Genomic DNA, 56,486 nt, shown 5'->3' on the forward strand with positions numbered 1-56,486 from the left:
GGCCAGTTCGAAGGCGAAGGCGGCCTGCATGCGCCGGATGCGCTGCGCAACGAGCGCCTGGCCGGGGGCGACGCCCGCTACGAAACGCCCGCCGCGGTCGTGCAATATCGCCTCGCCCTGGATGCCGGGGCCACCGTGACGCGCCGCTTCCTGTTCGGCCCCGCGCGCGACGACGCCGAGATCGCGTCCATGCGGCGGCGCTACCTCGGCGCGGAGCAGTTCGCCGCCGCGGCCCGCGATTACGCGGCGTATGCCGACCAGGGCGCCGGCTGCGTCGAGGTCGAGACGCCGGATGCGGAGTTCGACAACTTCGTCAACCACTGGCTCGCGCGCCAGGTGTTCTATCACGGCGACGTCAACCGCCTCAGCACGGACCCGCAGACCCGCAACTACCTGCAGGACAACATGGGGATGGCGTTCATCAAGCCCGCCGTCGCGCGCGCCGCGTTCCTGCACGCGCTGTCGCAGCAGGGTACGAACGGGGCTATGCCGGACGGGATCCTGCTGTTCGAAGGCGCGGAGCTCAAGTACATCAACCAGGTGCCGCACACGGACCACTGCGTATGGCTGCCCGTGTGCCTGCAGGCCTATCTCGACGAGACGGGCGACTATGCGATCCTGGACGAACCGGTCACGGGCCACGACGGCATGGCGCTCACGGCGTATGAACGGATCTCGATGGCGATGGACTGGCTGTTGCACAAGCGCGACCACCGCGGCCTCTCCTACATCGAACAGGGCGACTGGTGCGACCCGATGAACATGGTCGGGTACAAGGGCCGCGGCGTGTCCGGCTGGCTGACCGTGGCGGCCGCGTACGCGCTGAACCTGTGGGCCGATGTGTGCGCGGCGCGCGGCGACGACTGGCGCACGGAGCACTTCCGCGCCGGCGCGCTCGACATGAACACGGCCGCGAACCTGCACCTGTGGGACGGCGCGTGGTACGCCCGCGGCATCACGGACGACGACGTGATCTTCGGCGTGAGCGACGACAAGGAGGGCCGCATCTACCTGAACCCGCAGAGCTGGGCGTTCCTCAGCGGCGCGCCGGACGAGAAGCAGCGCGCGACGATGCTGGCGGAGATCGACGGCCAGCTCGACACCCCGTACGGCGTGCAGATGTTCGCCCCGCCCTATTCCGCGATGCGCGAGGATGTGGGCCGCGTGACGCAGAAGCACCCGGGATCGGCGGAGAATGGCGCCGTGTACAACCACGCGTCCGTGTTCTACATCTACAGCCTGTACACGATCGCGCAGCCGGACCGCGCGTGGGACGCGCTGCGCAAGATGATTCCGGGACCGGGCGCGGACGACTACCTGCGGCGCGGGCAGCTTCCCGTGTTCATTCCGAATTACTACCGCGGCGCGTGGAAGGAATACCCGCGCACGGCCGGCCGTTCGAGCCAGCTGTTCAACACGGGCACCGTGTCGTGGGTCTATCGTTCGATCGTCGAAGGCCTGTGCGGCCTGAAGGGCGATGCGGCGGGCCTCGTCGTGAACCCGCAGCTGCCGTCGCACTGGCCGTCCATGCGCGTGCGCCGCGTGTTCCGCGGGGCCACGTTCGACGTCAGCGTGACGCGCGGCGCGGTCGAGCGGACGACGGTCGTGTGCGACGGGCAGACGCTGCCGGAAGCGCGCATCGGCGGCATCGAAGCGGGCCGCACGTATCGGGTCGAGGTGACGGTGCCCTGAGAGCCGGCGTCAGCCGGCACGGACCGGGCATGCGCCTGTCCGTGCAACGATTTGCGTCGCGCGTGATCGAAAGCGTATCCGTCCCGGCCGGGACGCGATCCGTTTTATGGAGCAGGTCGCCATGCGCATCCGAATCTGCCTCGTCGTTCCGTGCTTCGCCGCGCTGACGGCAGGCGCCGAACCGCTGTACACGCTGACCATCCTGCCCGAGTGGCTGCAGGCCAGCGCCATCAACAATGCCGGACAGATGACCGGCGTGATGCCGGTTCCCGGCGGCTCTCACGCGTTTTTCTTCACGAACGGCGACGTGCGCGACCTTGGCGCGCTGGGCGGCGCGCGCAGTTTTGGCTACGGCCTCAGCGACAACGGCATGGTCACAGGCGACGTCGCGCCGGCCAACCGTCCCGGTCACGCCTTCCTCTACGCCGGCGGTACGATGAGCGACCTGGGCACGCTGCCCGGCGGAAGCTCCAGCATCGGCCTCGGCGTGAACGACACCGGGCAGATCACCGGCTCGGCGACCACCGCCGCGGAGCGGACGCATGCCATGCTCGCCGGCTTTGGCGGCATGCGGGATCTCGGCACCCTCGGCGGCGATTTTTCATACGGTATCGGCATCAACGACGCCGGCCACGTGGTCGGCGCCTCGACCTTCGGTGGCGATGCATCGCGGTACCATGCGTTTTTCTATCGCGATGGGGTGATGACGGACCTCGGCGATTTCGGCGGCGTCGGAAGCTTTGCGCAAGGCATCAATGACCGCGACCAGGTCATCGGCGCCGTCGTGGACACCGCCCAGGTCGCCCGCTCCTTTCTCTACACGGACGGCACGGTGACGATGCTCGGCGACTTCGGCGGCCGCTACACGGGCACGTGGGACATCAACAACCTCGGGCAGGTGGTCGGCTACTCGACGTTCAATGATGACATCAATTCCCGGCACGGCTTTTTGTACACGGATGGCAAGCTGCTGGACCTCAATGGGTTGATCGATCCGGCACTCGGCTGGACTGTGGCGACGGCCCTCGGCATCAACGATGCCCAGCAAATTCTCGGTTACGCCTGTCGCACGAGCGACGTATGTCGGCCGGTGCGGCTGGATCCGATCACGCCGCCCGCCGTCCCGGAGCCAGGCGCACTGGCGATGTTGCTGGCAGGGGTGATCACATGCGTTGGCGCGAACACAGCCAAAAAAACAGGACCGGAAGCGCTAAGCGACCAGTCCCTAAGAGGAGATATTTGAAGAGTGCGCAGCCCCCCGCGCACCCGCACCGCCTGCCGGCGTCACCGGCTGGTAGCGCTAACAAGCAATGCTGACAGTGTAACGTTTCCACGGAAAATGTAAAGCTCAACCGGGTGATTTTTTTTCGCGGCCGTTGGCCGGATCAGGTGCTTTCCCGCTCGCGCAACGTGAAGCCGAGGTCGATCCGCCGCTCGCGCGGCTCCTTCCCGCCGATCACGTCGAGCAGCAGCGACGCCGCCTCGTACCCGATGCGGTAACGCGGCGTGTCGATGGTCGTCAAGGACGGCACCATCCATGCGGACGCCGGCAGGTCGTTGAAACCGGCGATGGCGACGTCCTGCGGCACGCGGATGTCGTGGCGCTGGCAATAATAGATGGCGCCGTGCGCAAGGTCGTCGTTGCAGAAGAACACGGCATCGCAATCCGGGAGCGTGTCCAGTGCGTGGCGCATCAGCTCGGCGCCGAGCGCGATGGTGGACGGGTCCGGCACCATGATCTCCAGCTTCGGATCGGCCAGGCCGGCCGCCTGCATCGCCTGCCGGTAACCGTCCGCGCGGCGCAGCGTGCGCTCGTCGAGCTGCGCGCCGACGAACGCGATGCGCTTGTAGCCGCGCCCGATCAGGTGGCGCGTGATGGCGTTGCCGGCGTCGTGCTGCGAAAAGCCCACCGACAGGTCGCCCGGTTCGTCGGCCAGGTCCATCATCGACACGACCGGCATGCGCGACGCGGCCAGCATGCGCTCGACCTGCGGGCTGTGCGTGAGGCCGGAGAGCAGGATGCCGTCCGGATTCGACTGCAGATACGTGAGCAGCAGCTTTTCTTCCTCGGCATCCGAATAGCGCGTATTGCCGATCAGGAGCTGGTACTGCCCATGTTCGATGGCGTCATGGATACCGTCGAGCACGGCCGTGAACACGACGTTCGACAGCGACGGCACGAGCGCCACGATCACGCGCGACTGCGCCGACGCGAGGGCCCGCGCGGCGCGGTTGGGCACGTAGCCCAGTTCCACCACCGCCTGCTCCACCTTGGTTCGAGTCGCCTCGGACACCAGTTGCGGCTGGCTGAGGGCGCGCGATGCCGTCATCGTCGATACGCCCGCGTGCGCCGCCACCTCTTCCAGTGTAGTCCGCCCCGTTCCCCTTACCTTACCTGTACTGCTTCTGCTCATTGTCATTTTTTTCGTAAATGCTGACCACACTGCGGGCCGACCATGGATTGCGCCACGGATTGAATATTTTGTCAATGTTTGACATGCAATCGTTCCCAATCCGCGCCGCGTCGAATCACTGTCGAGTCCCGTCCGACTGCTCCTACAATCGCCTGACGCCTGCGCCGATTGTCGGCCCCGGCAGACGGCCTACCATGGCATGTCACGTACCGTTCAAGGAGACGATTATGCCGAGCGAACAGGACCACAAAGGCAAGGGCAAGCAAGGCCGGAACTATGATGAGCTGAACAGTGCCGGCAACCAGCAGAATTCCGACCTGGCCAGCGGCCCGGGCGACAACGCGCAGCGCGGCGACCAGGGCAACCTCCAGAGCGGCAACCTCGACCAGGGCAACCAGTCGCAGTCCGACCTCGGCAGCGGGCCCGGCGACAATTCGCAACGGGGCAGCCGTGGCGGCGGCAACATGCAGAGCGGCGGCCAGGGGAGCCGGTCGGGCCGGAACCGGTTGACGCCGGACGATCTCGATACGGACGAGTCCCTGTAACACCACCACGGGCCCGTCCACTGGGCGGGCCTGTCCCATTGCATGATGTTGTGTTTACGCGTCACTCGGGGGAAGAGTTGCCGCGCGGAATGATACAATCTTCCGTCCGTGCGCCTGCGCCGGCTCCTTCCGCATCATCCCCGGTCTGACTGGAAGCACATCATGAACGCGCCGGCCCTGCCCGCCTCCGCCGCCGACTACATCGCGCATATCGATCTTGCCTTCGAACTGATGGTCGTGCTGGACGCGTCCGGCCGCATCGTGCGCGCCAACGCGGCGGCCGGGGACATCCTCGGCTACAGCCCGGTCGAGCTGGCGGGACGTCCCGTGCGCGAGCTGCTGCATCCGGACGAGCGGGCGGCCCTGGACACGCTCACGGCCGACCTGCTGGGCGGCCGGCCGTGCCACGAGCGCGAACTGCGCTGGCGTCGCAAGGACGGCGCGACGATCTATCTGTCGCTGTCCGCGCGCTGGTCCGCGCGCGCCAGGCTCGTGTACGCGAGCGCGCGCGACGTCACCGCGCACCGCGCGGCGCGCGACGAACTGAGACGCTCGCGCGAGCGCATGAACGACATGCTGGAGAGTATCGGCGACGCGTTCTTCGCCATCGACCGCGACTGGCGCATCACGTACGCCAACCGCAAGGCCGGCGCCTTCATCGGCGTGGACGTGGCGCCGAATGTCGGGCGCCACCTGCTCGAGGTCGCGCCCGCGCTCGAGGGCACGGCCATCGTCGAGCACTACCGCCGCGCGCTCGCCAGCGGCGAATCCGGCTTCTTCGAAGCGTACTGGCAGCCGTCGGCGACGTGGGTCGAGGTACGCTGCTACCCGACGCCCGACGGGCTCTCCGTCTACTTCCATGACGTCACCGCCAAGCGCGTCGCGCTGGACGCCGTCCGCAAGAGCGAGCAGCGCTTCCGCAACCTGTTCCAGGAAGCCGGCGACAGCATCGTGATCGCCGACGCCGACCTGCGCATCATCGCCGCCAACGGCCGCGCGTGCGCCCGCTTCGGCTACACGGAAGACGAATTCATCGGCATGTCCGTGAGCGACATCGACGGCCACCACGCCTACACGTCCGGCATGCTCGACAGCCTGCGCGCCGGCCAGACGCACCTGCTGCGCATGGCCAAGCGGAGAAAGGACGGCACCAGCTTCCCGGCCGAGGTGCACATCTCGCGCTTCGAGGACGGCGGCCAGGAATACTTCCAGGCCATCATCCGCGACCTGACGGAGCGCGAGGAAGCGGAGCGCCAGCTGCGCGCCAGCGAACGGCGCTTCCGCGAAGTCATCGAGATGACGCCGGCCGGCTATGTGCTGGCCAGCGCGGACGGCCGCGTCCTCGACGTCAACCCGGCGCTGTGCGCACTCTCGGGCCACACGCGCACCGCGCTGCTCGGGCGCACGCTCGACGAGCTGTTCGTCGCCTTCCCCTGGCACGGCCTCGCGGCGCACGACGCCGACGCCCCCGTGCAGGGCGTGGAGGCGGTGCTGCGCCACGCCCAAGGCGGCGCCGTGCACGTGCTGTTCAACGGGAGCGTGCGGCGCGACCCGTGCGGCAACGTGGAATCCGTGACCGGCCTGATGAGCGACATCACGGACCGCAAGCAGGCCGAACGCCGCCTGCAGCAACTGGCCACGCACGACACGTTGACGGGCCTGCCCAACCGCGCGCTGCTGCAGGAACGCGTCCAGCGCATGCTCGACGAGTGCCCGCACGGCCGCGCCGTCGCCGTCATGTTCCTCGATCTCGACCGCTTCAAGGAAGTCAACGATTCGTTCGGCCACGAGCTGGGCGACGCGCTGCTGTGCGAAGTCGCGGCGCGGCTGCGCAAGGTGATGCGGCCGGGCGACGTGATCGCCCGCCTCGGCGGCGACGAATTCGTCGTGGCGGCCGAGTGCGCGGGCGCGCAGGATGCCGAAGTGATCGCGGCCAAGCTGCTCGACGCGCTGGCGCTGCCGGTGCGCGTGGGCGGCCAGGAAGTGACGGCCGGCGGGTCGATCGGCATCAGCATGTTCCCGCACGACGCCGGCACCCGCGAGCTGCTGTTCCAGACGGCCGACACGGCGATGTACGGCGCCAAGCGGGCGGGCCGCAACCGCTACCGCTTCTTCGAGCCGGCGATGACGCTCGCGGCCCAGGCGCGCATGGCGCTCGAGATGGCGCTGCGGCCCGCCCTCGCACGCGCCGAGTTCGAGCTGCACTACCAGCCGCGCATCGACCTGCGCACGATGAACGTCGTCGGCATCGAGGCGCTGATCCGCTGGAACAGCGCGGACTTGGGACGCGTCTCGCCGGGCGAACTCATCGCGATCGCCGAGGAGACGGGCCTGATCCTGCCGATCGGCCGCTGGGTGCTGAACGAAGCGTGCCGCCAGACGCGCGGCCTGATCGACCGCCACGGTCGCACCATCCGCGTGTCCGTGAACGTGTCCGCGCGCCAGCTCGCGCAGCCGGGGTTCGTCGACGAAGTCCGCGCCGCGCTGGCGGACACCGGCCTCCCCGCCGACTGCCTCGAAGTGGAACTGACGGAAAGCGCCCTGATCGAAGACATCCCCCGCACGGCCGCCATGCTCGACGAGCTGCGCGCGCTGGGCGTCAAGCTGGCCGTCGACGACTTCGGCACCGGCTATTCCGGCCTTGCGTACCTGCGCCGCTTCCACATCGACGTGCTCAAGCTGGACCGCTCGTTCGTGCTGCAGGCCGACGGCCGCATCAGCGCCTTCGACTTCATCAAGGCGTTCGTCGACATGGCCCATGCGCTGAAATTGTCCGTCGTGGCGGAAGGCGTGGAAACGGCCGAGGTGCTCGACTTCCTGCGCGCGGCCGATTGCGACGAGGTGCAGGGTTACCTGATGGCCCGGCCGATGCCGCTGTTGGCGCTCGAGGCCTGGCTGGTCGCGGCGACCGAGGGTTAGCGCGCGGCGACGGCGGCGCCTGCCGCCGTCTCCTCCTCCGCCTCTTCGGGCGGCACGAGCAGCAGGAGCCGCCCCTCCAGCGCTTCGAAGCGCAGCGGCAACCGCATCCGGCACACTTCCCCATCCGTCGCCGTCTTGAGCTTGCGCCGCGCCGACAGCAGCGGCGCGCGCACCGTCATGCTCCGGAACGCGAACGCCTGGACATCCTCCGCCGCGCCCAGCCGCCCGAGCGCCCCGCGCACGAGCAAACCCAGCATCCGCAAGCGCCCGACGGGCCGCGGCGCGATCGCCACCAGCCGTCCTTCCTCCAGCGCATGGTCGAGCGCGTGCATGCCCACCTGTTCCATCTGCAGGCGGTTGTTGCCGACGAAGACCGTGGGCGTGCGCAGGCGGCGCGTCTGGCCGTCCAGTTCGAGGGTGATGCGCAGGCTGCGGTAGCCCCGCAGCGCCGTCTTGATGGCCGACACCAGGGCGACGACGCGCGAACGGCCGTACTGGCGCTTGTCGTGCTCGCGCTCTTCCAGCAGGTGCGGATACATGCCGACGCTCGCGTTCACGAGGAAGATGCGCTCGTTGAGCAGGCCGATCTGCACGGGCCGCACGCGTGCTTGCAGCAGCGCGCGCACGGCCTCGGCCAGGTCTTCCGGGATGCCATGCGTGCGGCCGAAATAATTGAAGGTTCCCTGCGGCAGCACGCCGAACACGCAGCCGTGCGCGACGGCCGCATGCGCGACCGTGTTGAGCGTGCCGTCGCCGCCCGCCGCGACGAGGATGGCGCCGTCGCGCGCCGCCCGCCCGGCCATGACGCGCGCGGCGTCCTCCAGCTTCGCCGCGTCGTGCACGACCTCGAGTTCGCACGACCGTCCCGCCGCACCCAGCACGTCGCGGATCGTCGTGCAACGCAGGTCGGTCTCGGTCCGGCCGGAGCCGGCATTCAGGACAACGTAGAACGGGGCATCGGGGCGCACAGGTTCGGGACGTGATGCGGCGAGCATCGCCGTCGATCTCCATGGTCGGTGGTTGAACGGGCAAGCGCAGGATAGCAGCATTCGCGCGACCGGCTCGCCCGGCTGAACGTGGCGAACGAAATGTAACTTCAGCCCCCATTCACCAGGATGGCGCATTCCCCGTCGCCCGTGCCAATGTCAACAATTTCGCTACGCGCAGCACTACCCGCGAAGCGATATACTCGCAAGCACAATCATAATTTCATCCTATCGAATCGCGCCGCCCAGCCAACGCGGCGCGCTTCCTGCACCACACGCACAGCATGAGAATCAGCAAAGAGAAGGCCGCAGACAACCGCGCCGCATTGATCCGCGCCGCGAGCAAACTGTTCCGCGAACGCGGCATCGACGGCGTCGGGGTCGCCGAGATCAGCAAGGAGGCGGGTCTCACCCACGGGGCGCTGTATGCCCATTTCCGGTCGAAGGACGAGCTGGCGCTGGAAGCCCTGTCGTATGGCCTCGACCAGGCCAATTCGCGCATGTATTCGGGCACGGTGGACGGCATGCCCGACCTCGCGCGTTTCCTCGACCGCTACCTGTCGCTGGAGTCGCGCGACGACTTCGGCAACCGCTGCGCGATGGCGGCGTCGGCCAGCGAGATCGGGCGCCAGGACAACGCGCTCAGCGCCCGCTTCGCCGAGGGCTATATGGTGATGGTGCGCGCGTTCGAGCGCCAGATCGCGCAGAACGAACCGGGCAGCGACGCCCTCGCCCGCGCGATGGTCGTCGTGTCCACGATGATCGGCAGTCTCGCGGTGGCGCGCGGCGCCGCCAAGGGCAACCCGGCCGTGTCCGAGCAGGTGCTGCAGGCCACCCGCAGGCTGGTGGACGAGTTGATGCGCGCACCCGCGCGGACTAGCGTTACTTCGTGACGCCGATCGGGGTGCGGTGGCCGCCCTTGAACGTGTACAGGGTCAGCACGCCGTCGCGGATGTCGCCGTGGGCGTCGAACGCGATGGTGCCGGTGACGCCCGGATAGCGGACCTTCGCCAGCTCCGGCAGGTATCTCGCCGGCGCACTCGATCCCGCCTTGTCCATCGCCGCTGCGATCGCCAGCACGGCGTCGTACGAATACGGCGCGATGATCTGCACGTCGATGCCGAAGCGCTTTTTATAGTCGGCGCGGAACTTGTCCATGCCGGCCTTGCCCTTCTCTTCCACGCCGCCCGCTTCCGCGCACACGACCTGGCCATCCGTCATCGTATTGCCCGACAGCGGCTGCATGGCGTCCGAGCAGATGCCGTCGCCGCCCATCATCTTCGCGTTGATGCCCAGCTGTTTCATCTGGCGCAGCATCGGGCCCGCGACGGCGTTCATGCCGCCGAAGAACACGAGGTCCGGGTTGCCGGCGCGGATGCGCGTCAGGATGGCGGCGAAGTCCGTCGCCTTGTCGTTCGTGAATTCACGCGCGACCGGCTTCACGCCCTGCTGGCGCAGGCTGTTCGTGAATTCCGTGACGAGGCCCTGGCCGTAGGCGGTACGGTCGTCGATGACGGCGATGCGCTTCGCGCCCATCGTCGTGACGGCGTAGCGGCCCAGCGCGCGGCCCAGCTGGATGTCGTTCGCGACGACACGGAACGCCGTGTTGTAGCCCAGCTGCGTGTACTTCGGATTCGTGGCCGACGGCGAGATCTGCGGGATGCCCGCGTCGTTGTAGATCTTCGCGGCCGGGATCGTCGTGCCGGACGTCTCGTGGCCGATCACGGCGTTCACTTTCGCATCCGCCAGCTTCTGTGCCGCGGTGGTCGCCGCCTTCGGGTCGCCCGCATCGTCCTCCGGCACGAGCACCCATTTCACCTTCTTGCCGCCGATCGTGGCGCCGCGCGCGTTCAGCGCGTCGATCGCCATGCGCACGCCGTTTTCGCTGTCCTTGCCGAAATGGGCCACCGGTCCCGTCATCGACGCCACATGGCCGATCTTCACGGTCTCCTGGGCCGTGGCGACACCCGCCGCGGACAGTGCCAACACCAACAACGCTTGCTTCTTCATTCCATCCTCATCTAAAACTGCGATTCTTTATACCAATACGCTAGGGTAGCGCGGATGAGCCGATTTCACAAGTCTTGCAAGGGAACCCAGAATTTCAGGCACAATGGGATTTTGGTTTTCCGAAGTCCACGATGACAGCCGACTCTCCGTCACCGCTTCCCTCACTGGGCGCCGCCACCCTGCTGCGCGCCCTGTTCAAACGCCCGCGCCGCCTGAACGGCGTGCGCACCCCGCGCACCGCATACGTGCTCGACAGCATCGATTCGAACCAGCTGCGGCGCTACCGCCAGGCCCTCGGCTTCCGCGACGACGGCATCCCCGTCACCTATTACTACCTGCTGGCCCAGCGCGCCCACGTGGCGACGATGCTGGACGACGCGTTCCCGTTCCGCCTGCCCGGCACCGTGCACACGGAAAACGCCCTCCGGGCGCTGTCCGAGCCACTACGCGACATGCCGCTCGTGCTGTCGACGACCGTCAACATCCGGCCGCCGGCCGAGAACGGCGCCGTGTATGCAGAGCTGGACACCGTCGCGCGCCAGCAGGGCACCGACATTTTTACGTGCCGCAGCACCTACCTCGTCGTGCGCGGCCAGGCCGGCCGGAAACGCCGCCAGGAAGCGCGCGACCTGCCCGTGCTGACGGGATGGCGCCTGCCCCGCAATACCGGCCGCGCCTACGCCCGCATCTCGGGCGACTGGAACCCGATCCACCTGTGGACGTGGAGCGCGCGCCTGATGGGCATGAAGCGCCCGATCGTCCATGGCATGCACACGCTGGCGCGCGCGTGCGCCGAGCTGGAACAGGCGTGCGGCCGGCGCATCCTCGCGCTGGAAGGCCGCTTCCGGGCGCCGGCCGCGCTCGGCAGCGAACTGGTGCTCGGCGCCGACCTCGCGGCCGGCAGCTTCGCCGTCGGGGGCGGCGGGCGCATCGTGGCGGAAGGAAGTTTCCGGACCATTTGATATAGATCAAAGAAACTGCTTGATAGATTCGCCATCCTGAGATCGTCCCCACCGGACTCTCAGGAGGCAATCATGTATGACCGTATCCTCGTCCCCACGGACGGTTCCGACGTCTCCGCCGCCGCCGAGCAGGCCGCCATCGCCTTCGCGCGCGCCCATGGCAGCGAAGTCGTCGTGCTCGCCGTCGGCCAGCCGCAACCGCCCCTCGCGTCGGCGGAAGCCGCGATGGCCATCGACCCCGGCCTCGACGACGCCGTCCTGCTGGCCGCCGCCAGGGAACACGCGCGCAAGGTCGCCAATGCCGCCGAGGCGGCCGGCGTAAAATGCACCTCGCTGGCCGTGCTCGACTACTCGCCGGCCGACGCCATCCTTGCGACGGCCGACAGCCACGCCTGCGACCTGATCTTCATGGGCTCGCACGGCCGGCGCGGGCTGTCGCGGCTGCTGGCCGGCAGCGTGACGCAGAAAGTGCTGGCCGACGCCCACGTGCCCGTGATGGTCATGCGGCCCCGCGCTTCCGGGAGGAAGTAACCGTGTACAAGCGCATCCTCGTCCCCGTCGACGGCACCGAACGGGGCGCCGCCGCCCTCGGGTCCGCGCTGGGACTGGCTAAACTGGGCGGCGGCACGATCGTCGGCGTGCACGTGGCGGGCGAGCCGCCGCTGCTCGCGACGGGCGACATCGGCGGCCCGTTCTACGACGCCTGGCGCGCCGAGGCCGACCGCCAGGGCCGCGACGCGCTCGACTATGTCGTGCGGCGCGCCACCGAGGCCGGCGTGCCGTGCGAGACGGTGCTGGCGCCGCCCGGCCCGCCGTGGGAAGGCATCATCGCGACGGCGCGCGCACGCGGCTGCGACGTGATCGTGATGGCCTCGCACGGCCGCCACGGCATGGCCGCGCGGCTGCTGGGCAGCGAGACGCAGCGGGTGCTGATCCACTGCGATATCCCGGTACTGGTGGTGCGCTAGTCGATCCCGAGCCAGCGCCGGTACGCGCCGTAATGGTGGATCGCGAAGCCGCCGAAGGACGGCGCGGCGCCCACGGCGCGCGCCGTTTCCGCCAATTCGCGCTCCATGTCCCCTTCCCGCAGGTGGTGGAACGACACCTTGCGGATGGCGTTCGGCATCGTCTCCACGCCGATGACGACGGGCTTGCCGGTCTTCGCGCCGTAATCGAGTTCGTCGCGCGCATGGCTGACGATGCCGTCGGCGCCCGCCGCATGGTCGCGGTAATCCATCAGCGCGACGGTGTCGTACAGGTCCTGAACGTGCTCGTTCATCGGCTTGCGCTTGCCCTTCCACTCGATCGACATGCCGTCGTACCAGAACGGGATCGCGGGGCCCATCGGCAGGTTCGGCGCCACCGCATTCTTCTGGCGCATCAGCGCGTCCGACATGTCGAGGAAATCGCCCAGCAATTCCATCTTGCGGGTGCTCCACGCATCGAGGATGTGCGGCTCGATGTCGAGGCTGATGCCGTCGAAACGCTCGTCGGGCGCGGCGGCCGCGTTGTAGTCCAGTACCCGCTGCAGCATCGCCTGCGCGGCCCGGCGGTGCCCGGGCAGCAGGTAGCGTTCCGTGTGCAGATAGCCTGACCCCAGCAGCGCCCGCACCTTCAGCCCGGCCGCGTGCATGCGCCGGATGAGCGTCCGGTAGCGCGCGGGCTGCGCGGCGATCAGGTTGCGCCCTTCGTACGCGTCGGCGTACACGTAAGCCGTGGCGATCGCCTTATCCTTCAGGAACGCGATGGCGGTGCGCGCGGCCGCGTCGTCTTCCAGCATGGCGTACGACTCGCCTTCCCAGATCCAGATCGCGCGCGGACCGAGCCCCGTATCGCCCGCCTGCGCGAGCGGCAGCGTCGATAGCGCCAGCAGCAGCGCGGCGGCCCACCGGCGCGCCGTCACAGCGGCATCTCCACGTGGTACTGCCCGATCCCGATCGAGCGCCCCGTTTCCGGATGCGACGGGATCATCGAGACAAAATACCTGCCGTGCGGGAGACGGCCCAGCTTCGCCCTCAGCGCGACCTTCACGGACGCGCCGGGTGCCAGGGTCTGGATCTCGCCGGCCGTCTCGCCCAGTTCCAGGCCGCCCGCGTCGCTGATGACGAGCAGCGGCACGAACGCGCCCGACGTCGTCGTGCCCTGGTTGACGATGGTCGCCTCGACGCTGCCGTCCGCGCCGCGGCGCAGGTCGTTCACGGCGACCTGGTCCGCTTCCGCCGCGAGGTCCACGCTGCGCAGCTTGCGGCCATCCTCGTGCCAGGGCGCCAGCGCGGCCGGCGCGGGTTCGAGCGCGGCCGCGCTGCCGGCCTGACGGTTCGCGACGAGGAAGGCGTCGAACTGGGCCCGGGCCCGCGCGAGCGCCTCTTCGTCGGCCGCGCGGTCCAGGCGCATGCCGTCGGCCAGCGCGAACAGCCGCCCTTGCGCCAGGTACACGGCACCGGACACGAAGTCGGACAGCTCCGTCTTCGTCTGCTTCAGCGGGATCACGTGCAGGTTGCGGAACGCCGGTTCGGTATCGAGACCGGTACCCAGCCACGTCACCTGCGCCGGCGTGCGCAGGCCGTAGCCGTGGCCGAGGAAGGCGAGCAGCGACGGCGCGATGTCGAATTGCGACGACACGGCCTTGATGGCGCGCGGCGCCTTCAGCAGCGGCGAGAACACGATCAGCGGCACGTGGTAGCGCTCGATGCGCGTGTCCATCGGCAGCTCGGGCAGCCGGTGGTCGCCCGTCACGATAAAGATCGTGTTGTCGTAGCCGGGCAGCTGCGCCGCCTGCTCGAAGTACAGGCGCAGCGCGTCGTCCGCGAACAGGATGCTGGCGAAGACCTCGCGCTGGCCCGTGTACGCGGGGTTCGCCCCTTCCGCGATGCCGAGCGCGGCCAGGCGCTCGCCCACCTTCTGCAGATACTTCGGCTTGTCCGGGAACGTGAACGGATCGTGCGTGCTCGTCGTCTGGATGATGCGCACGGAAGGTTGCCGCGCGTCGTCGCGCTGGCGCGCGATGGCCGTCTCCATCAGCGCGCGGTCGTCGTAGCCCCAGTAGTTGCTGCGCTGGTAAGGCGGCTTGTAGTCGGTCTCGCTGATGAAGTCGGACACGCCTTCGCGGCGCAGGAACAGGCCCTGGTTGTCGAACTCGAGGTTCGACCCGCTCGCGTACTCCAGGTGGTAGCCCTGGTCTTTCAGGATCGACAGGAGCGAGGCGTGGCGCGGCATCCGCTCGCCCAGCGCGGCCATGCCGTTGGCGCCGAACGGCAGCGAACCGAACACGGTCGGCAGCACCCCGAACGTGCGGCCCTGGCCCGCCAGGAAGTTTTCGAAATACAGGCTACGGCCGGCCAGCTCGTCGAGGAACGGCGTGAAGCTGCCGAAGCGGGCGCCGGGTCCGGAAAAGCTGCGGCCGAGGCCTTCGACGATGATGAACACGATGTTCGGCGGCGCGCCCGGCTTCGTGTCGATCAGCGGCCCGAGCGTGTCCGGCGTGCGCTCCGCGTGGGCGAACGGATAGCGCGGATCCTTGCCGGTCCACGGAAGGCCCTTCGCCTGCGTGTGCGTGCCGGTGCCCTGCTCGCCGGCCACGTGGGCCACGCTGCGGTCGGTGAAATACGCCATCTTGTTGCGCAGGTAGTCGACGCCCGCCTCCGTGTCGGCGGCGGCCGGCGCGAAGTGGTCGGGCAGCAGGTTGTACGCGCCGATGCTCAGCAGCGCCGCAACAAGCGCCGCACGCGCACGCGCGCGCGGCCACCACGGCCGGAAGCTCGCGACGAGGACGCCGACCAATGCGGCCAGCGCAAGTACGTACGCGACCAGCAGGCCGATGCCGGGCTGCGCGCGGCCCCCGACCGTCGTCGCGATCTCCGCGCGCGAATAGCCGAACAGGTCGGCGCCGAGCGGCACGCCGGCCGTCCAGTGGTATTGCAGCAAGCCCACCTGCGCCGCCAGCAGCGCGCTCCACAGCACGCCGAGCGCCATCACGCGCCAGCGCCGGCGCGGCAGCAATGCCAGCGGCACGGCGCCCAGCAGGAAGACGAAGGCATAACGGGCCAGCGCCAACAGGTCATTTGCCAGCGCGGGCCCGAACAGCACGGACACCTCGATGCCGCCGGCGCCCGCGTGGATCGTCTCCGCAATACGCAGCACAAGCCAGCCGGCCAGCAGGGCCGGCAGGGTTTCCAGTCCCGTCGCCAGCGCGCCCTTCACGCGGGCGAGCAGCTTGCCGGCGAAGCGCGGCGGCGGATCGTCGTGGCGGCGGGCGGGTGGCGTCGCGCTTACCATCGGCGATACAGGGAGAACGTGACGCCGCGCTGGTTGTCGGCGCCGCGCGCGCGCGAGAAGGAAGCGCCCACGCGCGTGCCCCACTGCGGCGTCCAGTAGCGCACCCAGGTCGCGCTGCCGCCGCCGGAGCGGCTCTGGCCACCCACGAGGCTCAGCGGGTCGTCGCTGCGGCCGCTGTTGACGGTCGCCTCGGCATATGTGTCGGCATCGCCCGCGTAATACCAGCGCGCCAGCAGGCGTTCGCCGGTACCGTGCGAGCCCGCCGACACGATGTTCTGGTGGCGCAGCTGGACGTACCAGTCGCCCGTGTATTTGGCGATGCTGACGCCGTAGATGTTCACGCGCGCCGCGAAACCGAGCACGTCGTCGCTGACCGATGCCTCCCAGCCTTTGCCGAGCGACTGATACAGCTCCGCGCGTCCCGAGTTCGCGGGGAACAGGCGCGCCGCGGCGCCGCGCTGGTAGCGCAGGTTGGCATACGCGCCGGACCACAGGTTCGCATAGCCGTCCAGCGCCCACGCGTAGTCGTGCAGGCCGAAGCGGTGCGCGCGCAGCGTCTCGACACCGAGCGAGCCGGCTTTCGTGTAATGGCGGATGCCGGCCACCTGGTCGTTCCAGCGCGGGCCCGTGCCGACGTCGGTCCAGCTCGACGACAGGCTCGCCGCCCACGTATAGCCGGCCGCGATCGTGGCGTCGGGATTGCCGGCGCGCGGCTGCAGCGCGGCCGCCAGCGCGTCGAACACAGCGCCGCCGCCCAGCGCTTTGGCCTTGTCGAGGTCCATGCGGGCCTCGGCATTGCGACCCAGCGCGCGCAGGACGCGGCCGCGCGCGACGTACGCGGCCGCATCCCGCGGCTGCAATGCGATCAGGCGGGTGTACGCATCGACCGCCTGCTCTGGCTGGTCGCTCCAGGCATAGGTGTTGCCGAGCGCGGACCAAACGTCCGCATACGTCGGCGACGCCGTGGCGGCGGCGCGCAGGTCGCGCTCGGCCTCCTGCCACCGTCCGAGGCGGGCATACACGATGCCGCGGCCGAGCAGCACGTCGACGTTGCCCGGCGAGCGCGCGAGCAGCGCGTCGTAGGCGGCCAGCGCCAGCTCGGGCTGGCCATCGTTGGCGAGGGCGCGCGCCCGGGCGTATGCGTCATCGAAGGTGGGGGTCGCGGCCGGCCGGGCGGGGGCGGAAACGGATGAAGGCGATGGAAGCGATGGAGGCAGCTGGGAGGCGACGGGCATCTGGGCAAGAAAAAGTGGCAAAAGTGAGCAGCAATGTTAAATGCTGCCGTGCTACAACTTTGCCGTCTCCAGAGGGGAGCGTCAAGGAGAGCACGCCCGACGCTTCCCGGATGTCGCACAAAACACGCAAATCGCTTGCTACCTTGATCAGGCCGCCGAGGCGCCCAGCCGGCGCAGATGGTCGCGCCAGATGTCGATGCGCTCGGCCGACAGGGAATGGGCGCGCCCGACCAGCGTCGCGCGCACGGGCCGGATACCGGCCCGGCCGAGGATTTGCCGGCGCATCATCTTGATGCCGTAGCCGCCGTAGCCCCACCGGTAGACGGCCGCCGGCATGCCCATGCTGACGACGAGCCGCGCGCTGCGTCCGCCCAGCAGGCCGGCGCCGAACGGCCGGTGCGGGTCGTCCATGAAGACGCCCGGCCGCGTGACGTGCTCCAGGAAGCCGCGCATCAGCGCGGGCATGTCGCCCATCCACAGCGGGTACACGAACACGAGGTGGTCCGCGTGCTGGATCGCCTCCTGCACGGCCGCCAGTTGCGGCGGCGCCGAGCCGTGCCACCACTCGGACGGGCTGGTCAGCAGGGGGAAGTTCATCCGCGCCGGCTCGACGACCTCGACTTCATGCCCCGCATCGCGCGCGCCGTCCACGTACGCCTCGGCCAGCGCATGGCACAGGTGCGGGCGGTGGCAATCGGGATGGCCCTGGATCAATAGAATGCGTGCCCCCATCAGCAACCGCCATGCTCTCGTTCGACTTGTACAGCGCTCATTTTTCGCCTTCGATCTGTATTCCCTCAATCAGGCTAACCGAACACAACATTGCTACGTTGCGAGATATCAATCCACAGGGATTTTTTCGTGCTATCGGAAGTCTAAGAAAATTCTTACTCCAAGGAGCGGAGATGCCCGCCACCCGTACCAGACCGAGCCGTCCACGCGCCATCTGCGCCGCGCTGCGGCATGGCCGCAAGATGCTGTGCCGGCGCATCGGCGACATCGTGTCCGGCCCCGACGACATGGTCGCACACGGTTTCGCGACGCTCGTCGCGGCCGTCGAGGCGGCCTTCCGGCACGAAGAGCTGATCATGGAGACCCTGGGCTACACGCACCTGCACGAGCACCGCGAGGAAAACGCCGTCGTGCTGTCCGCGCTGCACCACGTGCTGCCGGAGGTCGAGCGGGGCGACCACATGCTGGGCCGCCAGGTGCTGTCCGCGCTGGTGGACGTGCTGGACCTGCACCGCCTGTCCGGCGAGCTGGCGCTCACGGTGGCGGCCCGTCCGGCCGAGGTGCGGGCCCGCGGACACGCGGCGCGCGCCACGCTGCACGTGGCCACGCGCCGCCCGTCCTCACGCTGACAGCCGCCTCGCCATATACAGCGCGCCAGCCGGATACGTGGCCAGCGCGACGCCGTCGCCGGCCGCGGCTGCATAGCCGAGGCTTTCCCAGAACCGGCGCGAGTCCTGCACGGACACGAGCGCGGAGTGGCGCAGGCCGCCGGCCCGCGCAAGGATCGCATCCGTCAACCGGCGCGCGACGCCCTGACCCGCCGAGCGCGGTGCCACGGCGAGGTCGTGCAGGTACAGCGTGTCCGGCCTGTCCGGCAGCGTGAAACGGCTGCCGAGCGGCGTCACCTTGCCGAGCCGCGACGGATACGCGAACAGGTACGCGCAGATGCCGTCGGCGTCGCGCGCAACGAGCACCGTGTCGGGGCTCGCGCGCAGGCGCGCCCGGACGACGTCCGCCGCTTCCTGCATGGCCGGCGGATAGCACGCGGCCTGCACGGCCAGCACGGCGTCCAGGTCCGCCTCCGCCATCGGGACCATCCGCATCAGGCGGTCCCCAGCGCCCGCGCGACGATCGCCGCGGCGTCGGCGACGACCTTGCTGTCGCTTTTCGAACCCGTGTAGTAGACGGCCACGATCACGGGCTGGCCCTGCGGCGGGAACACGAGGCCGATGTCGTTGGTCGTGCCGTGGGCGCCCGTGCCCGTCTTGTCGGCCACGCGGCAATCGGCCGGGAAGCCGGCCTGGATGCGCTCCTTGCCCGTCGTGTTGGCGAGCATCCAGTCGAGCAGGCGGCGCCTTGCGTCCGGTGCGAGCGCTTCCTCGAGCAGCAGCGCTTCCAGGCTCCGCGCCATCGCGCGCGGCGTCGTCGTGTCGCGCGGGTCGCCGGGGATCGCGGCATTCAGTTCGGTCTCGCGGCGGTCGAGGCGGAACGCCGTGTCGCCGATGCGGCGCGCAAACGCCGTGACGGCCGCCGGGCCGCCGATCCGGTCGAGCAGCAGGTTGCATGCGCTGTTGTCGCTCACCTGCAGTGCGGCGGCGCACAGGTCCGCGATCGTCATGCCGTCGTCGACGTGTTGTTCCGTCACGGGGGACCACGACACCAGGTCCGCCTTCTTGTAGCGCACGCGCTCGTCGAGGAGCCCCGGCGTGCGCGCCGCCAGCGTCAGCACGGTCCCGACGACCATCACCTTGGCCGTGCTGCAGAACGGGAAGCGCTCGTCGCCGCGCCACGCGATGACGTCGGCCCCGCCGCGGCGCCAGGCGGCGACGCCGAGGCGGCCGCCGGCGCGGCGTTCGAGGCCGGCCAGCGCCTGCGTGGCGTCAGCGGCGGCGTGGACGGCGCCGGGCAGCCCGATCGCGGGCAGGACCAGCGCGGCGCGCAGGACGGTGCGGCGTGTCGTGTCGGTCATGGGATCTCCTGATGGTGGACGGGGCCGTCATTATGCCGCAAACGTTCCGGTTGCCGCTTCGCAAAGTTTCGCGATATGGTTCAGGTTTGCAGGCACACGACTGGAGACGACATGCACAAGGCCATCCTGCCCCTCGCCATCGCGGCACTCTGCGCGGGTGCGCCCGCCCGCGCGGCCAACCGCACGGACAACGTCGACGTCTTCATCGGCACCGGCGGCGACGGCCACACGTTCCCCGGCGCGACCCGCCCGTTCGGCATGGTGCAGCTCAGTCCCGACACGCAGGTGCGCCACTTCCGCCAGAGCTATCCGTGGGCCGCCGGCTACCGCTACGAGGACGATTCCATCCTCGGCTTCTCGCACACGCATTTTTCCGGCGCCGGCCACTCGGACCTGGGCGACGTGCTGCTGATGCCGACCGGCGGCGAGGTGAAACTGGAACCGGGCTATCCCGAGCGCCCGTTCAGCGGCTACCGCTCGCGCTTCTCGCACAAGGACGAGCGCGCGGAGCCGGGCTATTACGCGGTGAAACTGCTGGACAACGACGTCGACGTGGAGCTGACGGCGAGCGAGCGCGTGGGCCTGCACCGCTACCGCTTCAAGCCGGGCGCCCAGGCCAATGTGATCCTCGACCTGCGGTCCAGCATCTACGACTGGTCCGGCAAGAACCTCTGGTCGCGGCTGCGCCTGCGCGGCGACGACACGGTCACGGGCATGCGCGAGACGCGCGGCTGGGCGCCGGGCCGCCAGCTGTATTTCGCGATCCGCTTCTCGCGGCCGATCGTGACGCACCAGCTGATGAACCGCGAGGAAGGCGTCGACTACAAGGGCTTCGCGGCGCCCGGCAAGACGCCCGCCGACAAGACCCTCGTCGAAGGCAAGGCGCTGGAAGGCGCGTTCGGCTTCGGCACGCCCGCGGACGGCACGGTGCTTGTGAAGGCCGCGGTGTCGGGCGTCAGCGAGGACGGCGCGCTCGCCAACCTCGCGGAGATGCCGGGCTGGGACTTCGATGCCGAGCGCCGGCGCGCGCACGACGCGTGGGAAGACGCCCTGGGCGCCGTCGACATCGACGCGCCGCAGCCGATGAAGCGCATGGCCTACACGAGCCTGTACCACGCGCTGCTGGCACCGAGCCTGTTCATGGACGCGGACGGCAAATACCGCGGACCGGACAAGCAGGTGCATGCGGCGCAGGGCTTCCGCTTCCACTCCACGTTCTCCCTGTGGGACACGTACCGCGCCCTGCATCCGCTGCTGACGCTGATCCAGCCGGAGAAGCGCAACGTCGACTTCGTGCGTTCGCTGGTCGAATCGCAGAAAGCGAGCCCGTACGGCATCCTGCCCGTGTGGCAGTTCGCCGGCCTGGAGACCTGGTGCATGATCGGCTACCACGCGGTGCCCGTCATCGCCGACGCGTACATGAAGGGCCTGAAGGGTTTCGACGCCGACGAGGCCCTGCGCGCGATGACGGCCAGCGCGGAGTATGGCCCGTACGGCGGGCTGCAGCACTACATGAAGCTGGGCTATGTGCCGATCGACCTCGAGCCGGAAGCGGCGTCGAAGACGGTCGAATATGCGTTCGACGACTGGACCATCGCGCGCATGGCCGACAGGATGGGCCGGCGCGACGTGGCCGACCGTTACTACAAGCGCGCGCAGAACTGGCGCAACGTGTTCGATCCGGAGACGGGCTTCGTGCGCGCGAAGACATCGGATGGAAAGTATCGCGAGCCGTTCGACCCGGTGCGCTCGAACTTCGGCAGCGATTACACGGAAGGCAGCGCGTGGCAGTATTCCTGGTATATGCCGCACGATAACGCGGGCCTCGTGAAGCTGCTCGGCGGTGACGCCGGGCTGATCGACAAGATCGACCAGGTGTTCGACGCGAAGATCGACCGGACCGTGTACGCGCACATGGAAGACATTTCCGGCCTGATCGGCCACTACGCCCACGGCAACGAGCCGTCGCACCACGTGGCGTACCTGTACAACTACGCGGGCGCGCCATGGAAGACGCAGGCGCGCCTCGCGCAGATCGTGAAGAGCCAGTACAGGGACACCCCGGACGGCCTCGCGGGCAACGACGACCTGGGCCAGATGTCGGCCTGGTTCGCGTTCACGGCGCTGGGCTTCTATCCCGTCGCGCCGGGCAGCAACGAGTACGTGATCGGGCGGCCGTTCGTCGAGCGCGCGGCGTTGAACCTGCCGAACGGGAAGCGCTTCACCATCCGCACCGAGGGTTTGTCGGACGCGAACCCGTACGTGGGCAGCGTGACGTTGAACGGCAAGCCGCTCGCGCGCAGCGTGCTGCGCCACGAGGAGATCGTGGCGGGCGGGGAACTCGTGTTCCGGATGCAGGCAACGCCGAACAGGGACTGGGGCAAGGCGCCGGCCGCGCGCCCTTACACGCAGACGGCGTATTAGCGGCGGCGCATGCTGGCGACGGCCACGCCGGCCAGGATGACGGCGAAACCGGCCGCGTGGTACAGGTGCGGCGGCTCTTTCAGCAGCGGCCACGCCGCGATAGTCGCGAACAGCGGGATCAGGTACACGGTCAGGCTCGCACGGGCCGGGCCGGCCGCGGCCACGAGGCGGTCGAAGAAGAAGTACGCGCCGAGGCTAGGCACGACGGCGAGGAACGCGAGCGCCGCGTACAGGCGGCCGTCGGCGAAGTCGGCGACGGTGCCGCTGGCCGCTTCGAACGCGGCGAACGGCGCCAGCACGAGCGCGCCGCCGCCGATCAGCGCGGCCAGCTTCACCGTGGATGGCAGCGGCGGCAGCGGCAGGCGCTTGTTGAAGACGGTGTAGAACGACCAGCCGCACGCGGCCAGCACGACCCACAGGTCGCCGCGGCCGAATTCCAGCTGGCCCAGCGCCGTCACGTCGCCCTTGGCCAGCACGACCAGCACGCCGAGAATCGCCAGGAACATGCCGCCGGCCTGGCGGCGCGACAGGGGCGCCTTCCACACGAGCGTTTCGATCAGGGTCACGAGCGCCGGGCAGGCGGCGAAGATGATGCCGACGTTGGCCGCGCTCGTATGGCGCGCGCCGACGTATTGCGGTGCGACGGAGAGGCCCATGCCGAGGCCGGCCAGCAGCAGGATCCGGTGCCAGTTGGCGCGGAGCAGGCCGCGCAGCGCCCACAGGCGCGGTCCGCACGACGGCAGCAGGATCAGGAACGCCAGCATCCAGCGCCCGAAGGCGAGGAAGACGGGCGGGATCCCCGCGCCCTGCGCCCAGCGGGCAACGACGAGGTTCGCTGCGAACAGCGCGGGGGTGATCAGCATGAGCGGCAGTTCGGCTGCGAAGGGATCACTCCGGTAGCCGGCGCCCGCCCGTGACACTGCATTCGACACGAGGGCTCCTGGACGAAAAGCGGCGGACGCGGACATTGCCGGGTAAGCGATGTTGCGCCGCAATAAAGGGTGGCGCCATGGTAAGGGAGCACGCGCAGAATGTGCTTCTATTCGATAGCGATAACACGGCCATTTCCGCAAGGGTCTTCTGCAGAAATACGAAATAGAAGATAAAATCTCCGGCGTTATCTAGAATCTACGAAGGAAGCACTGCGATGAAAGACGGCCAGCTGGACGAGATCGACCGCCAGATCCTGCGCACGCTCAGCCGCGACGGGCGCATCAGCAACCAGAAACTGGCCGAAACGGTGCACCTGTCGCCGACGCCTTGCTGGCACCGCGTCAAAGCGCTGGAAGAATCGGGTTTTATTACGGGCTACGTCGCAATGCTGGACCAGCGGGCGCTGGGCATGCCGGACACGGTGATCATCGAGGTGACGGTGGACCGCCACGACGACGAGATCTTCAAGGCGTTCCAGGAGGCCCTGGCCGAGTTGCCGGAGGTGATGGAGGCGTATCTGCTGTCGGGGGAGTACGACTACCTGATCAAGGTCGCCGTGGCGGGCACGGAAGGCTACGAGAAATTCCTGCGGCAGAAACTGTACAAGCTGCCGGGGGTGACGCGGACGCGGTCGACGTTTACCTTGCGCTGCCTGAAACGCACCCCGTCCGTGTCACCCTGAGACCAGACGTTACTTCTTCGATTTCAACTCGGTCAGTTCGGCCCGCAGCTTGCTGCGCTCGGCGGTCGACTTGTCGAGCTTCGCACGCAGGTCGTCCAGCTCGGATGCCAGGCTGTCGCGCGCGGTCGTCGCGCCCACGAGTTCCATCTCGGCGCGCAGGCGCGCGTCCGATTCGGCGGCCATGTCGGCCACCTTGCGCTCCAGTTCCTGGCGCAGCTGCGTCAGCTGCTGTTCCTTGCCGTCGATCGCAAGCTGGTCCTTCGCCTTGCTGACGAGGGCATCCATCGCGACCTGGCGCGCATTCTTGAGTTCCGCGTTCAGGCGTTCGATGGTTTCGTCGCGTTCGGCGATGGCTTCCTCGGACGCCGCCGTGGCGCTCGCCATTTCCTCGCGCAACGCATCGCGTTCGCCTTCCAGCGCTTCGCCGGCCGAGCGCAAGGCTTCGATGTCCGCCTCGTTGCGTTCCAGCGCTTCGCGGTCGCCGGCGCCGGCCTGCTCCGCGAACTTCAGGGCCCAGTCCGCCAGACCGGCCAGCAATTCCTGCGGCAGCTCGGCCGTCGGGGGCGCCTTCGGCTTGACGTTCGCCGCACGCCATGCGGCCAGGTGCTTGAAGATGGCGTTCGGCGAACCCTCGCCGAGGAAGTCCTGCACCGCTTCGATGGTTACCGCTTCGCCATCCTCCTGCAAACTCTCGGCTGCGCGCGCAACGTCGTCGAATGTGACTTCTTGGCCTGCCATAAGGTCTTGACTCCTGCTTCGTTGGATTTCGGGAGTGCGTATGATACTTCCCGTAGAGAAATTCGGCAGCAATCAGCGCAAGAGTGTTGCGCGCCGGACGCGTCGGCCGGCAAACCATTTCACAGTTGGTAAGAATTCAGCCTGTTTGCGCGACGGGCGCGGCCATCGGGCGGATCTGGTTGCGCCCGCCCTGCTTCGCTTCGTACAGCATCGCGTCGGCGCGCAGGAACAATTCGTTCTCGCTGCGTCCGTCCGGATAGGCGGCCAGGCCGCCGCTGAACGAGAAGTGGCGCACGTCGCCCGGTTTGACCTCGAACGCGATGGCGCCGAATGCCTGGCGCAGCGCGTCGAGCCGGTGCCAGCCCTGCTCCAGCGGGCAATCCCAGAACACGACGACGAACTCCTCGCCGCCGAAGCGGCTCAGCAGGTCGCCCTCTTCCATGCGCGCCGCCAGTGTCAAGGACAAACGCTTGATGACGATGTCGCCAAAATAATGGCCCCAGGTATCGTTGATGGTCTTGAACTTGTCGATGTCGATGACGCCGAAGCACAGCGGCCGGTTTTCCAGCGCGGCGCGGCAGATCAGCGCCTGCGCCTTTTGCTGCAGGCCGATCTTGTTGAGCAGGCCCGTCGCGCGGTCCTTGCCGATCAGGTCGCGGTTGATGCGGATCTTGGCGGCCCGGTTGAGCAACTGGCGCGCGAGCAGCTCGGCGTCGTCCATCGCGAGCAGCGCATCGAAGCCGCTGTCCAGCGCGCGCCGCGCCAGCGCCGGGTCGGCGCGGCGTTGCAGCAAGGTGATCTCGCGCACGGGATCGGCTTCGATATTGCGCTTGAGCACGCGCACGACGGCTTCCGTCTGTTCGTATTCCGCGTCCGTGATCAGTACGATATCCGGCTGCAAGTCCTTGACACGCAGGTGCAGCGTTTGCGGATCGGTGTGGTAGACGATGTCCAGCCGCTGTGCGCGCAGCGCCGCCTCGTCCCAGCCCGGCGGCGCGCCCAGCATGGCCACGCGCACGAGGTCGCCGCGTTTCTGTTGCACGAACAGGTTGAACAGCTTGTCGACGAGGACGTCGTTCGCGATCGGTTTTTCGGCGTAGGCGAGGCAGTTGCTGTCGACGAGCCGTTGCTGCAGCAGGAACCGGCTGCCCTGGCGCACGCTTTGCAGGTAGACGTAGCGGTGGTCAGCGGGCAGCCGCTGCAGCAATTCGCCCAGCAGCAGCGTCTTGCGCGCATCGCGCAGGTCGGACTGCATGTTGTGCAGCGCGTCGAGGTCGACCACGTACAGGCTGTCGGCCGCATCGCGTTCGACCGCCGTCACGAATTCGCTCAGCTCATGGAAGAAGCGGATGTCGAAGTCGTACTTATGCGCGTGCAACTGCAACTCGGCCTGGTTGTCCTTGATGAAGAAGCTGTGCGACAAGAACAACACATGATTCCTGTACAACGAAGTATGCCCTGCCATCTGGTTACGCGCCTTCGAAGAGTTGACCATGGTAGCGTTGCGCCGACCGCCAGCATACCTCCGTTTGCGCCATGCATAAGTAAGAAACCGGGTTTTTTTTGACTATCTGCGCTTCCTCTGACTGTTATCAGGAAAGTATGTTGCGCGCTGACAAAAAGATACCGATCAGGCACGCAGGCCGGCCAGTCCGCCCAGCTTGTCCGGGTTGCGTACGACATAGATGGCGGCGATACGGCCGTCCTCGATGTGGATCGAGGTGATCGCATCCGGCATGCCGTTGCGCCAGGTCAGCACGCCCGGCGCCCCGTTGACGGTGATAATGTCGTGGCGCGTGTCGGCGTTCGACCACTTGCGTTCGATGCCCGCGACGAGGCGGCCCACGCGGTCGGCGCCGACCACCTGCCTGACGGTCGTCTTGACCTTGCCGCCGCCGTCGCCCGTGAACGTGGCGTCCGCCGCCAGCAGCGCCTGCACCTGGGCCGGGTCGGCCGAACGGGCCGCCTGCACGAAGCGCCCCAGCAATTCCAGGTGCAGCTCGCGGTTGACGGCGAACCGGGGCCGTTCCGCCCGCACCCGCTCGCGTGCCCGCTGCAGCACCTTGCGGCAGGCCGCTTCCGTCTTGCCGACCGTCGCCGCGACCTCGGCGTAATCGAAATCGAACACCTGGTGCAGCAGGAACACGGCGCGCTCTTCCGGCGCCAGCCGTTCGAGCATCAGCAGGAAGGCCGTCGAGAGGTCGCCCGCCGCTTCCAGGGCGCTTTCCGGCGACGCCGCCGTGTCTTCCACCAGCGGCTCGGGCAGCCACGGGCCGACGTAACGTTCGCGCTCCGTCAGCGCACCGCGCAGCCGGTCGATCGAGAGCCGGGTGACGACGGTGACGAGCCACGCTTCCGGCGTGCGCGCTTCCAGGCTGCCGCCGTTCTGCCAGCGCAGCCAGGCTTCCTGGACGATGTCCTCGGCGTCGGCGCGCACGCCCAGCATACGGTAGGCGATCCCGAACAGGCGGGGGCGGAGGCGGACGAAATCGTCGAGCGGCGTGGCGGTCTGGGTATCCATATCCATTAGACGGATGAGGCACGCGTTTTGTGACCGCCGATTGTACGCGCCGTCAGCGCTGCGGCATAACCCCCCGATCTGTCAGGGTGGCGTCCCGCACTCGGCATCCAGCCGGGTGCGGGCATGCGACTTTCCCGGCCGCACCCGCATCGGTGCGCGCGGCGCGTCCAGCCGCACCGGCGTGAGTTTGCCGGCATACGGCGGCATGTCGGGATCGATCTCTACCGTGCCGCCGTCCGGTGGCGCGCCGGCAAGGAAGGCGCCGATGGCGATCCGGACGATCATCCGGTTGCCCGGCTCCGCCTTCATGCTGAGCCGCTTTTCAATCTTGTTAATGTAGAGGAACGTACACGACGCCCCGGCGGGCGTGGTGATGTCGACTTTCTTCGGCAGGGAAAACCCGTAACGGCCCGTCGCCCACAGCTTGACGACACAGGTTCCGTGCTCCAATGACGAAAAAGTAAAGTTCATGCGGCAATGCTAACCGCCGTAACTCGTCTGTACGTTTGGAATTTGTACCAAACCGTAACGGGCGGAACATCCGTTTCCTCGTCACATCTTTAGCTCGAGATTCACCCCCACGCGCGTGGCGCCCTGCTGCCAGCTGGCCTGGCGCGACAGCCCGCCCGCGTCCTCGTAGACGCTTTCCGACTCGCCGTCCATGCCCAGCATATTGTTGAGCGTGAAACGCAGCTGCAGGTGCGGATCGAGCTTCCACGCGGCATACGCGTCGACGTCGCGCCGCGTGTGCGCGTGGCGGATCTGCGCGTCCGACACGCGCACCCAGCCGCCCTGCTGGTACGCCATGCTGGCGCCGAAGCTGAGGCGATCGCGGCGGTAGTCGAGGCCGACGTTGGCCGACATCGGCGTCTGCCCGTCGAGGCGGTTGTCGGGGCCGGGCACGGTCGACACCTCCGACCAGTTGCGCGTGACGCTCGCGCGCATGTCGAAGCCGGCGGCGGCCTGGTTCAGCACGCGCAGCGGCAGCTTGACCTCGGCCTCGAGCGAATGCACGCGCGCGTCGCCGTCGTTCAGCGGGCGATAGATCCAGCGGCCGTCCGGATCGAGGTCCAGGCGCGTGCGGATATAGTCGCTGATCAGGCGCTGCGTGCCCCGCACGGACACCATCGCCCCGTCCGTCCAGTACTGCTCGAACGCGACGTCGACGCCGTTCGCCAGCTCCGGCTTCAGGCCCGGATTGCCGCTGGAATCGGGCGCGAAGCGCGTGTTCAGCGCGGACAGGTAGCGCCGCGCCGTCAGCTGGTCGACGGTGGGCGCCTTGTACGTGCGTGTGAGCGCGAGGCGCAGCTGGCGGCCGCTCTTGTCGGGGAATTTGTACAAGGTCTGCGCGACGGGGCTCAGCACGTGGCTGCGCGACGTCGTCTCCGGCACGCCGGTCCCGGCGCTCTCCGTCTCCACGCCCTCCCAGCGGCCGCCCAGGTACATCGACCATTGCTGCGTGATGTTCCACTCGTCCTGCACATAGCCGGCCAGGCGCGTGACCTGCGGCTGGTAGGCCTCGAGCACGTGCGTGGCGGGCGCGCCGTCCTGCTGGTCGACGCGGTCGCGCGAGTCCTCGTTGCGCTGGCGGCTCGCATCGATGCCCGTCGCGAGCGCATGGCCGTCGAACAGCGAGCGCGCGAACTTGGCGCGGAACGACATGCGGCGCGGACGATACACGGTGTCCCAGTCGCGCAGCAGGTGGCGCGCGCGCCCTGCCGAATAATAATCCGTGTCGTTGTCGTTCTCGTCGCGGCTGCGCTCCCCCGCCAGGCTCACGTCCAGCTTGCCGCCGGCCACCTTCGCGACCCAGCCGATCTCGCCCCGCATCATCCACTGGTCGCCCGACGTGCGGCCCGGCATGTCGATCCAGTCCGGATTGCCGAACGACCCGGCGAGATTCTCGTTGTGCGAGAAGCCGGACCACGCATGGCTGCTCGCCTGCAGGCCGGCCGACAGGTTCAGTTCGTTGTCCGCGTCGATCTTCCAGTTCAGGCGCGGGAACAGGACGCCGCCGCGGTAGGCGCCGCCGCCGTCGTAGCGGGTCAGGCGCGACTGCGCCAGCGTGCCGTCCGGCAGCGACAGCTGGTCCGCGCCGCGCGAATGAAACTCGTTGTGGCCGCCGAACAGCGAGCCGTTGACGAAGTACGACAGGGTGCCGACCTTGTCGCCCCACGTGCCGCCCATCGTGCCGCTGCGCTGCAACGGCGAACGCGTCGCGTTCAGGCGCAGGTCGCGCTGCGGCTTGCTGACGAGCTTGCGCAGCACGATGTTGATGGTGCCCGCGATGGCCTGCATCGAATACTCGGCGCTGGCGGCGCGGATCACTTCGATGCGCTCGATCTGGTCCGGCGTCAGCGCGTCCAGCGAAAAGCCGGGCGGCGGGCGGTCGCCGTTGACGAGAATCTGCGTGTAACCGGCGCCCAGGCCCCGCATCTTGATCGATTTATCGGTGACGGTGACGCCCGGCGCGCGCTTCAACACGTCGAAGATGTTGTCGTCGCCGTATTTGCGGATCTCCTCGGCCGACAGCACGGTCTTGCTGGCCGTGTCGTCGCGGCGCGGGTCGTAGGTGCTGGCCGAGCCCTTCACTTCCACCTTTTGCACCGGCTTGTCCTGGGCCTTGCCCTTGTCGGCCGGCTGGGTGGATTGTGCGAACGCGGCGGCGGGACAGGACAGCGCGGCGGCGATGGCGAGGCAAAGAGGTGTGGGCGACATCATGAGTGGGCAGAGGATTGCGTCAATACGCGCGGGCGTGGCAGCGTTCGGATCGAATAGTTCGAGAGACTAACGAATTATGCTATCCGGAATTGCGGCGTTTGTCACTTTTGCATCGCACCATCGAGACCCGCGAAAATGACCCGGACGCCCTCTTCCTGAAACGCTTCGCGCGGGCCGGTGTGGCAGGCGACCCTCATGCAGTATTGATTTGACGAAATACGTGTTCTGCCAAGATATAATCGCCGAGACATGTTCCTGCGCCGACTTTATTTGTTGCTGCTTGTCCTGATGCTGTCCGCGGCAGGCGGCCCCGCATCCGCCGGCAACCTCTACACGTTCGGCGGCGGCAGCCCCGTGAGCAACTGCACGCTGTCCGGCGCCGTCTATACCTGCCCCAGCCTGCCGCTGCCGGCCGGGGACGACAGCATGGTGATCGCCAGCGGCTATACCGTGAAGATCACGGCCGACACCACGTTCGGCTACAACCACGGCCTCACGATGAGCGGCAGCGCCGTCCTGATGAGCACAGGCGACCTGAACATCGGCGGCGTCGCCACGAACAACCTCAAGATCACGGGCGGCACGCTGATCGCGGGCGACGTGTTCAGCGTGGGCGCGCAGAACCAGACGCTGACGGCGAACATCCAGGCCGTCACGGCCAACCTGGGCACCGGTTCCACACTCAACCTCACGGGCAGCATCACGGCCACCGGCACCGTCAACGTCGCCTCGCATGCGACGATCAACGGCCCGATCAGCGGTGCGACGATCACCACGAACTCGCCCGTCACCCTGAACGGCAACATCGTCGCGACCAGGTCATTTACCCTCGCCTCCGGCAGCACGGTCAAGGGCGACGTGACGGCGCCCGTCGTCCGGCTGATGCCGTCCAACACCTCCGTCCAGGGCGACATCACGGCGACGACGTCGTTGCAGCTGGGGTCGTCCGACAGCGTCACGGGCGACGTGACCGCCGGCACGCTGACGCTCGATTCGTCCGAGGCGACCATCTACGGCAATGCGACGATCGACAGCGGCATCTTCAACTGGCACGGCCGCGTGACGAAGACGATCTACTGCTCGGGCGGCACCACCACCGGCAAGTGCGACTGCGTACAGAACGGTAGCGGCTATGACGTGAACACGTCCCTGGGACCGCGCTGCCAGGGCAACGTCGTAGCGCTGGATCACTTCCTCATCAACTACAACCCGGCGGGCAGCGTGTGCGCGCCGTCGTCGGTGACGATCACCGCCTGCGCCAACCAGGCGTGCACGGCCACGTACGGCGGCGGCGCCACCGTGACGCTGGCCCCGACGGGCCAGTCCGTGGCGATCCCCACGTCCGGCAGCGTGAAGGCGGCCGTGAGCTGGACCCAGGCCGGCACGTTCACCCTGGGCGTGTCCGGCGCGACGACGGCCAACGCCACCACGTGCGTCCGCACGGACACGAGCCAGGCCGCCGACTGCAAGGTCGCCGTGGCCAGTTCCGCGTACACGATGACGATGAGCGCCGACGCCGCCTACGCGGAGGCCCCCTCGCCCCCGCAGCTCACGATGGCAGCCGTGCGCTACGACGCGAAACAGAATACGTGCGTGCCGCTGTTCAACAACGTGGATCGCAACATCAAGTTCACCTGCGCCTACAGCAATCCGGCGAGCGGTACGCTGCCCGTCCGACTGAAAGATATCCCTCTTAACAGCGGCCAGAACGCCGCGGCGGCTTGCGACGGCACCGGCGCGACCGTCAAGCTCACCTTCAACGAGGAAGGCAAGGCGAGCGTGCCGCTGCAATACGCGGACGCCGGTGAGGTGACCGTCAAGGCGACCGACAGCGGCGCCGGCAGCCCGCCGTCGGCGAACGTCAAGGCGACGTTCGTGCCCAAGGCGTTCACGCTCGCGCTGGCGAACGCCAATGTCCCTTACGTGGCGGGCAAGGAGTTTACGGCGACGGTGACGGCCCTGAATGCCGCGTCCACCCCGGCCGTGACCCGGAACTTCGGCCGCGAGCAGATCGCGGAGAGCGCGAAGCTGGCGCCGGTGACGTGCCAGCCCAGCAACGGCAACGGCCTGCTCGCGCAGACGCCTTCGTCCATCCTTGCCGGCGTGCAGACGCTCAAGGCCACGTGGAGCGAAACGGGCCGCATCGACCTCGTCGCATCGCTCGCCAACGGCGCCGGCTACCTGGGAACGGGCCTGCTGCCCGCCACCGCGGCGACCGGCAGCGCCACCACGGGATGCGCCGGCGGCGTCGGCACGTTCAGCCCGGCCTACTTCACGTTCGACACGGATACCGACTGGAAGCGCACCTCCGCCTTCTACGGCGGCACGCTGGCGCAATACTATTCCGGCGAACCCGCGATCAGGCTGACGGTCACCGCGCGCAACCTGCAGAACGGCGTCACGCAGAACTACGACACCACGAATGCGCGCAACGTCGTGTTCACGGGCCTGAACGCCGACGGCAGCGCGCTGGCGGCCGGCGGCGCCTTCAGCCGCTCGCCCGGCTACCTGGTTACCGACCTCGCGGGCAAGGCGCAGTTGCGGGCAGCGGACTTCAAGGCCGGCGTCGCCACATGGGCCGGCAGCTACACCTTCACGAAATCGCCGACGGCGCAGACCCGCCTGCGCGTGCGCGCGACCGAGGATCTGCCCGCCGAACAATACCCCGCCAGCTCGTCGGCGCTTCCCGCCACGGCCGGTGCCGAACCGACGCTGCTGGTCCGCAGCGGCCGCATCCGCCTGCCCAGCCGGTTCGGCCCCGCCGGGACCCTGCTGAGGATTCCCGTGTCGATCGAGTACTACACGGGCCAGATGTGGATGGTGAACGCCGAGGACTCCACCACCGCCCTGCCGGCCGGCATCGTGTCGACGGGGACGGCCGTGCCGGGTCTCACGCTCGCGTCCACGCTGTCGCCGGCATTCACGGGCGGCAAGGCCGACCTCACGTTGACGCCCAACGTCGCCGCCCACGTCAGCGTGCCGTTCGCGCTCAACCTGGGGACGACGGCCGCCAACACGTCCTGCTACGCCAGCCGGGGCGCGGGCATGACGACCAGCACCGGCGCCGCCCTCGCCTTCCTGCGCAGCGCCGACGCTTCCTGCGCCGCCGCCGGCAGCGTCGACCCGTCCGCGCTGGCCACGTTCGGCGTCTACGCGCCGGAGACGAAGCGCATCATCCACACGCGCGAGGTGTTCCGATGACACGCCCTGCCCGTCGCGGCGGCTTCACGATCGTCGAGCTGGTCGTGGTGATGATCATCATCGCCGCGCTGGCCGCCATCGGCATCCCGCGCCTGACGGGCGACAAGTCGGCGGAAGCGGCCGTGTTCGGCGACCAGGTCGTCAGCGGCCTGCGCCGCGCGCAGAAGATCGCGATGGGGCACCGGCGCGTCGTGTCCGCGAACGTCGGGCCGAAGGCCGTCGTGCTGCGCGTGAACGGCAGCAACAACGGCTGGATCGCGCTGAACGGCGTCGGTGACGACGACTATGCGACGAGCGACAGCGCGCTCACGGTCACGACCGGCAGCCTGCCGGCCACCCTGTACTTCCAGCCGGACGGCCGCATCACGACGGACATCGGCGGCGCGGCCGGCTGGGCGGGCAGCCTGTCCGTCACGGGCGCCGTCAACGGCGGTACCACTTTCCGCACCATCACCGTACAAGGCGCGACCGGCTATGTTGAATAAAGTGAGGCGCAGCGCCGGCGTCACGCTGGTCGAACTGATCGTCGCCCTCGTCATCATGGGCGTCGCGCTCGGCGGCATGGTCGCCGTGTACACGGCCACGACGCGGTCCAGCGTGGATCCCGTCCTCGTGCAGCAGATGCAGTCGATCGCGGACAACATGATGGAAGAAATCCTGATGAAGCCCTTCGCGCCGGGGCCGGGCACCGGGGCGCGCATCAACTACGACGACGTCAGGGACTACAACGGCTATGGCAAGGGCATGACGGGCATCCGCGACGTCGAAGGCAACCTGATTCCGGGGCTGGAGCGGTACTCGGTGAGCGTCGAGGCCGGGACTGCCGCGCTGGCCGGCGTCGCGTCGACGGAGGACGCGGTGCGCGTCGTCGTCACCGTGTCCATGCCGGGGGCCGGCGCCGTCGTGCTGACCGGCTGGAGGACCAACCCATCATGACCCGCCAGCGCGGCTTCACCCTCGTCGAACTGATCGTCGTGATGGTCATCGTCGGCGTCATCGCCGGCGTGCTCGTGCTGCAGATCCGGCCGGCCATGCAATCCTATCTCTCGATCCGCCAGCGCGCGAACCTCACGAGCCAGGCCGATACCGCGCTGCGCCGCATCCTGTGGGAAGTGCGCACGGCCGTGCCGAATTCGCTGCGCTATACGTGGACGGATGGGCAAAACCAGTGCATCGAATTCGTGCCGACGAAGGACGGCGGCCGGTTCCGCACGGCGGCGGACTACGAACATGCCGCCACCGGCAACCCGTTCACCCGCGACGCCGCCACGGATACGTTCGACACCCTGACCCGCATCGACGCCAGCTATGCAGGCGATTACCTGTTCATCGGCAACGTGAACGGGAACGACGTCTACAACCCCGCCAACAGCTGGGTCATCAAGAGCATCGCCGACGCCGCCACGACGACCCAGGGCCGGAATACGGTGACCCTCGCCGCGCCGGCGACGCTGCCGGCCGGCTATGAAGGCGGCCGTTTCGTCGTCATCCCGAAGGCCGAGCGGGCCGTGACCTACACGTGCACCCGGCAAGGCACGGACGGCGCCGGGACGGGCACCGGCGTGATCTACCGCGTCACCGGCTACACACCGAGCACGACGCCGGCGAAGACCTGTCCGGCGACTGGCGCGATCCTCGTCGCGAAGGTCAGCGACTGCAACTTCCTGTACCGCGAAAGCCAGGGCGCCACCCAGCAAAGCGGCTACCTGCAGCTGCGGCTCGGCCTGGCCGAAGGCGGCGAATCGGCCCGGCTGACGATGGGCGCCCACGTGGAGAACACGCCATGACGGCCCGGCGCGCGGGCGGGTTCGCATACATCGCGGCCATCATCTTCCTCGTCGTGCTGGCCGGCTTCGCGCTGGCCGTGCTGCGCCTGTCGGAGACGGAGCAGGTCACCGTCAACCAGTCCTTCCTCGGCACCCGCGCGAGCCTCGCCGCGCGCACGGGGCTCGAATGGGCGTTCTACAAATTGAAAGCCAAGGACGCGACGTGCGATACCGTGAAGACCGTGCCGGACTTCAGGAAGGACACCGGCTTCACGGTGAACGTGGGATGCGCCACGCAGACGTATGACGAGGGGCTCGGGGCGGATGGGAAAACGGTGAAAAAGGTCATCTTCGAGCTGACCGCGACGGCCTGCAACGGCAGCGTCTGCCCGGGTAGCGACGCCGACCTCGCGAACCCGGACTACGTCGAGCGCAAGCGAACGGCGTCGATCTGCGTCGCCTCCGACGGCACGGACTGCTACTGAAGCCCATGCTTCCCCGCGCCCCGCTCTCGCTCGCCGCGCTCGACACATTGCTGACCGACGCCCGCACCCGCCGCATCGAGGGCTGGCGCCGCGGCGCGCTCGAATTCCTGATGTTCGGGATCAAGGAAGCGCGGGCATGCCTGTTCGCGGGGCTGTTCTTCGCCTGCGTGCTGCTGGTGCCCGGCGCCGGCCTGCTCAGCGTGCCCCGCTACGACCTGCTGCTCGTGGCGGCGCTGGCGATCCAGGCGTGGATGCTGAAGAGCGGGCTGGAGACCCGCGACGAGCTGAAGGCGATCTGCCTGTTCCACGCGCTCGGGTTCGCGCTGGAGGCGTTCAAGACGTCCAGCGGCATCAAGTCGTGGAGCTATCCGGACTTCGCCTACACGAAGGTGCTGGGCGTGCCGCTGTTCTCGGGCTTCATGTACGCGGCGGTTGGCAGCTACATCATCCAGGCGTGGCGCCTGCTCGACCTGCGGGTCCGCCACCATCCGCCGTACTGGATGGCCGCGCTCGTCGCGCTGCTGATTTACCTGAACTTCTTCACGCACCACGCGCTGGGGGATGTGCGCTGGTACCTGGCGGCCGTCGCGCTCGGGCTCTACGCCCGCACGACCGTCAGCTTCCGCCCGCTGGACCGCGAGCGGCGCATGCCGCTGCTACTGGGATTCGTGCTGACCGGGTTCTTCATCTGGCTGGCGGAGAACCTCGGCACGTTCTGGGGGGTGTGGCGTTATCCGAACCAGCTGGGCGCCTGGTCGGCCGTCCACGTCAGCAAGTGGAGTTCGTGGTCGCTACTGGTCATCATGACGTTCACGATCGTCGCGAACCTCAAGCACGTCAAAGCGCGGATACATGTACCAGAGCAGTGACGCCGGTCTTGGCCAGCGCCATCGCCACGGGCAAGGCACACAGCACGATCATCACACCGATACGCACGCGGCGCGCGCGCTGTTTCTGTTCCTCGAAACGGGAAACGCGGAATCCTGCATCTTGGTTCATGGAAGTCCCTTCATGTGTTATGAATAAGCCAATCATAATATGGAGTTGGAGAAACCCGCGACACGAATGGATTTCCCAACAATCCGATGCCACCCCGATAAGTTACATTGCGCTGGGGTAAAAGATCAGATTACACCTCCTGGCTATACAAATCCATGAGACAGATCTAACCAAGGTTAAATTCCACAAGATCGTCTGATTTTATCCACGACAGAGTGGCAACCCACCGGCTCAGCTGCGGTCGACGACGAGCGCGAGTTGTCCATCGCGCACGACGAATTCCGACTCGCCCCGCACCGCGAGCCGGGTGCCGGCCGGTGGCCCGCCGGGCACGTCGATGGCGAGCTGGCCGCGCCAGGCGATGGCCGCGACGAGGGTGTCGCCGCGCGGCGCCAGCGCCGTCACCCGCTGCTCGCGCTCGGCGAACATCGTCCGTGCCTGTTCCGCCAGGATGCGGAAGGCGTCGCGGCCGTCGCTGGCCGCAGTCAGGTGGCCGCCGGACCAGTTCTCGAAACGGACGTCGGGGCTCAGCGTATCGAGCATGCCGTCCACGTCGAAGGCGTTGTAGGCCGCCACGTAGCGCTCGATCAGGGCGAGGGCAGCCGGTGCGATGCAGGCATGGGACATCGGTCTCTCCTTTCTCGTTTCACGTAAAACGCCAGGCGATGGCGGATGCGTCGTCCGCCGTTTTCGCCGCCAGTCCAACGGCCTCCTTGCCGGCCTCGAACGCGCGCAGTTCGTCGAGCAGCGCGTCCAGCCCGCGCGCGCGGCACGCGTCCAGCAAGCTGCCGTCCGAGTGCAGGCCATAGGTGTCGACGAGGCGGTACAAGCCGTCGCTGAGCACCAGCAGCAGCGCGCCCGGCGGTGCCGTCACCCGCGTCCTGCGCGCCGCGAACGGTCCGCGCGGCTCCAGGCACAGGACTGCGGGACTTGCCGCCGTGTTCTGTTCGTGCCGGCGTGCGCGCAGCATCGGCAGCAGCCGCGTCCAGCGCTCGCCCGGATCGAGGATGCCTTCGGCGACGAGCGCCGCGACCGCGGCCTGCGTCGCCTGTTCCTGCGGGTTCTCGAAGGGGTCGAGGTCGCGTACGGTGCCGTCGGGGAGCTGCAGCAGGATCTTGCTGTCGCCGAGGCAGAACAGGTCCAGCGTGTGGCCGGCATCGTCGTCCGGGTCGGACACGCGCACCCACGCGAGCGTCGCGATCGGCCAGGCGTACGGCGGCACGTCGGCGTGGCCGCCGGCGGCGCGGTAGGCGGCGCGCGTGTGGTCCAGCGCTTCCAGCACGAGCGCGTCCTGGCTCTCCTCCGCGCGCAGCACGCGGCCCAGGTCCTGCGCGAAGCGGCGCACGAACCAGGCCGGATCGCTGGCGCCGGCCGCCACGCAGCGCTCGGGCGTGAGCGGCGTCGCGCCGTCCATCAGCACGAGGTCCGTATGACCGTCGCGCTCGTACACGACGACGACGTCTTCGTTGATCCGGCCCTTGCCGGCCGACGAAGCGAGGGTGTACCGCATGCTTGCTCCCATCCGTGTTGTCGTCGTTACTATAAGCCATCCGGATGACGTACGGATGAACCGTGCGCGGCGTGAACATTGGAGAGTTTGTCTCGTGCGTTTTCGCGTACGATGCTATCGGACTTACAACACGAGGACACCATGACGTTCATCGAATCGATCCAGACCTGCTTCCAGAAATACGCCAACTTCGAGGGCACGGCACGCCGTTCCGAATACTGGTGGTTCTTCCTGTTCCTCGTCATCGCGAGCATGATCCTCGGCCAGATCAGCACGACCCTGTCGATCGTGTTCTCGCTCGCCACGCTGCTGCCGTCGATCGCCGTCGCCACGCGCCGCCTGCACGACACGGACCGCAGCGGCTGGTGGCAGCTGATCAGCTTCGTGCCGATCGTCGGCATCATCGTCCTGATCGTGTTCCTGGCCCAGGACAGCCGCCCGAACCGCTACGGCGCCGCCCCGGCGTACGCGGTCTGAGACCTGCTCACAGCAGCCGGATGCCCGGCAAGGTCCGCAACGACGTCTCGCGCATCACCTGCACGAAATCCTCCAGGTAGGCGTCATCGCGGCCGCGTTCTCCCTTGGCCTGGCGCATGACCGCGTACAGGCGCCCCGTCAATCCGCCCTCCCCGATGCGCTGCTGCGCCACGTAGCTGCGCTGCAGGTACGTCTGCACGGCCCACAGCGGCAGCGCCGCGAAGCCCCGTCCGCTCGCCACCAGTTGCAGCATCGCCACCGTCAGCTCCGTCGTGCGGCGCGGCGGTTCCACGCCCGCGGGCCGCAGCACCTGGCGCACGAGGTCCAGCATCTCGTCCGGCACCGGGTACGTGATCAGGGTCTGGTCGGCGAAGTCGGCCGCCACGAGATGGTCGCGCGCCAGCAGCGGATGGCCCAGCGGCAGGATCGCCACGATGTCGAACTCGAACAGCGGGTAGACGTCCACGTCGCGCTCGTCCGTATCGACCTCCGACACGATGGCGACGTCGGCGCGGTCCTGGTGCAGCAGCCCGACGGGGTCGGACTGGAAGCCCGACACGATGTCCTGCTCGACCTCCGGCCAGCGCAGGCGCAGCGCATCCATCGACGGCATCAGCCAGTCGAAGCACGTGTGGCACTCGACGGCGATGCGCAGCTTGCCAGCGCCGTGGCCCGTCAGGCGCGCGATGTCGCGCTCGGCCCGGTCGACGGCCGGTATCACGTCCTGCGCCAGCTCCAGCAGGCGCCGGCCGGCGGGTGTGAACGCCACGGGCGCGGACTTGCGCTCGAACAGCGTCAACCCATAGAACTCTTCCAGCGCCTTCAACTGGTGCGACAGCGCGGATTGCGTCACGTTCTGCAGCGCGGCCGCGCGCGACACGCTGCCGGATTCAAGGAGGGCCAGCAAGGTGCGCAGGTGGCGCAGGTCGAGGATCGAGGTCGGCATGAGCGGAATTCATCTGGACAGAAAAATAATTCGTTTGAATTATGCCGGTTGCTCATCGATGATGACAAGACTTATTCATCCAGATGAGGCAACAACATGATCAAAACTCATATTCTCGGTTATCCCCGCATCGGCGCCCAGCGCGAGCTGAAATTCGCGCTGGAGCGCCACTGGCGCGGCGAGATCGACGAGCAGGCGCTGGAAGCCGTCGCCGCCGAGCTGCGCGCACGCCACTGGGCCGACCAGCGCGCGGCCGGCCTGGATTTCGTCGGCGTGGGCGATTTCGCGTTCTACGACCAGGTGGCCGACCATGTGCTGCTGTTCGGCTGCGCGCCGGCGCGCTTCGGCTTCACCGGCGCCGAGACGCCGCTGCAGCAACTGTTCACCCTCGCGCGCGGCGTGGCGACGGAGGCGCACGACGATTGCGGCTGCGGGCACGCCTCCCATGGCAAGCCGGCGCTGGAAATGACCAAGTGGTTCGACACGAACTACCACTACCTGGTGCCGGAATTCGAGGCGGCCACGCGCTTCGCACTGGCTCCCGACCGCCTGCTGGAGCAGGTGGCGCAGGCGCGCACGCTGGGCCACGCCGTCAAGGTCACGCTGGTCGGTCCGCTGTCGTTCCTGTGGCTGGGCAAGGCCAAGGATGGCGCCGACCGCCTCGCGCTGCTGGACGCGCTGCTGCCGGTGTACTGCGACCTGCTGGCCCGCCTGAAGGCTGCCGGCGCAGAGTGGGTGCAACTGGACGAGCCGATCCTCGGCCTGGACCTGCCGGGCGACTGGTCGCTCGCGTTCGAACGGGCGTATCACCTGCTGCATGGCGCCGGCGTGCCGCTGCTGCTGGCCACGTACTTCTCGCCGCTGCAGGAAAACCTGAGCCTCGCCTGCAAGCTCCCGGTCGCCGGCCTGCACGTGGACGGCGTCCGTGCGCCGGAAGAGCTGCGCCCCGTCGCAGACTGGCTGCCGGACCACAAGGTGCTGTCGGTCGGCATCGTCGACGGTCGCAACATCTGGCGCGCCGATCTCGACGCCTGCCTCGAACGCCTGCGTCCCGTGCTCGAGCGCCGCGCCGGCGCCGTGTGGCTCGCGCCTTCCTGCTCGCTGCTGCACGTGCCGTTCACACTCGCCCACGACGCCGCCCTCGACGCCGAACTGCGCACCTGGCTGGCTGGCGCGCGTGAAAAACTGAACGAGCTGCGCATCCTCAAACAGGTATTGACCGGCGGCGAACGGGCCGTCGCGATGGATCTCGCCGCCGCCCGCGCCGCGCTGGCGGCCCGCCGCGCCAGCCCGCGCGTCGCGCGCCCCGACGTGGCCGCCGCACTGGCCGCGCTGCCGCCGCACGCCGACCGCCGCGCCGCCCCGTTTGCGCAACGCCGGGCCGTGCAGCGCGCCCGCTTCGACCTGCCCGCGTTCCCGACCACGACGATCGGCTCGTTCCCGCAAACCCCCGCCATCCGCGCCGCACGTGCGGCGTGGCGCCGGGGCGAGCTGGCGGATGCCGCGTACGACACCGCGATGCGCGCCGAGATCGCCCATGCCGTCCGTGTACAGGAAGAGCTTGGGCTGGACGTGCTCGTGCACGGCGAGGCCGAGCGCAACGACATGGTCGAGTACTTCGGCGAGCAGCTGGACGGTTTCGCGTTCAGCGCCAACGGCTGGGTGCAGTCGTATGGCTCGCGCTGCGTGAAGCCGCCCGTGCTGTACGGCGACGTGGCCCGCCCCGCGCCGATGACGGTGGCGTGGACCGCGTACGCGCAAAGCCTTACGGCGCGGCCGATGAAGGGCATGCTGACGGGGCCCGTCACGATCCTGCAATGGTCGTTCGTGCGCGACGACCAGCCGCGCGCCCTCACCTGCGCCCAGATCGCGCTGGCGATCCGCGCCGAAGTCTGCGACCTGGAACGGGCCGGCATCGGCATCGTGCAGATCGACGAGCCGGCGCTGCGCGAAGGCCTGCCGCTGCGCCGTGCGAGCCGCGACGCCTACCTGGACTGGGCCGGCCGCGCGTTCCGCATCGCCGCCAGCGGCGTCGCCGACGCGACGCAGATCCACACCCACATGTGCTACGCCGAGTTCAACGACATCCTGCCGGCCATCGCCGCACTGGACGCCGACGTGATCACGATCGAGACGAGCCGCTCGGACATGGAACTGCTGGCCGGTTTCGGCGCGTTCGCGTACCCGAACGAGATCGGCCCGGGCGTGTACGACATCCACTCGCCGCGCGTCCCGGCGACGTCCGACATGGTGCGCCTGCTGCGCAAGGCGAGCGCCGTCGTGCCGGCGGACCGGCTGTGGGTGAACCCGGACTGCGGGCTCAAGACGCGGGCCTGGCCGGAGACCGAAGCGGCGCTGCGCAACATGGTGGCGGCGGCGCGGCTGCTGCGGGATGAAGCGGGTGGTGGGACGGTGCAGGCCGCGTAACACCGTCATTCCCGCGGAAGCGGGAATCCATACTGAGCGTCCTGGTCGCCTCAGCATGGGTCCCCGCCTCCGCGGGGACGACGACGTTCAGGCCGGGTGAATGCCGCGCGTGGTGAAATACGCCTCCAGCGTATCCCGCTCCCCCGCCCGGTCCACCAGCGCGACATAGGTATCCGGCCGCACGAGATAGACCGCGTCGCGCACGAGACCGGCCGCCTGGCACGCGTCGCACCAGTCGTAGCGGTACAGTGCGATGCCGCGCCCGGCGCACCAGGTCTGCAGCGCCGGCGCCACCTCGCCGTACACGTGCACCTGCCACGCGATCGCCGCGAGCGGCGCGTGGTTGTCCGGACCGCCGCCGTAGCCCGTCCAGGGCAGCCGGTCGCCGCCGCGCACGTGGCCCGCGCTGCCGGCCGACAGCGGGCTGTCGGGATAATGGATGCCCATCTGCGACAGCACCCGGAACATGAACGCCCGCACCGGTTCGATGCCGTATGCGGCCGACGCGAACAGGGGTGCGATGTGCGTGCGCACGAAGTCGGCGAACCCGCCCTCGGCGACGACGAACGAGAACGCGCGGTCCGTCGTCTCGACCAGCCGCTGGGCGAACGCCTTGCGCTCGGCCTCGTAGGTATCGATGAGCGTTTCCGGCGCGCGGCCCCGCAGCACGTGGGCCAGCTTCCACGCGACGTTGATCGCGTCGCCGATCCCCGTGTTCATGCCCTGGCCGCCGGCCGGGCTGTGGACGTGGGCCGCGTCGCCCAGCAGCAGCGCCCGTCCGGACCGGTAATGCCCCGTCACGCGGTGGTGCACGCGGTAGGTCGAGAACCAGTTCACCTTCTCGATCCTCAAGCCCAGGCTCGCGATGGCGCGCTGGCGCACGTCGTCGAACGCCAGCGTGTGGCCCTCGCGCACCTCGGCGTCGCGTACGGCGCCGATCAGGCGGGCATTGCCCTGCTGGTCATACGAGAACAGCGCGGCGAAATCCCCCTCCTCCAGCGACAGGTGGATCTCCCCGTTCGCCGCCGGCCCGCTCACCTCCACGTCGGCGACGTAGAATGTGTGCTGGTACGTGCCGCCCTCGAAACCGGTGCCCAGCCGATGGCGCACAATGGAATGGGCGCCATCGCACCCGGCCAGCCAGGCGGCGCGGCACACCGATTCGCCGGCCGGGCCGCGCAGCCGCGCCGTCACGCCCGCCGCATCCTGCTCGAAGCCCAGCAGTTCGGTACTGCGCTCCACCGTCACGCCAGCCTCCTCCAGGCGCCGCACGAGCACCCGTTCGTGGCGGTCCTGCGGATAGATCAGCACGAACGGATACGGGGTCAGTTCGCGGCCGGCGTCGCGGAAGGACAGGCGCGTGCGACGTTCGCCCTTCACCCACAGATTGATGGCCGGATTGCGCAGGCCGTCCGCGACGATCTCGTCCACCAGGTCGAGCTGGCGGTACAGCTCCAGCGTGCGTGCCTGCACGGCCATCGCGCGCGAGCTCGTGCCGGGCCCCGCGCTGCGGTCCACGATCCGCACGCCGACGCCCTGGCGCACGAGCCACAGGGCCAGCACGAGGCCGGTCGGTCCGGCCCCCGCGATCAGTACTTCGGTCTCGTCCATGTCGCCTCCTCGCAGGAAAGAATGACAGGAAATCCGCCGCATACGGCGCACGATAACGATACAGTATGTTACGCGCGTCCCGCTACAATGCTCCGGTCGGGCTCGTTAGAGGAAAGGATGGCGCCGTGAACATCGTCTGCATCGCCTGGGGTTCGCTGATCTGGGAACCCGGCCCCTTGAAGCTGGCGTCGGACTGGCAGCCGGACGGTCCGGCCCTGCCGCTGGAATTCGTGCGCGACAGCGACGACAGCGCCGAACTGGCCCTCGTCCTGCACGCGCCCGCGCCACCCATGCCCACGCGCTGGGCGCGGCTCGACGCGGCCGGCCTCGATGACGCCCGCGAGATGCTGCGCCGGCGCGAAAAGATCCGGCCCGAGTATCGCCAATGGGTCGGCAGCCTGCCCGACCCGGTGCCGCCCGGCCTGTCTGCGAAGACGCCGGCGGCCATCGTGGCGTGCATCGCGGACTGGATGGCGGCCCGTGACGTCGATGCGGTCGTGTGGACGGCGCTGCCGGCCAAGTTTGCCGGCGTCAGCGAACGGGCGCCCAGCCCCCACGAGGCGGTCGCGCTGCTGGCCGGGCTGCAGGGGGACGAGCGGGCCAGGGCGGAGGAATACGTGCGCCGGATTCCGGGGGATATCCGGACGTTGTATCGCGGGGTGATCGAGGAACGGCTGGGCTGGACGCCCCACCAATAAGCCGTCATTCCCGCGCAGGCGGGAATCCATGCCGAGTGTCCCCGTTCAGATCAGTATGGGTCCCCGCTTGCGCGAGGACGACGAGGGCTGATCACCCGCCCGCCTTCAGTTTTTCCATCAGCTTGCGGGCCTCGTCCGCCTGCGCGAACCGCATGTCGCCGGCCAGCAGCCCGTCGAGTTCCGTGCGCGCCGCGGCCTTGTCGCCGCTGGCGGCCAGCGCCGCCGCCAGGTGGTAGCGGATGTCGCGCGCCTTCGGTGCCAGCACCTGCGCCTCGCGCAGCAGGGTCACCGCGCGACCGGCGTTTCCGTTGCCGACGAGGATCCAGGCCAGCGTGTCCATCACGTCCGCGCGCTTCGGCGCAGCGTTAAGCGCCGCCTCGGCCGTCGCCTGCGCGCGCGCGTCGCCCAGCGCCTGGTAGCACAGTGCGAGATTGTTCAGCGCGACTGGGTTGCCGGGCTGGCGCCGCAGCACGTCTTCCAGCTTGGCGGCGGCCCGCTTGAACTCGTTCGCGCCCATCCACGTCTGCGCGCGGTACGCGAGCACGCGCACGTCGTCCGGATGCGCCGCCAGCCATGCCGCCAGGCGGCCGTCGGCGTCCGCCACGCGGCCGGCCTGGCGCAGCGCGTTGTCGATCTTGATCGCGAGTTCGTTCGTCGCATGCAGCGCGGACGCGCGCTCGAACGCGGCCAGCGCGGCGGCCGGCTGGCGCTTGGCCATCAGGATGTCGCCCTGCAGCTGGTAGCCCGCAGCGCCCTGCGGATGCTGCTTCTGCATGTGTTCCGCGACCATCAGCGCCAGGTCGTGCGACCCCTTGCGCACGTACAGCGCAGCCAGTTCCAGCTGGGCCGACGGGAAATCGGGCTGGATCGCCAGCACGCTCTTGAGGTCTTCCTCGGCCTGCGTCGTATTGTTCATCACGAGGCGCAGCGCCGCCACCTGCATCAGCGCCGGCGCGGAGCGCGGCAGCGCCTGCGCCAGCTGCTTGTACGATTCCAGCGCGGCCGGGAGGTCGCCCCGCGCCAGCTCGGCCTTGCCGCGCAAATCCAGCAGGTCCGGGTTTTCCGGATGGCTCACCTGCAGGCGGCGCGCCAGTTCCAGCGCCTTGTCCGTCTGGCCCGTGCGCAGGTAGTGCGCGCACAGGTCGACGCCGGGCCCGATCGCGTGCGGGTCGACGGCGGCGGCCTGCTCCAGCCAGCGCGTCACCTCGGCGCTGTCCTGCGTGCGCTCGGCCAGTGTCGCCAGGCCGTCCATCGCGGCCACGCTCTTCTTGTTCTTCGCCAGGAAGTCAAGGAGCACCTGCCGCGCCGCCGCCGGCTGGCTGGCGTCCAGCGCCAGCTGCGACAGGCTCGCCGCGGCCCGGTAGTACGCAGGATCGAGCTGCAGCGCGCGCGCGAAACTGGCCCGCGCCGCCTCCGCCTTGCCCTGGGCCGCCAGCACCTGGCCCTTGAGGGCGTGGACCAGCGGCCGGTCGGGCTGGACGCGCTCCAGTGCGAGCGCCGCGTCGAGGGCGGCGTCGCGCCGGCCCAGGCGCAGGTTCGCCTGCACGAGGGCCTCGACGGCTTCCGGCGAACGCTTGTCGAGGGCCGTCGCGGCCTGCAGTTCGCGCACCGCATCGTCCGTCGCGCCCGCGCCCAGCCGCGCGAGGCCGAGCCCCGTGCGCAGCGTGGCCGACGCGCCGTCCAGCGTGCTGGCCCGCGCGAACAGGTCGGCGGCCTGGTCGTAGCGGCGCGCCTTCAGGTTGGCGTCGGCGGCCAGCGCCAGCACTTCGGCGTCCGCCTGGCGGGCATCGAGCACGGGCTCCAGCACGGTGCGCGCCTCGTCCCCATGGCCGGAGCCGATCAGCGCCTGCGCCAGCATCTTGCGCGCGTACATATTGGCCGGATTGCGTTCCAGGTAGCGGCGGAAATGCTGCTCCGCCTGATAATTCGACCCGAGCTTCAGGTCGACGGCGCCGGCCAGCAGCACGCTGGGCATGTGGTCCGGCACGGCCTTGAGCACCTTGTACAGGACGTCGCGCGCGGCGTCGGGCCTGTCGGTCGTATAGTCGAGCAGCGCCTGCGTGTAGGCGACGAGCAGGCTGCCCGGCGCGCCCTTCGCGGCCAGGTCCAGCTCCGCCTGCGCCATCTGCGGCTTGCGCAGGCCGATGGCGAGATAGGCTTTTTCCACGTGGGCCGTACGGTGTTGCGGGCTGACGGCCAGCACGCGGTCGTACAGCGCCAGCGCGTCCTCGGGACGCTCGCCCGCGCGCACGAGGTCGGCCTTGAACATCAACGCGTCGACGTTGCGCGGATCGCGGGCCAGCACGCGGTCGGCGTAGCCGTGGGCGGCGTCCGCATGGCCCTCGACGATGGCGAGCCGGCCCAGGCCGACGAGCGCCGCCGGGTCGTCCGCGCGCCTGGCGAGCACGTGTTCGTAGGCCGACCGTGCCTCGTCGTTGCGGCGCAGGGCCAGGTACGCATCGCCGCGCGCGCTGGACAGGCCGGGATCGTCGGGGCCGCCCGCCGTCTCGTCCAGCGCCTTCTGGTGCTGGCCCTCCAGCACGAGCGCCGCGGCCAGCGCCGCCAGCGCCGGTCCGCGCGCATGGCCCCGGTCCAGCGCCTGCCGGGCTTCCTTTTCCGCCGTCGTGCTGTCACCCAGGTCGAGGTAGACCTGGGCGAGCTGGTAGCGCGTGTCCGCGCTGCGCGGGTCGGCGTCCAGCGCATTCTTGAGGACGATGAGCGCACCGCGAAAATCCCCTTTCGCGCGCAATTGTGCGGCATGCGCGCGCTGCTGCTCCGCCGTTTGCTGGTTGCAGGCCGGAAGCGCGGCGGCGAGGAAAACGGCCACGAGGACGGCGGCAAGGCGGCTGGCGCGCGGGGGTGTAGGGGCTCGGGAGGACATTGTTGATATTGTTATAGATCAATGACGCATTTTCGTGGGGCAAGCACGTTTATGGCAAGCAAAAACCGACGGGCATGACCGCGATACCACGGCCCGGGGCGAGGTTGTAAAAATGTCACGGGCGTTATTGATATTAAATAATTTATTTACAAGTTAAGTTTATTCGTGGCATGATGCGCCTTGACACTGGTCAACGTGTAAATATCTCTGGGAGAGTCTGTGAAAAAAGCGATCAAGCTGGCCGTCTCGGCTGCATTCATCCTCGGCGCCAGCCAGGGCTGGGCCGCGACCATCACCGATTCCGGCGTCGGCAGCTATTACGGCTACGACAACCAGGGTGCCGCGGACGTCATCGGCGGCAGCACGTACGACATCTCCAAGGCGACGATCGCGCGTGCCGGAAGTGTCCTGACCATCACGATCAACACGAGCTTCGCCGGCAAGGCGGGCGCCAGCTCGTCCTGGGGCAAGGACCCGCTGACCGGCAAGACCGGCAAGGGCATCGGCTACGGCGACGTGTTCCTGTCCGATACGTGGAACGCCGCCGGCACCGAAGCCAATCACTATACGCCCGACAACGCGACCAAGGGCACCGTCTGGGACTATGGCTTCGCGCTCGACAACCGCTGGAGCAACTCGGGCGGCAACTTCAAGCTGTATGCGCTGAACGGCGCGACCAACGCGCAGAACATCCTCAATTCGAACAGCTACATCAACTGCTCGAACTGCAACTACCGCGAGAACGAGGAAACGGCCGTGAACACCAAGTCGTCCACGGTCGAGTACACGGGCCTGTCCGGCAAATGGGCCGTCTCGACCGGCGCCCTCACGTTCACCATCAACCTCTCCGGTTCGGAACTGATGGACTACAGCTCGTTCGCGATGCACTGGGGCGAGACCTGCCAGAACGACGTCCTCGAAGGCGTGGCCATGGGCGTGCACGTCCCGCTGCCGAGCACCGCGGCCCTGCTGTTCCTCGGCCTCGGCGCCCTCGGCATGGCACGCCGCCGCCGCGCTCCGGGCGCACTGCCCCCAGGCGCAGCGGCCGTCTGATTCCTTTCAGCCGGCGCTGCCGGCGATCCTGTTGCGTCCCGCCGCCTTGGCGCGGTACAGCCGCGTGTCTGCCACCTCGACGAGTCCGGCCGGCTGGTCCTGGCTGCCCGGCACGATCGTCGCCACGCCCATGCTGCACGTGACGATGTCGGCCACGGCGGACCCCGCATGGGGCAGCGCCGCCTGCGCCAGCCGCCGCGCGCACCGCGCCGCCACCGCAAGCGCCGCCGCCTCGTCCGTCGCGGGCAGCACGAGCGCGAACTCTTCGCCGCCCAGGCGCGCGCACAGGTCGCGCGTGCGCGCCGCCGCCCGGTCCAGCACCCGCGCCACCTCCTTCAGGCAGGCGTCGCCCTGCGGATGGCCGTAGCGGTCGTTGTACTGCTTGAAGTAATCGATGTCGACCATCACCAGCGACAGCGGCGCGCCCAGCGCACGGGCCTTGCCCCATTCGACGTCCAGGATCCGGTCGAACATGCGGCGGTTGGCGATGCCGGTGAGCGGGTCGCGGTACGACAGCGCCTCCAGCTCCTTCTGCAGCTGCAGGATCTTGTCCTCGGCCCGTTTGCGTTCGCTGATGTCGAACATGAAGCCCACGAGGCAGTCCACGGCACCGTCGGCACGCCGGATCACGTGCACGACGTCGCGGATCCACACGTAGTCGCCGTCGGCCGTCAGGGCGCGGTAATCGGCTTCGTGATCGGTGCCCTGCTGCGACTGGCTCACACAGAAATCGACCGTCTTCTGGCGGTCTTCCGCATGGATGCGCATGGCCCAGTCCTCGACCGTCTTCCAGCTGTCCTGGGGCCAGCCCAGCACGCGTTCGATCTGGGGACCGATGTACGTGAAGCGCGCGGACGCCCAGTCGATGCGCCACGGGATGGCCTGCGTGGATTCGAGCAGGGTGCGATAGACGCCGGCGTCGTCGCCGGTCTCGGGATGGGTGGTCATGGCGTTCCGTGGCTGAAAACCATCATACTACCGGAATGCCTGGCCTTTGGATCAGTGCCCATGCGGCGCGCGATGGATAGACTCCGCCTGTCATCCCATTTCCCACCACGAGGTCTCCCATGGACAACCAACATACCCAGGACAATGCCGGCGTCGTTCAGGAATTCGGCGCGCTGGCGCCCGTGCGCATCGGTCTCCCCGAGCAGACGCGGTCGCAGAGCGTACGCGCCCTGAACCGCCTGCTGGCGCACACGATGGCGCTGCGCGACGCCTACAAGAAAGCGCACTGGCAGACGTCCGGCGCCAACTTCTACGAACTGCACCTGCTGTTCGACAAGCACTACGAAGAACAGGTCGCGATCATGGACGCCATCGCCGAGCGCATCCAGACCCTGGGCGGCGTGACGTTCGCGCTGGCCGGCGACATCGCGGGCGAGTCGTCGATCGCACGCGCCCCGCGCGGCCGCGAATCCGCCCCCGCCCAGCTGGAACGCCTGGCCGCTGCCCACGAGACGATCCTGCTGGACGCGCGTCCGCTGGCCCGCGCGGCGTCCGACGCCGGCGACGACGGCAGCAACGACCTGATCGTCAGCCAGGTCGTGCGCGCCAACGAACTGCAGAGCTGGTTCATCGGCGAACACCTGGCGCGCCAGGCCGAAGGCGATTGAACATCATACTTTAGTGTGATGTCATATCCTTTTGTATAGCTGGACCCGGGCGGCCTTCGTCCCGACAATGACCAGGGTGGCGCGGCATTCCGTCCGCACCACCCCGATCACCGGACGAGGAGCAGCCCATGACCACCCACCCGCCACCACTGGCCGCGAGCCTTGAACCCGAACGGCAGGCGCGCCTGGCCACGATCGGCCAGCTGGCCGCGTCGATCGCCCACGAAGTCGACCAGCCGCTGGCCGCCATCGCCCTGCACGCCCACGCGGCGCTGCGCTGCATCGAACGCGCCCAGGCGCCGGCCCAGGCGCACGCCGCACTGTGCGCCGTGCTGGAAGCGTCGCAGCGCGCCAGTGCCATCGTGAAGAGCGTGCGCGCCCTGGCCGGCCAGGTCCGGCTCGAGCGCACCGCATGCCGCCTCGACGCCGCCATCGACGACGTCCTGGCCGAATACGCGGCCGACGTGCGCCGCCACGCCATCGCCTGCCGCGTGACGGTGGCGCCGGGCGCACGCACGGTGGCGGCCAGCCCCGTGCAGCTGCGCCAGCTCCTGCGCAACCTCGTCGGCAACGCCGTGGACGCCTTGTCTCCCGTGCGCGGCCGCTCCCGCTCGATGGCGATCCGCGCCCGCGTCGGCGCCGGCGCCGGCGGCGAGATCGTCGTCACCGTGCGCGACAACGGCACCGGCATGGATGCGGCCACCGCCGCGGACGCTTTCGACCCATTGGCGACGACGAAGCCGCACGGCATGGGCCTGGGCCTCGCGATCTGCCGCGCCATCGTCGACGCGCATGGCGGCCGCCTCTGGCTGGACGCCAATCCGGACCATGGCGCCACGGCCGGCTTCGCGCTGCCGCGCGCCGCGCACGCGCATCCGTCCACCGCATCCGTGGAGGCCGTCCATGGATGACCCGCGCCCCATCACCGTGCTGATCGCGGACGACCACCCGCTGATCCGGGCCGGCCTCGCCGCGCTGATCGGCGCCGAGCCGGCGCTGCAACTGGTCGGCGAAGCGGGCGACGGCGTCGCCGCCGTCGAACATTACCTGCGCCTGCGCCCGGACGTCATGCTCGTCGACCTGAACATGCCCGGCGGCGGCGGCGTCGAGGCGATCCGCAAGATCCGCGCGCTGGTGCCGGACGCCCGCATGGTCATCCTGACGACCTACGACGGCGACGAGGACGTGCGCCGCGGCCTGCTGGCCGGCGCCAGCGCCTACCTGCTCAAGCAGTCCGGCCTCGACGAGGTGGTGCAATGCGTGCGCCAGGTGGCCGCCAACCGCCGCTACCTCGCGCCTGGCCTCGCCGAGAAGCTGGCCGGCCGCGTGGACGCCAACCGCCTGTCGCGCCGCGAGCTCGAGATCCTCGCGCACCTGTCGGCCGGCATGAGCAACAAGATGATCGCGCGCACCGAGAACATCGGCGTCGGCACGGTCAAGTACCACGTCAACAATATCCTGTCAAAGCTGAACGTCTCGTGCCGCACCGAAGCGGCCTGCGTGGCGGCGCGGCGGGGGCTGATCCACGCGTACTGAGAGCTCGCCATGTCCTGTCGCTTCATCGCCGCCGCGGCCTTCATGCTCGCCACCGCGGCGCATGCCGCCGCGCCGCAGGTGCACACCCAAGCCCCGGGCTGGTATCGGACGATGCTGGGCGGCTTCGAGATCACGGCGCTGTCCGACGGCACGCACACGTTCCCGGTCGATACCGTCATGACCGGCGTGACACCGGCCGCCGTCGACGCGGCCCTCGCCAACAACGACCTGCACCGGCCCGTGCAAGGCTCCATCAACGCCTTCCTCGTCAACACGGGGACGCGGCTCGTGCTGATCGACACGGGCGCCGGCGCCCTGTACGGCGCTTGCTGCGGCAAGCTGCTCGCGAACCTGCGCGCGGCCGGCTACAGGCCCGAGCAGGTCGACGTCGTGCTGCTGACGCACCTGCACAAGGACCACGTGGGCGGCGTGCTCGCCGACGGCAAGCCCGCATTCCCGAACGCCGTCGTGCGCGCGGCGGGCGCGGATGCCGATTACTGGCTGTCCAGGGACCAGCGCGCCGCCGCGCCGGCGTTCCTGGCAAGCTTCTTCGACAGCGCGGCGGCCTCGCTCGCGCCGTACACGGCCGCCGGCCGCTTCCAGCCGTTCGCGCCCGGTGCGGCGCTCGTCCCCGGCATCAGCGCCGTCGCCGAACCGGGCCACACGCCCGGCCACGGCGGCTATCTCGTCGAGAACGGCGGCCAGGCGCTGCTCGTGTGGGGCGACGTCGTGCACGTGGCGGCCGTGCAGCTCGACCAGGTCCAGGCGACCGTCAAGTACGACAGCAGCGCGCCCGACGCCCGGGCGACGCGCGCCGGCCTGCTGGAGCGCGCGGCGCGCGAGCACCTCCTTGTCGGCGCCGCCCATGTGGCGTTCCCCGGCCTCGGCCACGTGCGCAGGGAGGGTGCGGGCTTTGCCTGGCTGCCGCTGAACTACGAAGGCGACCCGGCCGACCCGCACTGACGCTCAACCCTCGACCAGGTACGGCGCGGGGCCGCCGGCCATCTCCTTGAACAGCCGGCGGATCACGCGGCTGAGCGATGCGTGCGGCTTGCCGCCCCTGCGCAGCAGCGGGTAGCCGCCGGACAGGCGCAGGCCATCGAGGAACGTGACCTCGTAGTCGACACGGCTGTCGCGCCGGGCCTGCGCCGCCCACGCGGCCAGGATGCGGTTGGCCATCCGGAATTCGCTGACGACGGCCGTTGCGCCGGCGTCGGCGGACAGGCGGATGCGGATGACGTCGATGGGTTCGGTGGTTGGGGCGTTAGCGGCACGCATGCTGGGGCTCCGGAGACTTGTGTGGTGTGGAAACCGGGGTCAGAGCGCCGAAAGAAGAACCGCGCTCTGACCCCTGTGCTGTCAGCGTAGCGTCCGTTCACGCCTTTTGCCCCACCCATTTGGCGGGGGCGATGACTCGATAAGGGGGAATCTTGTACAATCTTGCCCTGTACCGCCCCCAACGACTCCACCGCATGAACCCTCCCAGCGCCACGCCGATCCGCGTCCTGATCGCGGACGACCATCCGATGATGCGCGAAGGCATAGCCGCTTCGCTGACTGCGCACGGCAACATCGAGGTCGTCGCCCAGGCCTGCGACGGCGACGAAGCGATCCGTTTCTTCACCAACTGGCGCCCCGACGTGGCCCTCGTCGACCTGCAAATGCCCGGCAAGGACGGCCTGGAAGCCATCCGCGCCATCCGCAGCCTGCATCCGGACGCCCGCCTCGTCGTGCTCACGACCTACGACGGCGATGCCCGCATCGCGGCCGCGCTCAAGGCCGGCGCGTCCGCCTACCTGCTGAAGAACGTGCCGGGCCGCGAACTGGCGGCGACCGTGCGCGAAGTGCACAACGGCTCGCACATCCTGCCGCAGGCGCTGCGGCGCGAGGTGGCGATCCACTACGCCGGCGACGCGCTGTCGCCGCGCGAGCTCGACGTGCTGCGCCTCGCGGCCGTCGGCCATTCGAACCGCGCCATCGGCGCACAGCTGCACATCGGCGAGACGACGGTCAAGACGCACATGAGCACGATCCTCGTGAAGCTGGGCGCGAACGACCGCGCGCACGCCGTCACGCTCGCCGTGCAGCGCGGCTTCATCGACCTCTGACCGGTACCGCGATGCGCCGCCGCCATCGTCCCGTCCGCGCGCTCGCGGCTGCCCTGCTGCTGGCCGCCGGGTCGGCCATGGCGGCGCCGGAAGGCTTCACCGACTACCACCACACGCAATGGACGGCGACCGACGGCGCGCCACCGGCCATCCACACGATGGCGCAGACCCGCGACGGCTGGCTGTGGCTCGGCACGGCGGACGGCCTGTACCGCTTCGACGGCCAGCGTTTCGAACGCTACGCGCTGCCCGCCCAGCCGGGACGCAGCCATGAGCGCATCCAGGTGCTGCGGGCCGCGCCGAACGGCGACCTGCTGATCGCCTTCGCCGCCGAAGGCATCTCGGTGCTGCATCCGGACGGCCGCGTCGAGGACCTGCCGGGCCAACCTTCCCCGTACGAGAACGTCGGCGCACTGGCCGTCGACACGGACGGCAGCCTGTGGGCCGCCGGCGGGCACATCGCCCATTTCGCCGGCGGCCGCTGGCATGCCGTGGCGGCCGGGCCGGAATGGGAAACGGCGCACCAGGAAGACCTGCTCGTCGACGGCGCAGGCAACCTGTGGGCGTTCAACGAACACGGCGCCTGGCGCCTGGACCGGGCCGCCGGCCGCTTCGCGCGGGTGACGGACCAGGGCGGGCAACCGCTGCTGGCCCCGAACGGCAGCCTGTGGTCGCGGGCGAACGGTACGCTGCACCGGCTCGCCGCCACGGGAAGCCTGCGGCCCGGCACGTACGCGCCGTCGCAATCGGGCGGGGCCGGACAGTTCGGCGCGGACGGCACCCTGTGGCTGCTGGACTGCCCGCAGCCCGTGTGCCGCGTGCCGAACGCAGCGCAGCGCAAGGAAGCGCGCTGGACCATCGCGTCCGCGGCCGCGGAGCGGGTCGTGGATCCGGCGCTGCTGTCGGGGCGGGGCGCGGCGGCCATCCTCGAAGACCGCGAAGGCGACATCTGGGTGGCGACCGAGAGCGGCCTCGATCGCTTCCGGCGCAACCGGTTCCTGCGCAGCGGCCTGCCCGGCAGCGGCACCCGCTACAGCTTCGGCGTGGACGGGGCCGGCCGCGTGCTGGCCGCCGACTTCGAGACGGGCACGCTGTGGCATCTCGCGCCCGACGCCGCGCCGGCTGCCGTGCGCGGCCCGTGGGTCGGCGTGATCAACAACGGTCCCGACGGCGCACTGCTCGTCGGCGGCAAACGCAGCATGCAGCGTGTGCGCGGCACCACCGTGGAAGACATCCCGCTCCCGCCCGGCCCGGACGGCAAGCCGCGCGACTACCGCCTCGTCGGCCTGCTGGACGACGGCAAGGTGTTGTGGACGGCCTCGCTCGAGACGGGCCTGATCGGCTGGCGCGACGGCCGCTGGCTGCCGCGTGCCGCCTTCAACCTGCCTTCCAAGATCTTCCAGTCCGCGACCGACGGCGCGGGCACCCTGTGGCTGGCGACCGGCGACGGCAAGCTGGTGCACTACCTCGACGACAAGCTGACGGACTACGATCTCGGCGCCGTGGGCCAGGCGAGCGCGCTGTTCACGGGCGAACACCTCATCGTCAGCGGTTCCGGCGGCACGGCCGTGCTGCGCGACCGCACGCTGCGCCTGCTGCGCACCCAGGATCCGGGCGTGCTGCGCAACCTGTCCGGCATCGTCGTCACGCCGGACGGCGACCGCTGGATGAACGGCGTCGCGGGCCTCGTGCACGTGCGCGCCGCGGACTGGCGCCAGGCCATGCGCGACCCGGACCTGCCGCTGCGCCACGAATTGTTCGACGCGCTGGACGGCTATCCGGGCCGCGCCGCGATGGAAAACCGCTGGCGCGGCATCGTCAGCGCCGACGGCCGCAACCTGTGGCTGTCGGCCACCGGTGGCGTCATGCGCCTCGACCTCGCCCAGCTGCGCCGCAACCGCGTCGCGCCACAGGCCGTGATCCTCGGCGTGACGGCGGACGACCGCGGCTGGCCGGCGCAAGGGACGATCCGCCTCCCGGCCGGCACCGACCACTTCCGCATCCAGTACACGGCGCCGGCGCTGCGCCTGCCGGAACGGGTGCGGTTCGAGTACCGGCTCGACGGCGTCGACAAGGGGTGGCTCGATGCGGGCGTCCGCCGTGCCACGTCGTACACCAACATCGGTCCCGGCGACTACGTGTTCCACGTGCGCGCCGTGAACGAGGACGGCCTGCCGGGCGAGGCGGTCGCCACCCTGCCGCTGCACGTGGCGCCCACGCTCGTGCAGACGCTGTGGTTCCGCATCGCCTGCGCCGGCGCGCTCGTGCTGCTGGGCGTGCTGCTGTACCGCTACCGCATCCGCTACGTGACGCGCCGCCTGACGGAGCGGCTGCAGGTCAGGACGGCCGAACGCGAACGCATCGCCCGCACCCTGCACGACACCTTCCTGCAGACCGTGCAGGGTCTCGTGCTGCGCGTGGACGCCGTCGCCGCGACCTTGCCGCCCGACGCCGGCGCGCGCCGCCAGCTGGAGCACGTGCTGGACGACGCGAGCCACGCCATCGGCGAAGGCCGCGACCAGCTGCAGGAACTGCGCGCGGGCGATGCGCACGTGCTGGAAGACGTGCTGGCCGACACCATCGCCCGCCTCACGCTCACGTATGGCGCGCTGGCCGTCGACGTGCACGTGGAAGGCGAGCGCCGTCCCCTGCTCGCGCCCGTCGCCGACGAGATCGCGGAGATCGCGCGCGAGGCGCTGCGCAACGCGTTCGCCCACGCGCACGCCGCCCGCGTGCGCGTCACGCTGATCCATGCGCGCCGCGCGCTCACGCTGTGCGTGTCCGACGACGGCCGCGGCCTGCCCGAGCCCGTGCGGCACGGCGGCGCCGGGTTGGCGGGATACCGCGGGCACTGGGGCCTGATCGGCATGCGCGAACGGGCGGAACGCATCGGCGCGCGCCTGGAGATAGCCAGCGGCCCGCGCCAGGGCACGACGGTCACGTTGACCGTGCCCGGCGCGCACGCCTACGGGGCCGACCGGGCGCCGCCGATATAGTCCTCCAGCCCGGCGGCGAGCGCGTCGAACGCGATCCGGCAGTGCGGGCTCGCGCGCAGGTCTTCATGCATCGTGACCCATGTATCGAGCCGGAACGCGAACGCATCCGGCAGCACGCGCACGAGCGCAGGCGCGCACATGGCCAGCGGCACCTGGCACACGCCGATGCCGGCGCCGGCGCGGATCAGCGCCAGCTGGGCCACGTCGCTGTCCGTGCGCAGCGCAAAACGGTCGCGCGTAAAGCCCGGCAGCGCCTTCGCGGCCTGGCGCACGAACGGCGTCGGGCGGTCGTAGCCGATCAGCGCATGGTTCCCGAGATCGGCGAGCGTGGCCGGCGCGCCGCGCCGGGCCAGGTACGCCGGTGCCGCGTGCAGCCCCAGTTCGATGGCGCCGATGCGGCGCGCCACCAGCTGCTCCT

Annotated in this window: 51 protein-coding genes (2 of these 51 cut by a window edge); 27 read left to right on the forward strand and 24 right to left on the reverse strand. The window is 69.2% G+C overall.

From position 1 onward, the window contains the following. Together QPK29_RS05565 and QPK29_RS05570 are read left to right on the forward strand one after the other, a co-directional pair. Positions 1-1,692: the 3' portion of a GH36-type glycosyl hydrolase domain-containing protein gene (locus QPK29_RS05565; protein WP_371770261.1), read on the forward strand. 660 nt of this gene lie to the left of the window's left edge; the window shows 1,692 of its 2,352 coding nt (coding positions 661-2,352); its start codon lies off the left edge, out of view; its stop codon occupies positions 1,690-1,692. A gap of 121 nt (positions 1,693-1,813) precedes the next feature. Further along, positions 1,814-2,935, forward strand: coding sequence for a hypothetical protein (locus QPK29_RS05570; RefSeq protein ID WP_371770260.1), 1,122 nt, complete (start codon positions 1,814-1,816; stop codon positions 2,933-2,935). Positions 2,936-3,077: 142 nt separating this feature from the next. Here QPK29_RS05570 and QPK29_RS05575 read toward each other — a convergent pair whose 3' ends face one another. Then, positions 3,078-4,106 carry an HTH-type transcriptional regulator GntR gene (locus tag QPK29_RS05575; protein WP_371770259.1) on the reverse strand — a complete coding sequence of 343 codons (1,029 nt, stop codon included), beginning with the start codon at positions 4,104-4,106 and terminating at the stop codon, positions 3,078-3,080. A 227-nt stretch (positions 4,107-4,333) separates the two neighbouring features. On the opposite strand from QPK29_RS05575, the gene QPK29_RS05580 reads away from it, so the two are divergent. Both QPK29_RS05580 and QPK29_RS05585 read left to right on the forward strand, forming a co-directional pair. After that, positions 4,334-4,651: a hypothetical protein gene (locus tag QPK29_RS05580; RefSeq protein WP_371770258.1), complete on the forward strand. Its 318-nt coding sequence runs from the start codon at positions 4,334-4,336 to the stop codon at positions 4,649-4,651. A gap of 162 nt (positions 4,652-4,813) precedes the next feature. Continuing rightward, positions 4,814-7,570 carry a bifunctional diguanylate cyclase/phosphodiesterase gene (locus tag QPK29_RS05585; RefSeq protein ID WP_371770257.1) on the forward strand — a complete coding sequence of 919 codons (2,757 nt, stop codon included), beginning with the start codon at positions 4,814-4,816 and terminating at the stop codon, positions 7,568-7,570. Here the strand turns inward: QPK29_RS05585 and QPK29_RS05590 are convergent. Continuing rightward, on the reverse strand, positions 7,567-8,565 hold the full coding sequence (locus QPK29_RS05590; protein WP_371770256.1) for a diacylglycerol/lipid kinase family protein: 999 nt from the start codon (positions 8,563-8,565) through the stop codon (positions 7,567-7,569). The genes QPK29_RS05585 and QPK29_RS05590 overlap by 4 nt on opposite strands. Positions 8,566-8,840: 275 nt before the next feature. Between QPK29_RS05590 and QPK29_RS05595 the strand changes: the two genes are divergently transcribed. Beyond that, positions 8,841-9,449 carry a TetR/AcrR family transcriptional regulator gene (locus tag QPK29_RS05595; RefSeq protein ID WP_056133157.1) on the forward strand — a complete coding sequence of 203 codons (609 nt, stop codon included), beginning with the start codon at positions 8,841-8,843 and terminating at the stop codon, positions 9,447-9,449. Here QPK29_RS05595 and QPK29_RS05600 read toward each other — a convergent pair. Further along, positions 9,439-10,566, reverse strand: coding sequence for a branched-chain amino acid ABC transporter substrate-binding protein (locus tag QPK29_RS05600; protein WP_056133160.1), 1,128 nt, complete (start codon positions 10,564-10,566; stop codon positions 9,439-9,441). The two genes, QPK29_RS05595 and QPK29_RS05600, sit on opposite strands and share 11 nt — an antisense overlap. A 131-nt stretch (positions 10,567-10,697) precedes the next feature. On the opposite strand from QPK29_RS05600, the gene QPK29_RS05605 reads away from it, so the two are divergent. From QPK29_RS05605 to QPK29_RS05615, 3 genes are all read left to right on the forward strand, one after another. Then, the gene (locus QPK29_RS05605) at positions 10,698-11,528 is read left to right on the forward strand and encodes a MaoC family dehydratase (RefSeq protein ID WP_056133163.1); all 831 of its coding nucleotides are present in this window, start codon (positions 10,698-10,700) and stop codon (positions 11,526-11,528) included. A 72-nt stretch (positions 11,529-11,600) separates the two neighbouring features. Then, a complete protein-coding gene (locus QPK29_RS05610) occupies positions 11,601-12,059 on the forward strand; it encodes a universal stress protein (RefSeq protein ID WP_371770255.1) in 459 nt (152 codons plus the stop codon). 2 nt (positions 12,060-12,061) lie between these two features. Further along, entirely contained in the window at positions 12,062-12,496 is a 435-nt protein-coding gene (locus QPK29_RS05615; protein WP_371770254.1) for a universal stress protein, read from the forward strand. Here QPK29_RS05615 and QPK29_RS05620 read toward each other — a convergent pair. The 4 genes from QPK29_RS05620 to QPK29_RS05635 all read right to left on the reverse strand — a co-directional run bounded on the left by QPK29_RS05620 (position 12,493) and on the right by QPK29_RS05635 (position 17,770). Beyond that, a complete protein-coding gene (locus QPK29_RS05620) occupies positions 12,493-13,431 on the reverse strand; it encodes a hypothetical protein (RefSeq protein ID WP_371770253.1) in 939 nt (312 codons plus the stop codon). The two genes, QPK29_RS05615 and QPK29_RS05620, sit on opposite strands and share 4 nt — an antisense overlap. Further along, positions 13,428-15,803, reverse strand: a complete 2,376-nt coding sequence (locus QPK29_RS05625; protein ID WP_371770252.1) for an LTA synthase family protein — start codon at positions 15,801-15,803, stop codon at positions 13,428-13,430. Before QPK29_RS05625 ends, QPK29_RS05620 begins: the two co-directional genes overlap by 4 nt. After that, positions 15,797-17,038, reverse strand: a complete 1,242-nt coding sequence (locus QPK29_RS05630; protein ID WP_371770251.1) for a YaiO family outer membrane beta-barrel protein — start codon at positions 17,036-17,038, stop codon at positions 15,797-15,799. Before QPK29_RS05630 ends, QPK29_RS05625 begins: the two co-directional genes overlap by 7 nt. Positions 17,039-17,185: 147 nt before the next feature. After that, a complete protein-coding gene (locus QPK29_RS05635; protein WP_371770250.1) occupies positions 17,186-17,770 on the reverse strand; it encodes an NAD(P)H-dependent oxidoreductase in 585 nt (194 codons plus the stop codon). 173 nt (positions 17,771-17,943) lie between these two features. Here QPK29_RS05635 and QPK29_RS05640 point away from each other — a divergent pair, with 173 nt between their 5' ends. Next, entirely contained in the window at positions 17,944-18,399 is a 456-nt protein-coding gene (locus QPK29_RS05640) for a hypothetical protein (RefSeq protein ID WP_371770249.1), read from the forward strand. Here QPK29_RS05640 and QPK29_RS05645 read toward each other — a convergent pair. Beyond that, positions 18,391-18,873: a GNAT family N-acetyltransferase gene (locus tag QPK29_RS05645; RefSeq protein ID WP_371770248.1), complete on the reverse strand. Its 483-nt coding sequence runs from the start codon at positions 18,871-18,873 to the stop codon at positions 18,391-18,393. The genes QPK29_RS05640 and QPK29_RS05645 overlap by 9 nt on opposite strands. Further along, complete coding sequence (bla, locus tag QPK29_RS05650; protein ID WP_371770247.1) at positions 18,873-19,739, reverse strand: class A beta-lactamase; 867 nt, start codon at positions 19,737-19,739, stop codon at positions 18,873-18,875. The genes QPK29_RS05645 and bla overlap by 1 nt, the downstream gene beginning before the upstream one ends. 111 nt (positions 19,740-19,850) lie before the next feature. On the opposite strand from bla, the gene QPK29_RS05655 reads away from it, so the two are divergent. Continuing rightward, a complete protein-coding gene (locus QPK29_RS05655) occupies positions 19,851-22,163 on the forward strand; it encodes a GH92 family glycosyl hydrolase (protein WP_371770246.1) in 2,313 nt (770 codons plus the stop codon). Here QPK29_RS05655 and QPK29_RS05660 read toward each other — a convergent pair. Next, on the reverse strand, positions 22,160-23,026 hold the full coding sequence (locus QPK29_RS05660) for a DMT family transporter (RefSeq protein ID WP_202114553.1): 867 nt from the start codon (positions 23,024-23,026) through the stop codon (positions 22,160-22,162). The two genes, QPK29_RS05655 and QPK29_RS05660, sit on opposite strands and share 4 nt — an antisense overlap. A gap of 284 nt (positions 23,027-23,310) precedes the next feature. On the opposite strand from QPK29_RS05660, the gene QPK29_RS05665 reads away from it, so the two are divergent. Further along, the gene (locus QPK29_RS05665; protein WP_371770245.1) at positions 23,311-23,778 is read left to right on the forward strand and encodes an Lrp/AsnC family transcriptional regulator; all 468 of its coding nucleotides are present in this window, start codon (positions 23,311-23,313) and stop codon (positions 23,776-23,778) included. A gap of 9 nt (positions 23,779-23,787) precedes the next feature. Here QPK29_RS05665 and QPK29_RS05670 read toward each other — a convergent pair whose 3' ends face one another. The 5 genes from QPK29_RS05670 to QPK29_RS05690 all read right to left on the reverse strand — a co-directional run bounded on the left by QPK29_RS05670 (position 23,788) and on the right by QPK29_RS05690 (position 29,758). Next, entirely contained in the window at positions 23,788-24,516 is a 729-nt protein-coding gene (locus QPK29_RS05670; protein ID WP_371770244.1) for a DNA-binding protein, read from the reverse strand. A gap of 136 nt (positions 24,517-24,652) precedes the next feature. Continuing rightward, a complete protein-coding gene (locus QPK29_RS05675; protein WP_371770243.1) occupies positions 24,653-25,948 on the reverse strand; it encodes a GGDEF domain-containing protein in 1,296 nt (431 codons plus the stop codon). A 198-nt stretch (positions 25,949-26,146) separates the two neighbouring features. Next, positions 26,147-27,037, reverse strand: coding sequence for an RNA polymerase sigma factor SigJ (gene sigJ / locus QPK29_RS05680; protein ID WP_371770242.1), 891 nt, complete (start codon positions 27,035-27,037; stop codon positions 26,147-26,149). 81 nt (positions 27,038-27,118) lie between these two features. Continuing rightward, a complete protein-coding gene (locus tag QPK29_RS05685) occupies positions 27,119-27,508 on the reverse strand; it encodes a hypothetical protein (protein ID WP_371770241.1) in 390 nt (129 codons plus the stop codon). Between the two features lie 81 nt (positions 27,509-27,589). Continuing rightward, complete coding sequence (locus QPK29_RS05690) at positions 27,590-29,758, reverse strand: TonB-dependent receptor plug domain-containing protein (RefSeq protein ID WP_371770240.1); 2,169 nt, start codon at positions 29,756-29,758, stop codon at positions 27,590-27,592. A gap of 249 nt (positions 29,759-30,007) precedes the next feature. Between QPK29_RS05690 and QPK29_RS05695 the strand changes: the two genes are divergently transcribed. The 6 genes from QPK29_RS05695 to QPK29_RS05720 are packed head-to-tail and all read left to right on the forward strand — an operon-like array spanning position 30,008 to position 36,079. After that, on the forward strand, positions 30,008-32,959 hold the full coding sequence (locus QPK29_RS05695; RefSeq protein WP_371770239.1) for a DUF6701 domain-containing protein: 2,952 nt from the start codon (positions 30,008-30,010) through the stop codon (positions 32,957-32,959). Then, positions 32,956-33,444 carry a prepilin-type N-terminal cleavage/methylation domain-containing protein gene (locus QPK29_RS05700; RefSeq protein WP_371770238.1) on the forward strand — a complete coding sequence of 163 codons (489 nt, stop codon included), beginning with the start codon at positions 32,956-32,958 and terminating at the stop codon, positions 33,442-33,444. Before QPK29_RS05695 ends, QPK29_RS05700 begins: the two co-directional genes overlap by 4 nt. After that, entirely contained in the window at positions 33,434-33,895 is a 462-nt protein-coding gene (locus QPK29_RS05705) for a prepilin-type N-terminal cleavage/methylation domain-containing protein (RefSeq protein WP_371770237.1), read from the forward strand. The genes QPK29_RS05700 and QPK29_RS05705 overlap by 11 nt, the downstream gene beginning before the upstream one ends. After that, positions 33,892-34,746: a prepilin-type N-terminal cleavage/methylation domain-containing protein gene (locus tag QPK29_RS05710; RefSeq protein WP_371770236.1), complete on the forward strand. Its 855-nt coding sequence runs from the start codon at positions 33,892-33,894 to the stop codon at positions 34,744-34,746. Before QPK29_RS05705 ends, QPK29_RS05710 begins: the two co-directional genes overlap by 4 nt. Further along, entirely contained in the window at positions 34,743-35,210 is a 468-nt protein-coding gene (locus tag QPK29_RS05715) for an MSHA biogenesis protein MshP (RefSeq protein ID WP_371770235.1), read from the forward strand. The genes QPK29_RS05710 and QPK29_RS05715 overlap by 4 nt, the downstream gene beginning before the upstream one ends. Before the next feature lie 5 nt (positions 35,211-35,215). Beyond that, on the forward strand, positions 35,216-36,079 hold the full coding sequence (locus QPK29_RS05720; protein ID WP_371770234.1) for a DUF817 domain-containing protein: 864 nt from the start codon (positions 35,216-35,218) through the stop codon (positions 36,077-36,079). On the opposite strand, the gene QPK29_RS05725 is transcribed toward QPK29_RS05720, so the two are convergent. The 3 genes from QPK29_RS05725 to QPK29_RS05735 all read right to left on the reverse strand — a co-directional run bounded on the left by QPK29_RS05725 (position 36,048) and on the right by QPK29_RS05735 (position 37,719). Next, entirely contained in the window at positions 36,048-36,209 is a 162-nt protein-coding gene (locus QPK29_RS05725; protein ID WP_156403668.1) for a hypothetical protein, read from the reverse strand. The two genes, QPK29_RS05720 and QPK29_RS05725, sit on opposite strands and share 32 nt — an antisense overlap. Before the next feature lie 231 nt (positions 36,210-36,440). After that, the gene (locus tag QPK29_RS05730) at positions 36,441-36,836 is read right to left on the reverse strand and encodes a nuclear transport factor 2 family protein (RefSeq protein WP_056133226.1); all 396 of its coding nucleotides are present in this window, start codon (positions 36,834-36,836) and stop codon (positions 36,441-36,443) included. A 19-nt stretch (positions 36,837-36,855) separates the two neighbouring features. Beyond that, a complete protein-coding gene (locus tag QPK29_RS05735) occupies positions 36,856-37,719 on the reverse strand; it encodes a hypothetical protein (RefSeq protein WP_371770233.1) in 864 nt (287 codons plus the stop codon). A 141-nt stretch (positions 37,720-37,860) separates the two neighbouring features. Here QPK29_RS05735 and QPK29_RS05740 point away from each other — a divergent pair, with 141 nt between their 5' ends. After that, complete coding sequence (locus QPK29_RS05740) at positions 37,861-38,196, forward strand: DUF805 domain-containing protein (RefSeq protein WP_371766308.1); 336 nt, start codon at positions 37,861-37,863, stop codon at positions 38,194-38,196. 7 nt (positions 38,197-38,203) lie between these two features. Here QPK29_RS05740 and QPK29_RS05745 read toward each other — a convergent pair whose 3' ends face one another. Then, complete coding sequence (locus tag QPK29_RS05745) at positions 38,204-39,142, reverse strand: LysR family transcriptional regulator (protein ID WP_371770232.1); 939 nt, start codon at positions 39,140-39,142, stop codon at positions 38,204-38,206. 96 nt (positions 39,143-39,238) lie between these two features. Between QPK29_RS05745 and metE the strand changes: the two genes are divergently transcribed. Continuing rightward, positions 39,239-41,569, forward strand: coding sequence for a 5-methyltetrahydropteroyltriglutamate--homocysteine S-methyltransferase (gene metE, locus QPK29_RS05750; RefSeq protein ID WP_400189735.1), 2,331 nt, complete (start codon positions 39,239-39,241; stop codon positions 41,567-41,569). 87 nt (positions 41,570-41,656) lie between these two features. On the opposite strand, the gene QPK29_RS05755 is transcribed toward metE, so the two are convergent. Further along, positions 41,657-43,180, reverse strand: a complete 1,524-nt coding sequence (locus QPK29_RS05755; RefSeq protein ID WP_371771480.1) for an FAD-dependent monooxygenase — start codon at positions 43,178-43,180, stop codon at positions 41,657-41,659. Between the two features lie 125 nt (positions 43,181-43,305). On the opposite strand from QPK29_RS05755, the gene QPK29_RS05760 reads away from it, so the two are divergent. After that, positions 43,306-43,878, forward strand: a complete 573-nt coding sequence (locus tag QPK29_RS05760; protein WP_371771479.1) for a hypothetical protein — start codon at positions 43,306-43,308, stop codon at positions 43,876-43,878. A gap of 91 nt (positions 43,879-43,969) precedes the next feature. Here the strand turns inward: QPK29_RS05760 and prsT are convergent, their stop codons facing one another. Then, positions 43,970-46,759 (reverse strand): XrtA/PEP-CTERM system TPR-repeat protein PrsT, encoded by a 2,790-nt coding sequence (gene prsT / locus QPK29_RS05765; protein WP_371771478.1) that lies wholly within the window; start codon positions 46,757-46,759, stop codon positions 43,970-43,972. A 219-nt stretch (positions 46,760-46,978) separates the two neighbouring features. Here prsT and QPK29_RS05770 point away from each other — a divergent pair, with 219 nt between their 5' ends. Further along, positions 46,979-47,812, forward strand: coding sequence for a PEP-CTERM sorting domain-containing protein (locus QPK29_RS05770; protein WP_371771477.1), 834 nt, complete (start codon positions 46,979-46,981; stop codon positions 47,810-47,812). A 6-nt stretch (positions 47,813-47,818) separates the two neighbouring features. Here QPK29_RS05770 and QPK29_RS05775 read toward each other — a convergent pair whose 3' ends face one another. After that, the gene (locus QPK29_RS05775) at positions 47,819-48,760 is read right to left on the reverse strand and encodes a sensor domain-containing diguanylate cyclase (protein WP_371771476.1); all 942 of its coding nucleotides are present in this window, start codon (positions 48,758-48,760) and stop codon (positions 47,819-47,821) included. Positions 48,761-48,879: 119 nt separating this feature from the next. Between QPK29_RS05775 and QPK29_RS05780 the strand changes: the two genes are divergently transcribed. The 4 genes from QPK29_RS05780 to QPK29_RS05795 all read left to right on the forward strand — a co-directional run bounded on the left by QPK29_RS05780 (position 48,880) and on the right by QPK29_RS05795 (position 51,927). After that, positions 48,880-49,428, forward strand: a complete 549-nt coding sequence (locus QPK29_RS05780; protein ID WP_056133262.1) for a Dps family protein — start codon at positions 48,880-48,882, stop codon at positions 49,426-49,428. Positions 49,429-49,556: 128 nt separating this feature from the next. After that, complete coding sequence (locus tag QPK29_RS05785) at positions 49,557-50,339, forward strand: sensor histidine kinase (RefSeq protein WP_371771475.1); 783 nt, start codon at positions 49,557-49,559, stop codon at positions 50,337-50,339. Then, positions 50,332-50,964: a response regulator gene (locus tag QPK29_RS05790; RefSeq protein WP_371771474.1), complete on the forward strand. Its 633-nt coding sequence runs from the start codon at positions 50,332-50,334 to the stop codon at positions 50,962-50,964. Before QPK29_RS05785 ends, QPK29_RS05790 begins: the two co-directional genes overlap by 8 nt. Before the next feature lie 9 nt (positions 50,965-50,973). Beyond that, positions 50,974-51,927: an MBL fold metallo-hydrolase gene (locus QPK29_RS05795; RefSeq protein WP_371771473.1), complete on the forward strand. Its 954-nt coding sequence runs from the start codon at positions 50,974-50,976 to the stop codon at positions 51,925-51,927. Positions 51,928-51,930: 3 nt separating this feature from the next. On the opposite strand, the gene QPK29_RS05800 is transcribed toward QPK29_RS05795, so the two are convergent. After that, positions 51,931-52,242 (reverse strand): hypothetical protein, encoded by a 312-nt coding sequence (locus QPK29_RS05800; protein ID WP_371771472.1) that lies wholly within the window; start codon positions 52,240-52,242, stop codon positions 51,931-51,933. 194 nt (positions 52,243-52,436) lie between these two features. Here QPK29_RS05800 and QPK29_RS05805 point away from each other — a divergent pair, with 194 nt between their 5' ends. Together QPK29_RS05805 and QPK29_RS05810 are read left to right on the forward strand one after the other, a co-directional pair. Further along, complete coding sequence (locus tag QPK29_RS05805) at positions 52,437-53,072, forward strand: response regulator transcription factor (RefSeq protein WP_056133278.1); 636 nt, start codon at positions 52,437-52,439, stop codon at positions 53,070-53,072. Positions 53,073-53,083: 11 nt separating this feature from the next. Further along, complete coding sequence (locus QPK29_RS05810; protein ID WP_371771471.1) at positions 53,084-56,068, forward strand: sensor histidine kinase; 2,985 nt, start codon at positions 53,084-53,086, stop codon at positions 56,066-56,068. Here the strand turns inward: QPK29_RS05810 and QPK29_RS05815 are convergent. Further along, positions 56,038-56,486, reverse strand: partial view of a LysR family transcriptional regulator gene (locus QPK29_RS05815; protein ID WP_371771470.1) — the end only. 466 nt of this gene lie beyond the right edge of the window; the window shows 449 of its 915 coding nt (coding positions 467-915); its start codon lies off the right edge, out of view; the stop codon is at positions 56,038-56,040. The genes QPK29_RS05810 and QPK29_RS05815 overlap by 31 nt on opposite strands.

This window comes from Massilia orientalis, from assembly GCF_030411975.2.
Taxonomy (GTDB): Bacteria; Pseudomonadota; Gammaproteobacteria; order Burkholderiales; family Burkholderiaceae_D; genus Telluria; species Telluria orientalis.

Bases quoted from the DNA above. Each gene is read 5' to 3' on its own strand.
- QPK29_RS05605 (WP_056133163.1), top strand. From the start codon at position 10,698: ATGACAGCCGACTCTCCGTCACCGCTTCCCTCACTGGGCGCCGCCACC.
- QPK29_RS05625 (WP_371770252.1), bottom strand. From the start codon at position 15,803: ATGGTAAGCGCGACGCCACCCGCCCGCCGCCACGACGATCCGCCGCCG.
- QPK29_RS05740 (WP_371766308.1), top strand. From the start codon at position 37,861: ATGACGTTCATCGAATCGATCCAGACCTGCTTCCAGAAATACGCCAAC.
- QPK29_RS05720 (WP_371770234.1), top strand. From the start codon at position 35,216: ATGCTTCCCCGCGCCCCGCTCTCGCTCGCCGCGCTCGACACATTGCTG.
- QPK29_RS05795 (WP_371771473.1), top strand. From the start codon at position 50,974: ATGTCCTGTCGCTTCATCGCCGCCGCGGCCTTCATGCTCGCCACCGCG.
- QPK29_RS05645 (WP_371770248.1), bottom strand. From the start codon at position 18,873: ATGCGGATGGTCCCGATGGCGGAGGCGGACCTGGACGCCGTGCTGGCC.
- QPK29_RS05610 (WP_371770255.1), top strand. From the start codon at position 11,601: ATGTATGACCGTATCCTCGTCCCCACGGACGGTTCCGACGTCTCCGCC.
- QPK29_RS05660 (WP_202114553.1), bottom strand. From the start codon at position 23,026: ATGCTGATCACCCCCGCGCTGTTCGCAGCGAACCTCGTCGTTGCCCGC.
- QPK29_RS05715 (WP_371770235.1), top strand. From the start codon at position 34,743: ATGACGGCCCGGCGCGCGGGCGGGTTCGCATACATCGCGGCCATCATC.
- QPK29_RS05710 (WP_371770236.1), top strand. From the start codon at position 33,892: ATGACCCGCCAGCGCGGCTTCACCCTCGTCGAACTGATCGTCGTGATG.
- QPK29_RS05705 (WP_371770237.1), top strand. From the start codon at position 33,434: ATGTTGAATAAAGTGAGGCGCAGCGCCGGCGTCACGCTGGTCGAACTG.
- QPK29_RS05785 (WP_371771475.1), top strand. From the start codon at position 49,557: ATGACCACCCACCCGCCACCACTGGCCGCGAGCCTTGAACCCGAACGG.
- QPK29_RS05695 (WP_371770239.1), top strand. From the start codon at position 30,008: ATGTTCCTGCGCCGACTTTATTTGTTGCTGCTTGTCCTGATGCTGTCC.
- QPK29_RS05780 (WP_056133262.1), top strand. From the start codon at position 48,880: ATGGACAACCAACATACCCAGGACAATGCCGGCGTCGTTCAGGAATTC.
- QPK29_RS05790 (WP_371771474.1), top strand. From the start codon at position 50,332: ATGGATGACCCGCGCCCCATCACCGTGCTGATCGCGGACGACCACCCG.
- prsT (WP_371771478.1), bottom strand. From the start codon at position 46,759: ATGTCCTCCCGAGCCCCTACACCCCCGCGCGCCAGCCGCCTTGCCGCC.
- QPK29_RS05595 (WP_056133157.1), top strand. From the start codon at position 8,841: ATGAGAATCAGCAAAGAGAAGGCCGCAGACAACCGCGCCGCATTGATC.
- QPK29_RS05805 (WP_056133278.1), top strand. From the start codon at position 52,437: ATGAACCCTCCCAGCGCCACGCCGATCCGCGTCCTGATCGCGGACGAC.
- QPK29_RS05700 (WP_371770238.1), top strand. From the start codon at position 32,956: ATGACACGCCCTGCCCGTCGCGGCGGCTTCACGATCGTCGAGCTGGTC.
- QPK29_RS05570 (WP_371770260.1), top strand. From the start codon at position 1,814: ATGCGCATCCGAATCTGCCTCGTCGTTCCGTGCTTCGCCGCGCTGACG.
- QPK29_RS05585 (WP_371770257.1), top strand. From the start codon at position 4,814: ATGAACGCGCCGGCCCTGCCCGCCTCCGCCGCCGACTACATCGCGCAT.
- QPK29_RS05575 (WP_371770259.1), bottom strand. From the start codon at position 4,106: ATGAGCAGAAGCAGTACAGGTAAGGTAAGGGGAACGGGGCGGACTACA.
- QPK29_RS05800 (WP_371771472.1), bottom strand. From the start codon at position 52,242: ATGCGTGCCGCTAACGCCCCAACCACCGAACCCATCGACGTCATCCGC.
- QPK29_RS05665 (WP_371770245.1), top strand. From the start codon at position 23,311: ATGAAAGACGGCCAGCTGGACGAGATCGACCGCCAGATCCTGCGCACG.
- QPK29_RS05755 (WP_371771480.1), bottom strand. From the start codon at position 43,180: ATGGACGAGACCGAAGTACTGATCGCGGGGGCCGGACCGACCGGCCTC.
- QPK29_RS05775 (WP_371771476.1), bottom strand. From the start codon at position 48,760: ATGACCACCCATCCCGAGACCGGCGACGACGCCGGCGTCTATCGCACC.
- QPK29_RS05670 (WP_371770244.1), bottom strand. From the start codon at position 24,516: ATGGCAGGCCAAGAAGTCACATTCGACGACGTTGCGCGCGCAGCCGAG.
- metE (WP_400189735.1), top strand. From the start codon at position 39,239: ATGATCAAAACTCATATTCTCGGTTATCCCCGCATCGGCGCCCAGCGC.
- QPK29_RS05590 (WP_371770256.1), bottom strand. From the start codon at position 8,565: ATGCTCGCCGCATCACGTCCCGAACCTGTGCGCCCCGATGCCCCGTTC.
- QPK29_RS05725 (WP_156403668.1), bottom strand. From the start codon at position 36,209: ATGAACCAAGATGCAGGATTCCGCGTTTCCCGTTTCGAGGAACAGAAA.
- QPK29_RS05600 (WP_056133160.1), bottom strand. From the start codon at position 10,566: ATGAAGAAGCAAGCGTTGTTGGTGTTGGCACTGTCCGCGGCGGGTGTC.
- QPK29_RS05640 (WP_371770249.1), top strand. From the start codon at position 17,944: ATGCCCGCCACCCGTACCAGACCGAGCCGTCCACGCGCCATCTGCGCC.
- QPK29_RS05735 (WP_371770233.1), bottom strand. From the start codon at position 37,719: ATGCGGTACACCCTCGCTTCGTCGGCCGGCAAGGGCCGGATCAACGAA.
- QPK29_RS05635 (WP_371770250.1), bottom strand. From the start codon at position 17,770: ATGGGGGCACGCATTCTATTGATCCAGGGCCATCCCGATTGCCACCGC.
- QPK29_RS05580 (WP_371770258.1), top strand. From the start codon at position 4,334: ATGCCGAGCGAACAGGACCACAAAGGCAAGGGCAAGCAAGGCCGGAAC.
- QPK29_RS05655 (WP_371770246.1), top strand. From the start codon at position 19,851: ATGCACAAGGCCATCCTGCCCCTCGCCATCGCGGCACTCTGCGCGGGT.
- QPK29_RS05730 (WP_056133226.1), bottom strand. From the start codon at position 36,836: ATGTCCCATGCCTGCATCGCACCGGCTGCCCTCGCCCTGATCGAGCGC.
- sigJ (WP_371770242.1), bottom strand. From the start codon at position 27,037: ATGGATACCCAGACCGCCACGCCGCTCGACGATTTCGTCCGCCTCCGC.
- QPK29_RS05630 (WP_371770251.1), bottom strand. From the start codon at position 17,038: ATGCCCGTCGCCTCCCAGCTGCCTCCATCGCTTCCATCGCCTTCATCC.
- QPK29_RS05810 (WP_371771471.1), top strand. From the start codon at position 53,084: ATGCGCCGCCGCCATCGTCCCGTCCGCGCGCTCGCGGCTGCCCTGCTG.
- QPK29_RS05685 (WP_371770241.1), bottom strand. From the start codon at position 27,508: ATGAACTTTACTTTTTCGTCATTGGAGCACGGAACCTGTGTCGTCAAG.
- QPK29_RS05690 (WP_371770240.1), bottom strand. From the start codon at position 29,758: ATGATGTCGCCCACACCTCTTTGCCTCGCCATCGCCGCCGCGCTGTCC.
- QPK29_RS05745 (WP_371770232.1), bottom strand. From the start codon at position 39,142: ATGCCGACCTCGATCCTCGACCTGCGCCACCTGCGCACCTTGCTGGCC.
- bla (WP_371770247.1), bottom strand. From the start codon at position 19,739: ATGACCGACACGACACGCCGCACCGTCCTGCGCGCCGCGCTGGTCCTG.